Source organism: Desulfonatronovibrio hydrogenovorans DSM 9292 (genome assembly GCF_000686525.1).
GTDB lineage: Bacteria > Desulfobacterota > Desulfovibrionia > Desulfovibrionales > Desulfonatronovibrionaceae > Desulfonatronovibrio > Desulfonatronovibrio hydrogenovorans.
Map to the genome: position 1 here is coordinate 1 of NZ_JMKT01000017.1, position 57,273 is coordinate 57,273.

A 57,273-nucleotide genomic window follows, 5' to 3' on the forward strand; every position below is an offset into this window, starting at 1 on the left:
GACCGGGACCATGCATTTCGGTGATCTGGATGACATGAAGCAGCTGGCTGAAGAAAGGCTGGCTGAAGTCAAAAAGATATACCCCAATGCCGTCCTTGGTGACCCCAATGCGGTCCGGGTCATCTACCTGTTCCATGAACGGCCCAACCAGTTTCATCCCAGGGCTGTCTCAAGCGTGGGACCCAGACTCTACAACCGCAAAGAAGTTTTTGCCAGACTGTTCAGGTCCGGCAGAAACCTGAGCTGACCATGCCCCTCCTCCCGGCCTGAGATTTTTTCAGGTCGTAACTCCGGTCTGCCAGGTGCTGGGTGGCGCCTGCAGACCGGAGTTTAATTTTCCAGGCCGGAAACAAATTCCCCAAGAAACTTCCTGCCATTATTCAAAATCTGGTCTATCTGAACATCGTTTAATCCGGCCTTTTTCTGCAGCATCTGCACCTCCTGGCCTGGATCAAAAAGGGGATAATCACTCCCGAAAAAAAGACGCTCCCTAGGATGCCTGTCCAGGATGATCTTGAGCAGTCCCTTGTCTATAAAGGACAAGGAACTTGAGGTGTCCAGATAAATATCAGTACCAGCCAGATGCTCTATGGAGTCCTCCCAGTGCAGATAGCCGCCAAGATGAGCGGCCACAATATTCAACAGCGGAAAATTGCTTTTAATCCTGGCCAGCTTGCCCGGGCTTGATGGATTCTGATCCGGTGGCAGCCGGTCTCCCACATGGAACATCATGATAAATCGCTGTCCAATGGTCTCAAAAATCGGTCCCAGCCCAGGATCATTCAGATCAAAACCCTGAAAGTCCGGATGCAGCTTGATTCCTTTAATTCCCTTCTGCTCCAGCCTGTCCAGCTCCTTTTCCCATTGAGTATAACCTGGATGGATGGTTCCAAAAGCAGTCAGTCTGGGATAATCCCGGTTCAATGACAGGGCCCAGTTGTTAGCCGGGATGACCTGGTCCGGACTGGTTGCGGCTGTGTGGACCACTGCCCTGTCAATCCCGGCCTGATCCAGAAAACCAAAAAGATCTTCCACCAGTCCGGTGCCCACCGGCCTGATTCCGTAATGATCCTTAAGCTGATCCAAAACCTTGTCCGCTATCTTGGGATGAAAAACATGGGTATGAAAATCTATGGACATTTTATAGTAAAACTCCTTTTTCAAGTCAGGGATCATCTTTATGTCCCTGGCCAGCCCGGCAAAGGCCTCTGCCGTCTGACCCAACCAGGTCATAAATTGAACTGACTAGGGGTTTTCCCTGAAGGAAAAGTCAGGTACACTTTTTCTCCAGCCAGGGCAACCTGTTGCATTGATTGCCCTGATGCGGCCGAACCCCTAACCATCTGACATCTGCCAATGATTGACAAAAGCAGCAGCATCCCTGCCATTCTGGAGAGACTCCAGAACCTGCCCGTAGGCCACTATCTCGACGTCCGGACCTACAAGCGCAATCGCTTTGTCCTGCTGGTCAAAAAAGGAGAGGATGACTTTCTGATCATTGAAAACGGGTATTTCCAGGAGCGGTTTGAAAATATCCCCATGAAAAAGATCAAAAAACTGTTCAAGACCCTCTTGAAGAAGGAATTCCCCCGCAGCACCAAGATCCGGGTCTATAACATGGGGGAGTATGATGAGCAGACTGCAGAGAATATTGAAAGAAAGGTATTATAATATTGGGGCAAAACCAGTTCCTGTCATCCCATCCCGGCCATGCAGGTATATTTGAGAACCGTGTAGTCTTCCAACCCGTAACAGGATCCTTCCCGTCCGAAACCACTTTCCTTGATCCCTCCAAAGGGGGCTTCGCAGGTGGAAATAAGACTGTCATTTACACCGACCAAACCAAATTCCAGGGCTTCGGATATCCGCCAGGCCCTCCCAAGATCCCTGGTGTATACATACCCGGCCAGACCGTATTCAGTGTTGTTGGCCATGGCTATCGCCTGGTCCTCTGTTTCAAATTTAACAACCGGTGCCAGTGGTCCAAACGTCTCTTCCTTGAACAGGAGCATTTTGGGCCGGATGTCTGCAATCACAGTAGGCTGGTAAAAATTGCCCCCCAGACTGTGACGCTGTCCGCCAATGAGGAGCCGGCCTCCTCTTTGCACAGCATCAGCAACCTGGTTCTCCACATGGGACACTGCCGCCTCATCAATTAGTGGTCCTAAATCAGAGCCTTCATTTAAGCCATCACCTGGTTGCAGCTTGCTGACTGCCTTGGAAAATTTGGCAAGAAAGACATCATATATTTCTGCCTGCACCAGGAATCGGTTAGCGCAAATACAGGTTTGTCCAGCGTTACGGAACTTACTTTTGATACTTCCCTCAATTGCAAGTTCCAAGTCAGCATCTTCAAAAATCAGAAAAGGAGCATTTCCTCCAAGTTCCAAGGAGATTTTCTTTACTGTGCCTGAACACTGTTGCAGCAATTTTTTTCCTACCCGGGTTGAACCGGTGAAGCTGACTTTACGGACCTTGGGGTTAGATGTCAGTTCTGCCCCGATTTTTACAGGCGACCCAGTCACTACATTAAACACTCCCTTGGGTATTCTCGCCTGCTGGCTCAGTTCTGCCAATGCCAGTGCAGAAAATGGAGTCTGGCTGGCCGGCTTAATCACTACAGGACAACCAACCGCAAGTGCCGGGCCTGCCTTGCGACAAATCATCCCTGCGGGAAAATTCCAAGGTGTGATGATTCCCACCACCCCGACCGGTTCGCGGCTGACCAGAATACGTTTTTCCCGCCATGGCGAAGGAATTATTTTTCCATATGCCCGCCTGCCTTCCTCGGCAAACCATCTCAAATACTCGGCTCCAGACCTGATCTCTTTCCTGGACTCTCCCAGAGGCTTGCCCTGCTCAAGGGTCATCAGCCTGGCCAGCTCATCTTCATGGTCCAGGACCAGCCCATAAAAATCCATAATTAATGAGCATCGCTCCAAAGCGGTCCTCTGTCTCCAGTTCTGCCAAGCTGCACAGGCCGCCTCAATCGCCCTGGAAGTCTCCTCCCCTCCACAATCAGGCACCTGTCCCAGAACCTCTAAAGAGGATGGATTTTCAACATCCATGGTCCTGCCCGAGTCTGCTATGACCCAGTCCCCATTTATGTAGCAGGTTGACCTGCCCATAATCATATCTGCAAAATCCACCCTTACCTCTCTCAATGTCAAACAGCAGGATCAGAAAAGTAATTAATGTTTACTATAAGAAAAACCATGTTATCTGCCGCTGCTTTGCTTTTCTTTCACCCGACCATCACCTTATTTTACAGGCAGTGCCTCTGCAATAAAACCGTGATCCGATAATACGGACTGGCCTTCAGGACTTAATATGAACATGGCAAAACGCCAGGCTTCCTCAGGTGAACCATCAAGAACGATGAGGCCGTAATCAGCACCCACTGCCAATTCTTGGGGAATATGGATGATCTGAAGCTGAGAAAGTTCTTTTTTTGCCAGGACCGCATTGGTGCAGTATGTTAGAAAAATATCGGCCCTGTCCTCGTCCATGACCCAAGCATACTGGTTCCGTTCCAGTGGAGCTGCAGGACTGTCAGGGCCGCCGGTCAACTGCAGGGCCTTTCCCGAAAGTTTTTTAAAGCTTCCTGGTTCAACCTTGTCTGCCCGCTGAAACAATTCCCAGGCGTAATCTCCTGATGGATCTGCCCTGGGAGTTGAGGTTCCGACCCGAGTCTCAGGATCCAGTAAAACTTCCAACATGCTGGAGGGGGAAACTTTAACAGCTGGTTGAGCAAGAGCGCAGAGATTATTTCTGGCAAAGAGCACCACCGGCCCCTTTTGTCCGTTACTGACAAGAGTCATGGGATGTTCCATGTTGGCCGAGGCAAAAACATTCACATTTTCTCCCTGCTCAATACGCTGACGTAAGAGTCCAGATGGAGCAAACTCAGTGGTCACGACATTTCCGGTTGACTGTTCAAAGGCAGCAGCTACATCTCCCAGGGCGGACCTGAGGCTTCCTGCTGCGTACAACGTGATCTTTCCAGCTGCTGCGCTTGTGGCAACAAGTATAACAATAACCGCCACAAAAAAACTCAATCTTAACCTTTTCATGTCTTTTCTCCATCAATCAATCACATTACTATTATTACCCTACTTCCACTGCACCTTCTTCAAACTCAACCCTGACCTCATCCCCCACCAAGAACCGCTTGTCCGCAACATCCTGAGGGGTCAAAATAGTTCTTATGGGAAAACCCACATCCAAAAGCACCTTTATCTGATTATCCTCAGCAGTCATCTGCTGAATCTTTCCGGTATGCACAGAATTACTTGATACTCTCTGGTCTTGTCTCAAGTCAGATATCCGAATCATTTCCGGCCGGACAAAAACTCTGCACCTTCCCCTTATCCCGGTCTCCACTTTAAGTTTGACATGATCACCCAGGATGCAGACTGGTTGATCATTTTCATGAACAATATTCCCGGTAAGCAGATTTTCCCCTCCAGGGCCACTCAGCCTGCCTTCAAACATAAAAACCTTTTCTTGACTGAGTCTCGCAGCCTCCAGCCTCTTATGGGTTGAAAATATAATGGATATTCCTAGCTCATTACGTATATCCTGTACCACCCTTTCAATAAGAGCCTGGTTCTCCACGTCTACACTAGCTGTGGGTTCGTCAAAAAGCATGACCTCAGGCTGGCAGGCAATGGCTCTGGCAATGGCCACCCGCTGGGTCTCACCCCCGGAAAGCAGATGCGCCGGGCGATGCGCAAATTCTTTCATCCCCACCAGTTCCAGACTCTCCACGGCAAGCCTGGAACGATTATCCTGGGATAACCCCCGCATTTTCGGACCGTACTCTACATTTTTTAAAACAGTGGTGCTGAACATGATGGGGTGCTGATCCACCAGCACCACCCTGCGCCTCAGGGGGTAAAGATATTTTTCCTTCCACTGAACCTGTTGACCGGAAAAAAAAAGCTGGCCTGAAAACGGGGGCTTAAGAAAGGCCAGGATGTGCAGCAATGTGGTTTTGCCACTTCCATTGGGACCAAGCAGGGCATAACTGCCACCTGCATCAAGATGAAGATGCTCAATATCCAGCACAGTCCGGTTTCCAAAGACCTGTTTAAGGTCTTTCAATTCGTACAGACTCACCGGCTGCCTCCATACCTGCCCTGCACCACCTGCAGGACAATATTCATGATCAGACTGACAAACAAAAGAACCACTCCCAAAGCCACAGCCAGGACAAATTCTCCCTTATTGTGTTCCAGAGCCATGGCCGTGGTCATGGTCCTGGTGAAACCCTTAATATTGCCGCCCAGCATCATGGCAATCCCGATTTCAGCGATGACCCTGCCGAATGCGGCAATAATCGCAGCCAGAATCCCGAAACGTGCTTCCCTGGCAATGGCCAGGGAAGTCTGAATCACATTAGCACCCAGAGTCATGGCTGTTCTGCGGTACCTGGCGTCAATCCTGCTTACTGCAGATATTGTAAAGGTGGTCACCCAGGGCAGAATCAGGATGATCTGGCCGATGACTATGGCCGCTGGTGTATAAAGCAGGCCCAGGTGTCCCAACATTCCCCTGCGGGACAAAAAAGCATAAACAAAAAGACCAATGACCACGGTTGGCAAAGCCAGCAGGGTGTTCAACACCGTGATTACGCCTCTTTTTCCCCTGAATTCGTTGACTGCAATGACAAAACCCAGAGGTACGCCCAGTATCGAGGCCACCAGGGTGGAAAAAAAGCTTACATAAAGCGATATGTAAACAATGAAATAAAGTTCAGGGTCCAGGGACCAGAGCATACGCATGGCCTCGCCCAGACTTTGAACCAGAAAATCCATCAGCTAGAATCCTTATACAGCATAAAAGCCTGACTAATTGTGCTGTTTATGGGTCCTGAATCATTCAGACAACTGTGCATGTTGATCATCCATGACCTTAACTGCAAAATAACCTTTTCATATCTTCAAAGCTACTGCCATGCTTTTTTTGCACAACATGCACCGTCTACACCTTCAGCGACAACCCTGACCGAAGCAGGAAATTAAACTACAATCGTTGACAAGCCTGTCATTGCGAGCCCGCTACCTGCCAGGCAGATAGCGGGGTAAGGCAATCACAAGGTTACGACGGGCTGGTTTGAATTTCACTAAACCAGATCTGATCCGCAAATGCCTGTTTACCGGGCATCAGGAAAGAACAAGGGTTGGCCGTGGAGCTGATAGGAGCCGATCACTTCCTGCCCCCGGTCCGAAACCAGCCACTCAGCCAGTGTCCTGGCCAAATCATACTTAACATGGGGGTGCTTTTCTGGATTGACCGGAATAACTCCATAAGGATTCTGGAGCATATCCCCTCCTTCATAAACTATCCCCAGGTCATAAGTTTCCTGTCGGCCAAGCTTGTAGTGCAGGTAAGTCCCCCTGTCAGCCAGAACATATCCATTCTGCTCTTCAGCAAAAAGCAGCGCAGCGCCCATGCCCTGTCCAATGGAAAAATACCAGCCACTGCCGTCCCTTGGCTCCTGGGCGTTGTTGAGTTCCAGTCCGGATTCAGTCCAAAGCTGTTTCTCTCTGGCATGGGTCCCGCTGTCATCCCCTCTGGAAACGAATGGCGCCCTGGCCTGGGCAATGAGGCTCATGGCCTGAGCTGCATTATCTGCATCCCTGATCCCTGCAGGGTCAATCTCAGGCCCAACAATTATAAAGTCATTATACATGACATAATAACGCTTGGTGCCGTAACCATCTTCGACAAACTGTTTTTCCCTTTCCACATCATGGACAAAGACCACGTCTGCATTTCCGTCCATGCCATCTCTGAGAGCTGCACCAGTTCCCTTGGACATGACCCTGACCGTGATGCCTGTGTCCTCTTTAAACTCAGGCAGCAGATAATCAAGCAGCCCGGAAGCCTCGGTGCTGGTGGTGGTGCTCATTGTTATGACTTTATCCTGAGCCTGAATAACCCCTGGACCTGAAAAAATAAACCCTGCCAGACAAAACAATAGAAACAGCTTTTTCATCATCAACCTCCCTCCTGATTACGTTTTCAGCGGACAACAACCCAGCCCGGTGCGCCCCGGATCAAAAAGACAACCAGATCCTGAACGTCTCCACAGGGCTGGACTATGAATTACATGCTAAAATTAACAGATACAGGAGGGTTGTAAATTTATGTTTAAAAAAACATAGAATTGACAAAGGATAAACGACTCGCCACCAGAAATCCTCTTCTTGCCTCAGGAAAAGGTGGTTAAGCAAAATCCCAGGCAGGATAGGACTGGCGTCTTGAGATGATCACTACTGTTGGGGCAGGGATTTAAAAAGACTGATAAATTCCTCAGATTCAAGGGCGGTCAGCTTATCTATGCGCCTGCGCCAGGACCAGTACGCTGACAAGACCTCCTGTCCGCGTCTGGTCAGTCCGTACCTCCGTGGTCTGGACCTGGTCAAAGTTATCAGCTCAAAGCCGAGGATCTCCTGAGTCTTGGTGATCTTACCCCAGGCTGCCCGGTAGGACATCCGCAAGTTCTTGGCAGCCTGTCTGAGGGAGCCTTGTTCCTTAATCCCCTGCAGAAGCAACGCCCGTCCATGGCAGAATACTGTTTCTTCTTTGGCCTGCAGCCATATATTGAGTCCAACACTGATTTCCATATCAAGTACCAGCCTTTTTTTTCTGACCGGAAAACCTCCGGACCACATTGTTGTCAATCTTGACTGTTGGCTGTATACACCAACCCATGGAAGACGTAAAAGACTTTATCACCCAGTATGACAGATTTGCCGGGCATGCAGAAATAGTTCTGGAAGAAATTTCCTCAGGCTCGTCCAGGGCCAGGGTGAATATCCAGGAAAAGCATCTTAACGGCCTGGGTTTTGCCCACGGAGGAGCCATCTTCACCCTAGCCGACCTGGCCTTTGCTGCTGCAGCCAATTCCCGGAAGGAAGTTGCTGTGGGCATCAATGCAACTATTTCCTACATCCGGCCGGCCAAAAAAGACCAAACCCTGACTGCCACGGCCAGGGAAACATTCTCCAACCGGACCCTGTCCGGATATCTGGTTGAGGTCAGAAATGAATCCGGAGAACTGGTGGCCACGTTCCAGGGGACTGCCTACAAAAAGGGAAAGACCAGGGATCACATATGTCCATCCGCATGATTGCCCTTGAGCTCTACAGGTATGAAAAAGAACTCTCCAGCCTGAAAAAAGAACTGGCCGAAGCTTTGCCTGACCGGATGGAAGAAATCCAGCACAAGATCAACCAGGCCATGGTGGAGCGAAACAAGCTCAAGGGAATGCTTGAAGCCAAAAAAAAGCCCTGAATATTACCAGCCGCGCTTTTTTCTTGCCCAAATCCGGTTATGATGTTAGCCCACATGAGCTATGTTTGATATTGCACAGATGATCAGGGAGCTGGCCATTGTAGCCATTCCCCTATTGATGGGCATCACTTTTCATGAGGTGGCCCATGGTTATGTGGCCTACCGCTTTGGCGATCCTACAGCCAAGAACGCCGGCCGGCTGACCCTCAATCCTCTGAAACACCTTGATCCCATGGGCACCCTGGTCCTGGTTCTGACCAGAATGATCGGCTGGGCCAAACCTGTTCCCATCAATCCCTCATATTTTGAAGACCCGAGAAAAGGGATCTTCTGGGTTTCCCTGGCCGGTCCCCTGGCCAATTTCGGCCTGGCCGTATTTTTTTATATCCTCTTCAACCTGGTCCTGGCCCTGCAGCCGGTCTTTTCCACCGGCCCGGCCGCAGCAGTGCTTGAGCCGGCCATGCTCATCTGTTTTTACGGCATCATCGTGAACATCATCCTGGGCATATTCAATCTCTTCCCTATTCCGCCCCTGGATGGCAGCAAGATACTGGCCACATTTCTCCCCGGCCCAGTAGCTGGGAAGTTCATGCAGCTGGAAAAGTACGGCTTCATCATTTTGATCCTGCTGATCTTCCTGGGAGTTTTCGGGCACATCTTTGGCTACGTCTTAAATTTTGTATACAAATTCGTACTATAGCATTTCAGGAGTTTTTCATAAATGGCTCTAGACCAGCAAAAACGAGTAGTTTCGGGCATGCGGCCCACCGGCCCTTTGCACCTGGGGCACTTCTTTGGAGTGCTCAAAAACTGGGTGGAATTTCAGAATAACTATAACTGTTATTATTTCGTTGCTGACTGGCACGCCCTGACCAGCGAATACAGCGACCCCCACCGAATCAAGGGTTTTGTAGGAGAACTGGTCAAGGACTGGTACGCAGCCGGCCTGGACCCTGAAAAGTGTGTCATCTTCCAGCAATCCCAGGTCAAAGCTCATGCTGAGCTCAATCTGCTCCTGGGCATGATTACTCCTCTGGGCTGGCTGGAAAGGAATCCCACCTACAAGGAAGTCAAACAGGAACTGGTCAGCAAGGATCTAAACACCTTCGGCTTTCTGGGCTATCCTGTGCTTCAGGCAGCAGACATCCTCATCTACCGACCGGACTTTGTTCCAGTAGGCCAGGATCAGCTGCCCCACCTGGAGCTGACCAGGGAAATCGCCCGCAGGTTCAATCACCTGTACAGCGACTTTTTCCCCGAGCCCCAGGCCAAGCTGACTGAGACAGCCAAGCTTCCGGGCCTGGATGGGCGCAAAATGAGCAAGAGCTATGGCAACTGCATCTACATGGGAGAGGAAATGGACTCGGTCCGGCCCAAGGTCATGTCCATGCTCACCGATACCAACCGGATGCGCAAATCAGACCCTGGCGACCCTGAGGTGTGCAACCTCTACCCGTACCACCGGCTCATGACTCCCCGAGAAACAAGACAGGAGATCAAGGCCAATTGCACTGGTGCCAAATGGGGCTGCGTGGACTGCAAAAAAATTCTTTTGACCCACCTGGAAGAATTTCTGACTCCTCTGCAGGAGAGGCGAAGAGAGCTGGATGACAAACCGGAACTGATCCAGGAAATCCTGGATACAGGCAATAAAAAGGCTTTACAGGAAGCCGGCAGAACCATGGACCTGGTCCTGGAAAAGCTGAATTTCAACTTCTAAAGTCACTCTAAAACCAGTACGGTATCCCCTGGGGACCGGTTCGGGACCGGGCCCAGCTGATTTCTGGTTCAGTGTCAGGTCTTTTCCAGGTTATGACCACTTCCCCGTGCACAGCAGTATCAAAAAACTGAATGTTCCGGGAGGTAATTATGTCCATGACCTCCTGGTGGGGCAAATTGAACCTGTTCATGAATCCCCTGGAAACAACAGCCAGATCCGGGTCGACCCGCTCATAAAGTTTCTGATCGGCACTGGTCCGGCTGCCGTGGTGCGGAACAATAAGCACCTTTGAAGACAGATCCTGATCTGTGGCAAGCAGATCAGTTATGCCCTGTACCTCCAGATCTCCGGGAATAAGGGCCAGGCCATGACCGTCCCAGATCAGCCTGAGGACCAGAGATGTATCGTTGAGCCTGGGATAATCCGGCTGGTCTTCAGGATGGAGCACCTCCAGAGCCAGGTCCGGAGTCAGCTGCAGAACATCCCCCCTGGCCAGAATATCCCTTGCCACATCCTGCCTGTCCAGAGCTGTCCTGATCCTGGCCGTGTCCACCTGGCCGGGCCAGATCCCGTTATGCAGATATTGATCCGCCCCCAGATATTTAAGAGGATAAACCAGACCACCGTAATGATCCACATGGGCATGGCTTAAGATCATCAAGTCAACTCCCTGAGGCCATCTTCTCCAGGTCAGGGAAGGAACCACCACCTGTCTGCCCAGGTCATATTCCGGGTTCCAGCTTCCTCCACCGTCAATGATTATTCTCTTTCTGTCCGGGGTCTCCAGGATTACTCCCTGCCCCTGGCCTACATCCAGAATCCTGAGCCTTAGTCCAGGGTCCTGGATGGCTTTGACCATGGGGAATGCCATCAGTCCTGCCAGAAAAACCATCCCCAGCAGGTGAGCCCTGTTTTTCAGGCTGATTTGCCGGGCATAGATCATCATTGTCAGCAGGGTCCAGTAGACCAAGGTATGCTGCCAGGCAGGCCGATGAGTTACTATGGGATGAAGGAAGTCCTTGTGGACCATGAATTCCAGAATACTGATAAACATGTTCAGACTGTGGCCTGAAATAAAAAAAAGAATATCTCCCAGCCATCCCAGACCAGGAATAAAGGAGATAAACAGACCGGCAAACCCGGCCGGCAGGATGACCAGCCCCAGGACCGGAAGCCAGGCCAGATTGAGATAAAGATGAGGGCTTAAATAATTGAAGGTCCAGGCCTGAATCGGCAGCAGGGCCAGGTTTGCTGCCAAAGTGACTCCGGCAAGACCCAGAAAGTACCGTGAAGTCCTGCATTCCCATAAGACCCGGACTCTTTGCAGACAGTTTTCCAGGATCGGCAGAAACAGGGCTATTCCGGCCACAGCAGCCAGGGACAATTGCAGCCTGAGATCAAAGATTGACCACGGATCAAGAACAAGGATTATGCCCGCAGCCATGAAAAGTCCGTCCAAAAGCACCCGTCTTTTGTTCATAAACAAAAGAACCCCCCAGCAGGCAAACATGATCCCCGACCGGATCAGAGTGGGGGGTGCCTGGCCCATCCAGATATATGTCAGGCAGAAGGGGGCAGCCAGGAGAACACCCAGCTTTGTGTAGGGGAAAAAAAGATAGATTCTTGGATGAATCAGGCCTGCCAGCCATGCCAGGACAAAGCCCATACCGGCCATTATTCCAAGGTGCAGACCGGAAAGGGCCAGGCTGTGGCCCAGAGAGGCCAGGCGGATAGTATCCATGAGGCCCGGGTCAACCAGAGATCGGTCGCCAAAGAACAGAGCCAGGGCAAGCCCTTGCACCTGCTCCCGCCTCTGATCGGAAAGGCCTGAAAGATCATACCCTGAACTGACCTGTTCCTTCAGAATCTGTCTGGATCTGGACGACCTGCCTGGATCACCGTCCAGCTCACGCCAGAAATGCCCGCCCCTGGTATAGCTTCTCCAGTGCACATCCTGAATTCTCCAGAAAAACTCACTGTTCCAGACCCCGAAATTGGCCAGACCCTGAATTGGCCGGACATTCAGGTGAGCCTGGACCAGCTGTCCGGGAAAGAGGGAAACTGGAGCGTCCTGCCAGGTCCAGACCAGTTTTCCGGCTAAAGCTTCAGTCCTGTCTCCCCTGCCCAGGGCCAGGTCACCAAGAATGATTCTTTGCCGCTGTCCGGGCAAAAAGGCAACATTTTCAACCTGTCCCTGAACCACCACCCTCTCACTGGACTTGATCTGCTCAGGAACAAAATCAGGGACTGCCGGTAGCCTGATCCAGACCAGGGCAAGACCGACCATAAAGGCCAGAACAATCAGAAAATTCAGCCGAACTTGTTTCTTAAAGGGAACAAAGGCGAGCAGCAGGACAAGGGCGGACAGTCCGACCCAGGGATACTTCAGTGACCAGATCCCCAGGACATAAGCCCCGACCAGCTTTTGCCAGGGAAGAAGGCCCTGGGGGAGGGATGGATCTGAAAAATGACGCACTGCATTTCAGGGGGTTGATGTGATCTATGCTCACTGCTTCTTCAAGACCTGCCTGGGTTTGCTTCCTTCCTGAGGGCCAAGGATGCCGTCTTTTTCCATCTGTTCAATGAACAGGGCGGCCTTGTTGTAGCCGATGCGAAAACGCCTCTGGATCAGAGAAATGGAACCTTTTCCCTGGTCCAGGATGAACTCTACAGCCTGAACATACTTGGGATCATCAATAATGGGATCATTTTCATATCCGTCCGGGCCGTTACTGGAATCATTTTTTTTCCATTGAGCAAAGTCCAGGTCAAACTCAGGATTTCCTTTGCTCTTCCAGAAATCCACCACCCTGGCGATCTCGTCTTCGTCCACAAAAGCGCCGTGGGTCCTCTGGAGCTGTCCACCACTGCTCTTGAAGAGCATGTCACCATGACCCAGGAGATATTCCGCTCCAACCGCATCCAGAATGGTCCTGGAATCATGCTTGGAGCTGACCTGGAAGGCTATGCGCGACGGGAAATTAGCCTTGATTATCCCGGTAACGACGTCAACCGAAGGTCTCTGGGTGGCCAGGATGATGTGCATACCCGAGGCCCTGGCCAGCTGGGCCAGACGGACTATGTCCACTTCAACTTCCTTGGCTGCGGTAAGCATCAGATCAGCCATTTCATCAATGATCAAAACCAGGTAAGGCATGGGCTCCAGGTCTTCAAGACCTTCTGGTCGCTCCTGGCCCATGGAAGCCAGCTTTTGGTTGAATCCCTCGATATTGCGCACTCCCATTCTGGCCATGCGGTCATACCGGCTTTCCATTTCAAACACAGCCCAGTCCAGGGCATTTTTGGCCAGGTGCATATCTGTGACCACCGGATGAACCAGGTGGGGGAGATCGTTGTAGACCGCCAGTTCAATCCGTTTGGGATCTATAAGCAGAAGTTTGAGCTCGTCAGGTGTGAATCTGAAGATAAGGCTTAAGATCAGGGAATTGAGACAGACGCTTTTCCCGGCTCCGGTAGCTCCAGCCACCAGCAGATGAGGCATCCGGGCCAGGTCCTCCACCCTGGACTGTCCCTGGATATCCTTGCCCAGGGCCAGGGGGAGTTTGAGCTTGGCCTTGTAAAATACAGGAGACTCCAGAATCTCCCGCAGATAGACCATCTGCCGATGCTCGTTGGGTATTTCCACACCAATGGTGTCTTTGCCGGGCAAAGGAGCCACAATCCTGACTGCAGAAGCCTTGAGGGCCAGGGCCAGGTCATCGCCCAGGTTGGCTATCCGGCTGATCTTTATTCCCGGAGCTGGCTTGAACTCGAACATGGTCACCACTGGTCCGGGCTGGACATGCTGCACTTCGCCCTGAACCGAAAAATCTTCCAGACAGGACTTGAGGGCTGCAGACATCTCTGTCAAGCGCTCCCGGTCAACCAGGGGTCCATCGTTGCTGGCAGCAGACAGCAGGTCCAGGGGAGGAAGGGCGTATCCGGTCAGATCATTATTTTTAATCCTTGGCTCTGAAGCCCGGACCGGACCAGGCTTGACCGGACTTGTCCGGCTCTGGTCTTTTTTTTCTGGTTCCCTGTGGGATGAGCTGCCTTTTTCGGCCCTGGGAGTAAGTTTTTTTTTGAGATCAGCTGCTGATCCAGGCAGATCTGCCTGCCGCACTGCCTCACCAGCCCTGGAAAAAAGAAAGGCCCAGGAAAAGCCCGTAGCCAGCTGCAGCCCGGCCAGGGTCAGAAAGATATTGGTCAGAAATGTTCCCCAGAAATATAGGACTGAAAAAGACCAGGAATAAATCATCCTGCCGACAAAACCGCCGCCCTCCACTCCCAGGATGGCAATGCCTTCCTTGACTGCGGGAAATTCGGCCCAGACCAGCAGACAGAGGTAAAGAATAACCAGTCCGGCCCAGCGCCACCACAGGATCTTCAGGGAAGGACGGAAAAGGACCAGGGAAAGATACACCAGGACCACAGGCCAGACAAAGGCCCCCATGCCCAGGAATTCAACAAAGGTCCCTCCTGTGAATGACCCTATTTTTCCGACTGGGTTAAGGATTTCAGAACCAGTGCCGGGATGGTGGTTAAATGTCGGGTCCTGGGGAGAAAAACCGGCCAGGCTCACTCCCAGGAACACGGCTGCAAACAGCAGCAGCAGGGCCGGGAGTTCTCGTAAGAGTCTGCTTCCATCCATCAGAATAACATCTCGGGTTTACTGAGACTCTCTGCCCAGATATTCCCGGGAACGGGTGTCCACCTTGACCATATCCCCCTGATTCACGAACAAAGGGACATTTATGACCACCCCAGTTTCCAGGGTAGCTGGCTTGGATGCTCCGGACACAGTGTCTCCCTTGATGCCGGGCTCAGTCTCCTTGATCTGAAGTACCACTGCCGCAGGCAGCTCAATGTCCAGGGGCTGTCCGTTGTAGAACAGGGTCTTGACGGTCTGACCATCTTTGAGAAAGCCGCCCTTGTCTTTCATGGCCTCATCCTGGATGGTCACCTGTTCATAGGTGCTCATATCCATGAACACAAAACCGCTTCCATCATGATAAAGATACTGCATGTCCCTGGTTTCCATGTCTGGTTTGCCCACCTTTTCACCAGAACGGAAGGTCTGGTCAATGGCTCCTCCGGTCAGCAGATTTTTCAGCTTGGTCCTGACAAAGGCTCCACCCTTACCAGGTTTGACATGCAGAAAATCCATTATTTCATAGGGAGTATTGTCGATTTCGATCTTAAGACCTTTTCGAAAGTCAGTGGTGGAAAGCATTATTCATCCTCCGCAATGGTATTGTTGGCATCCAGGCAATCCACAACAGCCTGTAATCCATAGATATAACTCATGATCCCGAATCCGGCAACCACCCCGAGGGCGTGGCGGGCAGTCAGGCTTTGCTGCCTGATCCGGTCCCTGCTCCAGATGTTGCTCAGATGGACTTCAACAAAGGGAATCTTGATCCAGCCGAGGCAGTCTGCCAGAGCCAGACTGGTATGGGTCAATGCTCCGGGATTGATCACCATTCCTCTGGTTTTATTCTGCCAGGCACTTTCAAGTCTGTCGATGATCCGCCCTTCGCCGTTGGCCTGAAAAAAATCCAGCTCTACCCTGTCCAGCAGCCCTGGATGGTCTTTCTTGAGGATTGCAGAAAGTTCATCCATGCCCCTGGTCCCGTAAACACCAGTATCCCTTTGACCAAGGTACCCGAGGTTGGGTCCGTTCACCACCAGCACGGAATACTTTTCTAAAGCCATCTCACTTCATCTCCGTTGGGACCGGGACCGGCTCCCTGGTCCTGGGCTTGACCATGACTTCATCGGTCATGGGCGTGGGCAGAACTGGCTCCTCCTGAACAGTGGTTCGTTTCCGGGCGGCCAGGTCCATATTGGCCAGAAATATCAGATCCTCTCTGTTGACCTCGTGTCTGGTTTCCATCATCAGACCCTGGGCCAGGGTGGAATTGTCATATCCGGCATTAGGCTCTAAGCCTGGATCATCCACCACCTGGATTATTTTCCCGGACCCGAAGATGCTGATCAGGTTCCGGCCCTGTTCAGTCACCCTGCGCCCCACGAAAAAATAGGCTGGTAACTCTTCTGGAATCGTCTCAAAAAGGAGCAGAGTGACCCTGTCACCTCTGGCCACAATGGTTCTTTCCTCTTCCAGACCAACAATTTCCCCGGCCGAGCTGAAAAAAGGATAAACCGTTACTGAACACTGGAATTCCTGAACCAGATCCCCGGTCAACGGGGCAATAACCGGATCAATCTCTCCCTGGAACCGGAAAAAGCCGGAATCAGGATCAGAGCGGTCAGCATAACTTCCCCTGACAAGAGGCTGGAGCTGGAGGATCTTTCTGGCGGTATGCCTGAAGCAGTCGTCAGCCGCCACTGTCCGGAAGAACAGATCAGGGTCAAGCTCCTCTCCGGTCAGGGTCACGCTGAAGCCGGACTGCTCAGTAATATGGTAATCAGGGCTTTCCGGATAGAAAAAGTCTTCGACCTCGGCCTTTTTGCAGGAAAGCAGGATCAGGGCCATGCACATCAAAGCCGCTAGTTTTCGCATAATCGCACCTCAAGGTGGCCAATTGTTTACAAACCGGCTCAAGTTATTTAGAAAGTCCCGATCTGGCCGGGAGAAAAACATGCGCGAACTGATTCTGGAAAAAACAGCCTACACCGCTGATCAGCTGTCTGGCAACAACCTGCCTCAGGTAGCTTTGGCCGGGAGATCCAATGTCGGCAAGTCATCCCTCATCAACACCCTTGGACAACGAAGGGGCCTGGCCAAGATCAGCTCCACCCCAGGAAAAACCAGGAGCATCAATTTTTACCTGGTCAAGCCTGAAAACTTTTACCTGGTTGATCTGCCCGGATATGGATATGCCAAGCGCTCAAAATCCGAACGGGAAAACTGGGGACTGCTCATCCAGGGTTATCTTGAAGACAACCCCTACCTCAAGTCCGTGGTCCTGCTCATTGACTCCCGGATCCCGCCTCAGGTCATGGACATGGAACTGGCCCAGTACATCCGCTCTCTCAACCTCGGGCTGATACCGGTCCTGACCAAAACAGACAAATGCAAACAAAAGCAGATCAGCGACACCAGCGCCACCTGGTCCGGAATCCTGGGGTTCAGCCGGGGGCCGGTGATCTTTTCATCCAAAACCGGTAAAGGCAAAGACACCCTGTGGGCCAGGATTCTGGCCGGTACTGGGCTTTGACCTCCCTTCCGGTCCCCAAAAAAAATCTTCAGTTCCGTTCTGACCAGAGTATCTGGCCCAGCCCTAGTACTCCAAAAACAATATTGGCCAGCCACGCCCCCAAGACAGGAGCAATGATCCCTTCTTCAGCGTAACTAACCCCGAACACATAAACCGTGTAATACAAAAACACAATGACCAGACTGAGGGTTACCAGGGCATAGATATTCCGTATCAGCGTGGCCAGGGCCAGGGCCAGGATGGTCATCACCACCAGGGCAAAGGCATAGGCTATCTTGCTGTGCCAGGCCGTGGCCAGCCTTTCAACATTGGAACCGCTCTCCCTGAGGTCAGAGATGATTCCCCCCAGGGTGAATATGGACAGGGATTCATAGGGAAGTCTGGAGGCCATGGCTGAAAAAGAGGACAGGTCTGTTTTCAGGACCAGTTCATGAGTGTCCTTTTCCAGTTTCTGGAACTCATGGGTCCTTATTATTACCGGATTTTCCAGGATCCATTCTCCGGGCCTGGCAGTAAACCTCCCGGCCTGGATAACTTCCCGGATCCGGTCACTGCCATCCAGCTGGTAAACAGTGATTCCCCTGCCTTCACCCCTCTTTGGCCAGGCCTTTTCTGCAAAAACTATGGTCTGTCCCTCTTTGAACCAGAGATCTTCAATGCCCCGGTCAGCAACGTCCCTTTGCCGGATGTCCACATCCCAGATGGTTTTGGTCTCCTGATACCCTTTTATACCCATGGTTTCGGAAAAAAAGAGCAAAGCAATAAAAAACAGCAGGGAATAAACAATGAAAAAACCGGCCGGTCTGACAAAGGAAATAGAGTTGGTTTCCAGGGCAACCATTTCATTGCTCTGAAACATCAGAGCAACCTGGACTATGACTGCCAGCATGAATATGGCCGGCATGATCTGGGCGATGATCAGCGGTATTTTGTAAAGAAAATACATCAGGGCTGTTCCCATGGGAATCCCTGAGTCAACTATGGCGTTCATCCTGGTCAAAAAATCCACAATCAGGTAGATGGCTATCCCGGAAAACAGGATGATCAGCATCAAAAAAAGGTTCTGCTTGAAAAGATATCTGTTAAGTATGGTGAACATTCTTTTTGGTGGTTAACTTGGAGATTATTTCAGTCAGATTGAGTTCCCTGCCCTGACTGAAAAAATAAAAACCGGCCATGGCCAGGCCCGCAAAAATCAGATTCGGAGCCCACAATGCCGCAATGACCGGGATCCGTCCCATCTCCCCAAGACTGTAGCCGGTTGTGAACAGACCATAATAGGCCAGAAAGCACAAGATGGCCAAAAGCAGACCCCAGTTTCTGCCTATTCCCTGCAGGCTCATGCCCAGAGGAACGGCAAAGAAACCCAGGACCAGACAGGCCACAGGCAGGGCAAACCTCTTGTGTTGCTCCAGGACCATGAGCCGGTACTGGCCGCTTTGGGGATCGCTCTCGGCCTTTGCCCGGCTAAGCTCGGACCAGGACATCTCCTCAGGATCCTTGTCCCTCAGTCTGATGTCACCCAGCAGTCCGAACAGGTCCAGCCTGACCCGGTACTCTCCAAAGGAGACCACCGACAGCTCCGGCTGGTCCAGACTGTAAATCCGGCCTTTTTCCAGGATGAAAAAGATCTCACCCTGCCTGGATTCGGAGATTATCCTTCCCCTGGGCGCCACAATGGTCATGGGACTGTCAGCCTGGGTCTCATCATGAATAAAGACGTTTCTCATCTCACCGGTCTCCAGATCAGTCTGCTGGGCAAAAATGGCCAGTCCTGGAATATGGCGGCTGAACACCCCGGGCTGGATCGACAACTCAGTCTGCTGCCGGATCATATCTACAGCAATTGCCCTGAAATTGTCAGCTCCCTTTGAAACCAGATCCATGGAAACATAAAAAGTGAGTACCAGGGCGGCAAAAGAAAAGATCAGAGGGGAAAGGACCAGGTTTTTTATGGAAATCCCGCTGGTCTGCAAGGCTGTCAATTCCCGGTCCGAGGCCATGCGCAGGAAGCACAGGAAGATGCTCAGCATGCAGGCTATGGGAATGACCAGGCCAAGAAAGGACGGGCTGAGAAAAACAAAGGCTTTGAATACGTCCAGGATGGCAATGTTCTGACCCACAAAGATATCCTTGAGGTCGATCATCCTGCCGATGACAATAAGGGACAGCATGGAAGAAAGGGTTACAGCGAAAATCAGCCCTACTTCCTTGATTATCTGCCTGTGGAGAATTTTCATTCAGACTTGGGGATGTTATCAGGATCTTTGAAAAACTTGCGCACAAACTGCTCCTCTTTGGGACTCAAGTTAAATCTCATGCCAGCCTGGGCCAGGAGCCCGTCCAGATCCCTGCCGTCCAGCAGTTCCTCTCCTATCCATTTCACAGCCCGTCGGGCATTTTTATCTTCAGGCATAATGGTGGACATAATTCCTCCTTTACTCGAGCAAGGTCATTTTCAGTTGCAATACCTGCTGAACAGCTTCCTGCCAGCGCTTCTTCCCCTCCCAGGAAAAACCTCCAGCAACGCATGGCCAGATGGAGTTGTTATGGCATAACGGGTCATCCAGGGGAAAAGTCGACTCCTCAACCGCCCGCTCAAACATTGGCGTACCAGGAATGGGAGAGTAATGGTTGAGTTCCGGCCTGATTCCAAGACTCAAAACCTCTCTGACGGTTTTTATTATTTCCCGGTCCTGTTGGCCCGGCAGTCCGGCCATGACATACACCACCAGGTCCTGCCGGGAAAAGCCGGCCTCCAGCAGATTGGCCACTCCCTTCCGCCACTGCCTGAAGTCCAGTTTATGGTCCTGCCGCTGTCTGAAATCAGCTGTCTCAAGACCAAGCCTGACCGTGACCAGCCCGGCTCTCTTCAGGAGTCTGCAGATCTGCGGCGTAAGATAACGTATATGCAGGGCATTGGGCGCATGCAACCTTAAATTGTATTTGCTTTCAATAATAAAATCCAGCACAGGATAAAGCATCTTTTCCGGATTGACCAGAAGGGCATCATCATAAAAGGCGAAGTCCCTGACTCCGCGTTCATAATCCTGCCTGATCCCTTTTATCACCCTGGCCGGGTCAGCCTGTCTGAATCCATTGTAAAGCCTGGAAGATGCGCAGTACGGACAGTTGAAAGGACAGCCCCTGGAGCCCATGATTAATGAAAATTCCGGATCCCTGTAATATGACGTATCCAGAGCCAGACCAGCCTGATCCGGAAGAGCCGGGGCTGCCCGGCCAGCCAGGGACCAGACCCTTGCCCAGTTGTCTGGACGTTCAAGGGGACCGGACACCACCAGATCAGCACCCATTGCCTCTGCATGTTCACGGCACAAAGTGGCATATATCCCCCCCAGGCAGATCTTTGCTTCTGGGAAAATCTGCCTGGCCATTTTTATGGCTGAACCAACCCCTGGATACCAGTAGGTCATAAGAGAAGTAACAAGAATGAGATCCGGGGCCGGATCAAGGCCGGACAAGGCCTGGGCAGACATATCCCTGGCAAGACCGTACCTGCTGTATTGCCTTGGAATATTTTTTAATACCCAGGGTTTGGGCAGGAAAGTTTTGGGATAATGCCCCCGACCGGTTGCTGCAGCACGGGGCCAGTGAGGGCCTGGAACCATCCGGTCCATGAAGTCGGCAAGGGCCGTATCCGCCCCTGATCTGGAAAACATGTCCAGGCAGCAGAGGAGCCCGGCCGGCCTGGACCAGACATTAAAGGCTGCAAAGTCATATATCCAGGGGTTGATGCCCAGTACCCGGAGAGGATCCGACCTACCTGAGGATTTCCAGGTAATGAACGGCTGTCTTGGCCTCATGGGATCTGGGGTCCTGTTCAATTATCTGGGCAAAGGCATTTTTTGCATCCTGGTCCCTGCCAAGACTCAGAAGTGCTTCGGCCAGCCTGAGTCGCAGCCGGGAACTGTCTGGTCTGACTGATACTCCGGCCTGGAGTGTCTCAAGTGCTTCCTGATGTCGGCCGGTTCTCTGCAAAAAATCAGCAGTCTGTTCATAAAGGGGGGTATAGCGCCGGTTCTTTTCCATTCCCAGCCTGGACCAGGCCAGAGCCTGATCCAGCTTGCCCTGCATGGCATAGAGTGATGCAAGATTGTAAGCAGCAAACTCAGGAGTCATATACTCTTCCAGATCCAGGGCCTGTTCAAAGGCTGATCTGGCAGCCCCGAATTCTCCCCTGGCTTGCTGGACCTGCCCCAGGTTATTCCAGGCCTCGCCAAAGTCCGGAGCAATGGCCACCGCCCTTTCATAAGCCTGGGCCGCCTTGTCCAGATCATCCAGGACTGTATGGGTCAGCCCCAGACTGAAATAAAGCCGGGGATCATCAGGAGCCAGATCCTGGACAATTCTTAGCTGCTCCAGGGCCATCCTGGGTTCGGAGTCAATAAGGTACCTTTCAGCCAGTTCCAGACGGATGGAGATCTGCTCCCTGGAAACTCCAGTATCCCTGGCTGTGCCGTAGGCACATCCGGCCAGGACCAGGATAAGACAAAGCAGTAGCAGCGATCTGATCATCTCACATACCCGGTTGTCGGAAAAACTGTCCAGTACCATTTCCTGTTCATAGATACAGCCATGCAGGGACTATAGAGTTATATGACCTTATTCAGAGAATACTCGATAATGGCCTCGGCCCCTCTGGCCTGAAGCAGGGGTACCAGATCCCTGACCTGATCTTCCTCCACCACTATCTCAACCGAAAGCCAGTCAGTGTTGTAGAGGTTGGCCACTGTGGGAGCGGTCATGCTGGGCAAAAGATCCATGATCGCATCCATCCGTTCCTGGGGCACGTTCATCTTGAGACCCACCAGCCTGTCCGCCCTGAGGGCTCCGTGGAGCAGGGTATTGATGGTCTGAATCTTTTTTCTTTTCCAGGGATCATCCCAGGCCTGCTTGTTGGCGATGAACTGGGTGTTGGTCTGAAGAAGATCAGCAATGATTCTCAGCCCGTGGGCCTTGATGGTTGTACCGGTTTCCGTCACCTCCACAATGGCATCAGCCAGTCCTTCCACCACCTTGGCCTCTGTGGCACCCCAGGAAAATTCCACTTCCACCGGGATGCCGGCATTCTGAAAGTAATTATGAGTGAAGTTTCTGAGTTCCGTAGCGATTTTCTTTCCAGCCAGGTCTTCGGGTCGCTTAAAAGGGGAGTCCCCGGCCACGGCCAGGACCCATCTGGCCGGGCGGTTGCTGACTTTGGAGTAAATCAGGTCTGAAACCACCACCACGTCGGACTCGTTCTCCATGATCCAGTCCTTGCCGGTCAGACCAGCGTCCATGGTGCCATTCTCCACGTACCTGGATATTTCCTGGGCCCGGCAGAGGGAACAGACCAGTTCTGAATCGTTGACCTCGGGAAAGTAATTCCGGTGATGGGGCTTGATCTTCCAGCCGGCCCTTGCAAACAGGCGCATGGTGGCTTCCTGGAGTGAGCCCTTGGGTATGCCCAGCTTCAATACATTGTTATTCATTTATTTATAAACCTCCTTGGGATCAAAAACAATTTTTTCGCAAACCTCGAACCTGCCATCCTGGACCCTGGTAAAGAAACAGCTTTTGTAACCCTTATGGCAGGCAGCCCCGCCAACCTGCTCAACCCGGTACAAAATGGTATCATAATCGCAATCCAGCCGCAGCTCCTTTATCTTCTGAACATGGCCTGAAGTTCCGCCCTTGTGCCAGATACAATCTCTGCTCCGGCTGTAGTAGTGAGCTTCTCCTGTCTCCAGGGTCCTGTTCCAGGCTTCCTGATTGACGTAGGCCAGCATAAGCACCTGGCCGGTGGAATGTTCCTGGACAATGGCCGGCAGCAAGCCGTTTCCCTTGGCAAAATCCGGTTTCAAAACTTAACTCCTTTATCTCGTTTTTTTAATCTGGACAACAGGTCCCCTGGGGACTTCCTGCACTTAATGCCTCTGGATCAGGCCCTGCCCCCTGTAATATCGATGTGCTGCTGATTCAACCTTATGTGCCCAGCTTGATACATAATCATGATTCAGACGAACACCTGGCCTTGAGCTGGCCGCAGGCAGCATGGATATCAGCCCCCATACTCTTGCGCAGCATGACGGTAAAATCTTTAGACCTTAAATAATCCTGAAAAGCAGCAATGGATTCCTCGCTGGAACATTTAAAACCAGCTCCCTCTCCTGGATTATACCTCAACAGATTGATCTTGCATTTAAGACCGGACAGAAGCCTGACCAGGTCCCTGGCCTGGGAGGGGCTGTCATTCACTCCCTTGAGCATCACATATTCCATGGTGATTCTTTCTCTGGGAGCCAGGGGATAAGACTTCAGGTCATCCATGAGAGCCCCCAGCTCATATTCTGCTGCACCGGGCATCAAGGATTTTCTCAGGCTTTGGTCAGGCGCATGCAGGGATATGGCTGGCAAGGCCAGGTTTGAACGTCCAAAATCCATCAACCTGCCCCTGACCCCAACTGTGGACAGGGTTATTCTACGCCTGGAAAAATTCAGGGCCTGGGCATGCCGGAATATATTCAGGGCCTTTTGAACTTCCGTCCAGTTCAGAAGGGGTTCACCCATGCCCATTATGACCAGATTGCTCACAGCAAGGGGATCACCCTGGTCCTTGAGGAACCTTACCGCTGAAACCACCTGCCCGGCTATCTCTCCGCAGGTCAGATTCCTTTCAAAGCCCATCTTCCCTGTGCTGCAGAACCTGCATCCCATTGGACATCCCACCTGGGTGGAAAGACATTGGGTGTAGTGAGTTCCGGCTGGAATGAGAACCGTCTCAACAACCTTCTCATCATCCATGGTCATGAGAAATTTCACGGTTCCGTCAGTACTGGTCTCAGCCCTGCTCACCCTGGGATGAAAAATCCTGTACTCCAGGCCCAGTTTTGAACGAAGAGCCTTGGAAACATTGGTCATGAATTCAAAGCTGGTGACCCCTCCGGCCCAAATCCACTTCATAACCTGATCAGCCCGGTAAGCGGGCTCACCCAGGCTCTCCATCAAACCTGCAGCCCCGACCGGATCCAGGTCAAGAATGTTTTTTATTGAATCTTCTCCTTTTCCTGATATTTCATAATGAATTCAATGGCATCAGGAACCGAGGAAACATCTCCGGCCACCTGGGCCTGCAGAAGAGCCTCTCTGATCAGCCCCACAGCCGGTCCAGGCTTGATTCCGGTGAAATCCATGATCTCATGGCCATTGAGCAGGGGCTCCAGCATTTCTTCGGACAATTCGGCCCGGTCCAGCATCTTCATATTATGATTGAACTCTTTGTAGCTCCCGTTCCTGGCCTTGATGTCCGCCCTAGCCATCTCAATGAGCCGCGGATATTCATCCAGGGCCTTGAATCTTCTGATGCCGCGATCTGTGAGCATGAAATGAAACCGCATATGATGCCTGACCAGATGACAGATGAGATCAACCTCATCGGTATTGAACCTGAGTCTCTTAAGGATCTTTCTGGTCACCTTGGCTCCGATCCGGTGATGCTGGTAAAAGGTGATCTTGCCGTCAAAATATTCACCGGCGAACAGCTTGCCCACGTCATGAAACAGGCAGGATATTGTTCCGTACCAGTCATAAGGAAGCTCCTCAGGATAGCGGCGCATGGTTTCCACAGTATGTTCCCAGACTGTTTCCTCTCCTTGGTCAGGGTTCTTGATCTGTTTGACCCGGCTGAGGGAAGCCAGTTCCGGAACAAGTCCGTGCAGGATCATGCTGTCAAAGAGCAGCTCCACAAAGCTGTGCATGTTCTCAGCTTCCACTTTACGCCATTCATCCATGAAATCGGTCACTGAAACATAATCCAGGACCCGGCGGCTGGCCCTGATCAAAGCCAGCCAGGTATTGCCCTCTATGGGCAGATGATAGTTGGCTGAAAAACGTAGTGCCCGAATGGCCCGAAGGTAATCCTTTTTCAGGGTTTCATCGGGAATTCCTTCCAGGCAGATATGGCCGGAATCCAGCTTTTCAAAACCATCGTAAACATCCTGGGCCTTGGGGATATAGGGGCAGGCCCAGGAAAGGGGCAGATCCCCCACAGCCTCCAGCTTTTTCATCAGTCTCGGGGTCAGCCTGGCTATTGTACCGTCGGTATATGAGCTCTCAATGATGTCCGCCGGATAAAAATTAAAAGTCACTTCTCCCTGTTTCAAGATCCCGGTAAAGTCTGCAGACCGGGACGGTTCCATATTGGGAAAAAGCTTGCCAAGGCCCTCGGCATCAAGCTCGGTGCAGATATCCACCTCCAGGTCCTGATCGGACAGGGCTCTTTTCTGCAGAGGTGCATTTATGACATACGCATCATAGCCGTTGCGCATAATGGTTTTGCAAAGGGCTGCTGCGTCTTTTATGGGTTGGGGCATCTTTGTCTCCTTATGGGCCGATGGATAAATCCTTCAAGGTCTAGGCGCTGGAAAATAGAAACCATTTCGAATAGCTTGAAAAGCTGATTTCCTCAAGTCCGGGATATCTGCATTTTCCGGCAATCCTCCACACCCTGATTCAAATCAGTCTGGCCTGAATGGATTTCAGTTCTTAAGGGTTCCCTGGAAATCATTCCATGAATCAAGTCCCAGTTCCATTGCCAGCTTCTCAACTTCGCTGACCAGACTGAACACCCTGTCCGGCCGGGTAAAAGTGGCCGTGCCAACCTGGACTGCTGAAGCTCCGACCAGAATGAACTCCAGCACGTCCCTGGCCGAACTGATTCCCCCGAGACCTATAACCGGCAGGCTGACCTTTTTGCAGACCTCATGGACCATTTTAAGGGCTACAGGCTTTATGGCCGGTCCGGACAGTCCTCCAAACTTATTGGCCAGACAGGGTTTCCTGGTGTAAATATCCACGGCCATTCCACCCAGAGTGTTGATCAGGGATATGGCGTCAGCACCGGCTGATTCCACGGCCCGGGCAATGACCGTTACATCGGACACATTGGGGCTCAATTTTATTATTACCGGTTTTGAACCTGCACTCTTTTTGACCACTTCAGTCACCCGGGCTGCCTGGACCGGATCCTGGCCGAACTGGATTCCACCCTCCCGGACGTTGGGGCAGGAGATATTGACCTCCAGAGCGGCTACTCCCTGTTCCCTGCTCAGAATGTCAGCCAGTCTGGCAAAATCCTCTCTGGTCTGCCCGTACAGATTGACAATCACCGGGGTTGTTTTCCAGGGAAGCAGGCCCAGCTTTTCCTTTAAAAAGGCCTCAACACCGATATTCTGAAGTCCGATGGCATTGAGCATGCCGCAGGGAGTTTCCACTATTCTGGGCATAGGGTTGCCCTGTCTGGGTTCCAGGGACAAACCCTTGACCACTACAGCCCCGAGGTCTTCCAGTCGACCGTAAGGTTTAAACTCCAGGCCGTAACCAAAAGTACCCGATGCAGTCATAATCGGGTTTTTGAGCTTCAACATGCCCAGTTTTACACTTATATCCATATCAGCCTTTCCATTGAAACTTATTCTGCTGCTTGTGCCCAGCCTCTGGCCTGGTCCTGGCCAGTCCCAAACCGGCCCCAAATGGCAGGAGTGAACCTGACGGTCAACGCCAAATTCCCAGAACCGGCTCAAACCTCCCAGACAATTCTGTCCGCCCTGAAAACCGGACCATGAGTGCAGGTCTGAACATAGCCCTGATCCGAGGTCCGGGCAACACAGCCCAGACATGCTCCAACCCCGCAGGCCATCTTGTTTTCAAGGGAAACATAGGTTTCGGCCTTGTATTTCAGGGACAGGGAAGACACAACCCTGAGCAAAGGGGTTGGACCACAGGCCAGGATTCTGCCCAGCCCGGAAAACTCCTGAATTCTCTTTTCAAGCATCTCCTGAAACAGGACCAGGTCAGATTGACCTTCCTGCCGCGCATATTGCTTATCCATTCCCTGGGGCAGCTCATCCAAGGGATAGCACTCTATTCCGACCCGGTGACCAAAAAGGAGACTGACTTTTTCCGGATGAGGATGATTTTTACAAAGCCCGATAAAGGGGGCGATTCCCATGCCTCCGGCCAGGATCAAAAGCCGGTCGTCAGGATCAAACTTGAATCCATTCCCCAGGGGTCCCCAGAGGTCCACCCTGCTTCCAGGCGTAAGCCGGCTGATCAGCCGGGTTCCCCTGCCCACGACCTGAATGAAAAGCCTCAGGCCATTGCGGTTTACCTCGCAGATGGAAAACGGTCTGGGCCAGACCGGATCATTATCCCAGTTTTCAGGCCTGATCATGACAAATTGACCTGGAGTATAATCCCATTCCGGAAGGTCCAGATAAAGGCTGATAAAGCCATCTGAACCAGCTGGAGTGACCATACGGACCATGGTCCGGACGCAGGTCCTGGACTCATGGTTATTCAGCTGCTTCATGCTTCAGCTCCTCAGCCAATTCAAGGCCCTTTTCTCCTCCCACCATCCTGGCCAGTTCCTGCTTGGATTCCTGCTGATTAAGACTGGTGCAGAGGGTGTAGGTTTCCTGGTTGACCACCCTTTTCCGGACCAGGAAGTGTTTCTGGGCCAGACAGGCCAGCTGGGCCCAATGGGTGATCAGCAGTATCTGCCGGTCTTGGGCTAAGCTCCTGATCCTTTCACCCACCTGGTTCAGGATTGTTCCACCGATTCCGGCATCCACCTCGTCAAACAGCAGGGTGGGAAGGTTTTCCTGGGATCTTAGCCCCACCAGGGCCAGCAGGAATCTGGACAGCTCTCCGCCAGAGGCTATCATGTCCAGGGGCTGGGCCGGCTGCCCGGGATTGGGCACCCATAAGAGCCGCAGCTTATTTTCCTGAACATCAGGATATATTTCCTCCGGACTGAACTGGAATTCAATCCTGACATGGCCGGAAAAACCCAGAAATCCGAGTTCCTTCTCCAGGCTGGCCTTAAGGATCTCTGCCTCCCTGAACCTCAAGTCGTCAAGTCCGGCCACAACCTTCAGAAGCTCGGTCTTCAGTCCAGTCTCTTTTTTTTGCAGCTGCTTAAGACTTAGTTCACCCTGGTCCAAAAAGGATATATTCTCTTCAATCTCCTGGTGCAGAGACAGGATTCCCTCCAGGCTCCGATTCAGCTTCCTCCTCAATTGGGCCAGCTCCCAGAGCCTGGATTCCACGGATTCCAGTTCAGCAGTGTCCGACTGGGTTCCGGTGGATCGCAGAGTCCTGTCCACATCTTCCAGAACAGACTGAAAATTCTCCAGCTCATCAGTATGGGAGGTTAAATGGGGATTATTTTCAGACAGAAATGTCAGGACCTTTTTGAGCTCATAAAATGAATCCAGAAGCTTGATTTCAGGGCTGTGCAGAATTTCCAGGGCTCTGTGGACAGATTCAGCCACTTCAGCTCTGGTTTTTATCTCGTCTCTTTTTTGAATCAACTCCTCTTCCTCACCCGGTCTGGGTTTGACCTTGTCGATCTGAGTCCGCTGGAACTCAAGGTAATCCCTTTTTTCAGTCAAGGATGCCAGCTTGGCAGCCAGGTCATTTTGCTCGGATGAAATTTTCTGCAATTCGGCCAGCAACTGGTTCCGCCGGTTCAATAGAGATTTATCAGCCAGAAACGAGTCAAGGATCTGCTGATGAAAGGTCCTTTTCAAAAGCTTCTGCTGACCGTGCTGGCTGGTGTGGATCAGCAGTTTCTCCCTCAGACCCTGGACCCTGTCCTGAGAAGCCAGAGAGTCGTTGAGCAAAAACCTGCTCCTGCCAGTGGAAGACACCAGTTCTCTTTTAAGTATTATTTCCTGGCCATCCACTGCAAACAAGGCCTCCACCATAGCCTTCTCCTTGCCCGGCCTGATCATCGAGGTCTTGATCCTCTCACCCAGGATAAAGTCCAGGGCTTTCAGAATAAAAGACTTGCCTGCTCCGGACTCCCCGGTCAGGACATTAAGACCTGGATGAAATTCCAGCTCCATATCCTCAATCAGGGCCAGATTCTTGATCCTCAATATTTCAAGCATGTTTTTCCATGGGCAAATTGTTGTCATGGGCCGGTCCCTGGTCCATGGCCTTTAGACAACGCACCAGGTATCCCCCGGGATCTCTGGCGGTCAACAAGGACAGGAACAGTTCCGACTCTTTGTCTCTTCCGGCATATTTCCAGGCCAGATACAGCTCTTCCAGACCGGCCTGCAGCCGGAAACTCCTGAGGTGAAAAATACCCAGGTTCAGGCTTGTCCGCCAGTTGGTCCGGTCATGGAGACTTTCATGGGAAAGAATCCTCAGCACCACTGATTCAAGTCCCATCTGCCCCTGGATCAGCCTTTTAATCCCGGACAAAACATCCCTGTTCTCTGGACTCAGTTTTGAAGCTGTCAGCAGACATTCCAGGGCTGATCCTGGAAGATGGATGTCCGGGTCAAACATGAATCCCTGACGAAAGCGCAGACCTTTTCTTGCAAGTTCCTTAGCCCAGAACAGGTAGAGTTGCAAAGGAGAATCAGGGGTGCTGACCGGCTGTCTCCGGCACAGGAAATACCTTCTCCAGAACTGGATGGCCAGATCAAACCTTTTGATGCCCATGGCAGAAGTGGAACAGACCAGATTGACCTGCAGGTCGTAGTCAAACTGATTTTTCTCCAGGATCGGAATAAGCAGGCCTGTCAGGCTGTTGGGCTCAAAGTTATGGAAACGGACAATGGCAGCCAGGACTTCCTCGTCCACCGGCAGGGAAAAAAGCATCTCCCTGATCTGCTCCTTTTTCATGGAAAACCGGCTGCATTCCCAGAGTTCAAAAAGCGCAAGGTAAAGATCCTTCAGGCCCCTGGATTTCTTTTTGCTCTTACCCTGAATTATACTGAACAGGCCTTCCAGCTCAGCTGCTCTGTGTTCTGGAAGATGTCTGCTCCGGGCTGCGTTCCAGCCCCTAAAGGCGATCTTTCTGGCCATCTCGGGATTAGCCAGGTAATAGTCCATTTTTTCCTTTAACTCCAGGACATTCTCAAAGACCACGACCTCCTGGTCCGGAAGATAAATATCTTCCATCTCTTCCATGAGCCTCTGACTGAAAACCAGAGCGCCGCAGGATGTGGCCTCAAAGATCCTGAAGTTGACCTCTCCGGCAATGGACTCATTGGGTACGCATCTGGAGGATGCATAAAGATCCAGCATCTGTTTAAACGGCAGACTCTTGACTACACGGGCCTGGTAATACTCCTGGAGAAAATCCGCCATCCATTTGCGAACTTCCCTGTATCTTGTGATTCGGCCAACAAAGGAAACATCATGCTCCCTTTTGTTCCAGGGCACCCACTCCCGGTCACATCCGAACCAGGGCAGCCATTGCGCTTCAATGCTGTGCTCCCTGAAGCGTTTCTTCCATGACTTCTGGGTGGTAAGGACCAGATCAAAATAACGTCCATATATCTTCTGCCAGAAAAAGTTCAGATGGGTATCAATGGACCAGTAGATTTTCGGGCAGGAAAAAAGATCCAGACCAGCCAGGAGGACCCGGGGGCCAAGGGTTTCCTGCTGGATGACCAGATCCGGTTCAAACTCCCTTGCCTTGGGATGTTCGGGCAGAGACAGGATGCCTGGCTCCGGCTTGAGTTCAAGGACTTCATGACCTTTGGCCTTAAGCTGCCCGGACAGGGAAAGGTTAACTGCAATTATCCGCATGGACTCAGTTCCGCTTCAGTCTGGGATCAAGTATGTCCCTGATACTTTCACCCAGCAGGTTGTAGCCAAGGACCGTGATCAGGATGCTCAAACCCGGGAATATTGACAGCCAGGGAGCGATGCCCATGACATCCTTGCCTTCCATGAGGATATTGCCCCAACTGGGGGTGGGAGGCTGAACACCAAGCCCCAGGAAGCTCAAGGCAGATTCTGTGAGGATGGCTGCGGCAATCCCCAGGGTAGCTGAAACAAGGACCGGGGGCATGGCATTGGGCAGGATGTGCACCAGCAGGATCCGGCCTGTACCTGCCCCGCATAGCCTGGCTGCATGAACAAATTCTCTTTCCCGCAGAGTCAGTGTTTCCGCCCGGACCAGCCTGGCCACGCCCATCCAGGAGGTCAGGCCGATAACAATCATGATATTGGTCAGGCTGGGCTCCAGAAAAGCGATGACCGCAAGAATCAGAAAAAAGGACGGAAAACAGAGCATGACGTCCACGAAACGCATGATAACTTCGTCCACAAGCCTGCCAAAATATCCGGCAATAAGCCCCAGGACTATGCCGATGGCCAGGGATATGCCCACAGCAACAAACCCGACCCAAAGAGAGATCCGGGCTCCGTAAACCAGTCTGGAAAAAACATCCCTGCCCAGGTTGTCCGTGCCCAGCAGATATTCAGCTGACGGCGGATGCAGGATGGCGTCCACATTGATCCCTGTAGGATCATAAGGAGCTATAAGCGGGGCAAATACCGCAGCCAGGCTCATGAAGCCCACAATGGACAGACCCAGAGTAAGCAGAATGTACCTTGATGAAAATAGGGCCAGTAAAAAGCGGTAAATCATCTTAAGCCCTTCCTGCACCAAGTCTGATTCTGGGATCAGCCAGGGCATATCCCAGGTCTGCCAGCAGATTTCCGGCCAGGGTCAGGACCGAAACCAGGACCAGGTTGCCCATGATCAAAGGGTAGTCCCTGGCCAGGACCGACTGGTAAAACAGCTGACCCAGACCTGGCAGGGAAAATATTGATTCCACTATCACGCTTCCTCCGATGAGGGTGGGCACGGACAGGCCAAGGATGGTGATCACTGGCATCAGGGCGTTGCGCATGGCATGTTTGAAAACAACTATCCTGGTGGGAAGCCCCTTGGCCCGGGCAGTAAGGATATAGTCCTGACGCAGTACTTCCAGCATGGAGGTCCGCATGAACCGTGACATTCCAGCCAGGCCGGTGATGGTGAACACAAAGACAGGCAGGGTCAGATGTCTGACCAGGTCAACCACCTTCCCCCAGAAGCTCAGGTATTCAAAGTCCAGGGAGGTCACTCCGGAAATGGGAAAGACCGGCCAGTAAATGCCCAGGGCCATCATCAGAAGCAGGGCCAGCCAGAAACTGGGCATGGCAAAACCAATGAACACCAAAATGGTCATGGAGCGGTCAAACCACCCCCCCTGGTAAAGGGCGGAAAAGACTCCGATAGGGATGCTTATTCCCAGGATGAGCACCAGGGAAATGATGTTCAGGCTGAGGGTCAGGGGAAGGCGTTCCTTGATTTTGTCCCAGACCGGGCGGTGATCACCACTCAGGGACTGGCCGAAATCAAGCTTGACAATTCTTTTGACCCAGTTTGCATACTGGATGTGAACCGGATCGTCCAGGCCGTAAATCTTTTCCAGACGTTCCCTGGCCTCGGCTCCGGCAGTTGGACTCAGGGTGGTCTGCATGTCCGTGGGAGAGCCCGGGGCAAGATGAATGATCCAGAAGCTCAGGACAGTTATCCCGAAAAATACCGTGCTCAGCCAGAGTATTTTGGCAAGTAGCCGTTTAACTAAAATCACCTGTCTAGGTCCGGTTACTGTTCTATTTTAAGCTCCCTGGACATGAGCTCCTCAACAGCTCTCCGGGGATTTTTCCGTTCAAAAAGCACTGCGTTCACCTGCTGGGTTATGGGCATGTCTACACCCAGTTCCGTGCTCAGACGATGGACTGATTCCGTGGTCTTGACTCCTTCGGCAACGGTCTTTTTTTCGGCCAGGATTTCATCCAGGGTTTTGCCCCTTCCCAGTTCAAGCCCCACCTGCCGGTTACGACTGAGATCTCCGGTGCAGGTCAGGACCAGATCGCCCATTCCGGACAGACCCATGAATGTCTTTTCCCTTCCCCCCAGGGCCACTCCCAGCCGACTCATTTCCACAAGTCCCCTGGTGATCAGGGCTGCCCTGGCATCATGTCCGAATTCCAGACCGTCTGAAATCCCGGCAGCAATGGCCATGATATTTTTCAGGGCCCCGCCAAGTTCCACCCCGCGAAAATCGGGATTGGCATAAACCCGGAAAAAATCCGTAGACATGATGTCCTGCAGTGTCCTGCCAAGGTCCAGATCACTGCAGCCAAGGCTGACTGCAGTGGGGAGTCTCCGGCTGACTTCATGTGCAAAGGATGGACCTGAAATAACAGCATACCTGGGTTCAAGGCCCTCAAGAGCTTCCTGGATCACGCTGGACTGAGGCTTCAGGGTGGTCAGTTCCACCCCCTTGCTGGCACAGATCATGACAGGACTATCAGGAAAGATGTCTTTAAATGACTCCAGGATGCTGCGCATGAACTGACAGGGTATGACTACCAGAAAATAATCTGCGCCCTGGATGATTTCTTCGGCGTCACTGCTAACCTTCAGGTCTGGGCAGATTTTTATCCCGGGCAGATACCAGGTGTTTTCCTTTTTTGCCTTAATCTCCCGGCATAATTCATCTTCCCTGACCCACAACCCCACCTTCAAACCCTTTCTGCACAGCATATCCGCCAGGGTGGTTCCCCAGCTTCCTCCTCCAAGCACTGCAACCTTTATCATGTTCATTTTTCTCCGTTGTGATGAGTAAATTATACCAGGTACCCTGAGTTTGTCAGGCACAGAATCAATTTTGGGAGATCATGTCCTGTGAGCCAGGGACAAGTACAGGTCCCTGTAACCTTATCTCGCTGGGTGAAGAATCCGATTCATTCCCAACTGTTCTGCACATACCTGAATATTTCTGTAATTTTGCGGTAGCGGACTGGGGAAAACGGCCCCTGGGAAGCCGTGACCTGACACGGTCCATGGCTTTCATAGGTACTTTCAATATACTGCATGATCCCGATGAACGGAGTCATGCCTGAATTGGTAGGCTTGACTTCAACGGTAATGGTGGATGGATCGACCTTCAGATAACGTCCCACAAACAGGGCGTCCCTGGCTTCAATAAATATATTTTCCGGGGTGTGCACGAAACTGCGGTTGATGGTCCTGATCCTGATGTGGGCAAAGTCAAGAAAATGGGAGTGGAGAGAATGATCTTTGGCAAGAACAGCCGACACCTCCTGGGTCCTCCCCTGACAGGGAAAGCTCACCAGCAGGGCCAGAATAAATAAAGTAAAGATTGGGTTCTTTTTCATGTTATTCATTCAGACGAGTTACTATTAATAATGAGCCCTCCTGATCAAAAAAGCCCGGCAGTCAAAATTGACTGCCGGGCAGCACTGGTTATTCGAGGTGCATTTCAACCCTGCGGTTGAGAGACCTGCCTTCTCTGGTATTGTTGTCAAATCTGGGCTGGGTCAAACCGTATCCCCTGGTCTCCAGGCGATCAGGATTTATACCCTGTTCCACCAGAAAATCAGCCACAGACTGAGCCCTTCTCTGGGAAAGACCCAGGTTGTACTGGGCCGGACCGATATTGCAGGTGTGTCCTTCCACAACAACTCCCTTGTCGGTTCCCTTGATGATCAGGGCGGCTTCCTTGAGAATATCTTCATATTCAGGCTTGATCCGGGCACTGTCAAAATCAAAGGTGACGTTGCTGAACACGATCACCTCTTCAACGGGTTCCGGAGCAGGGGCCGGGGCCGGGGCTGGAGCAGGGGCCGGGGCTGGCTCAACAGCTACTTCCCGGACATTGTAGAACACCTGCTGCATGAAATCAGCCCTGACAAAATCCTTGGCCAAATCTCCGGCATCAACCGCAACCGAGCAGGGATTCATGCCGGCCAGTTCTTCAACCATGGCCTTCTCGGCCGGGCTCTGGGCCAGACTGACAAAATGAAAGCATATCCTGTTGCCGTATCTGGCATACATATCCTGCATCACTTCTTTGGGGTGAGGTCCGATATTGGATTCTCCATCGGTCACAGCCACCACAGCTATGCGGTCCTGGAGGCGGGATACAGGAGCGTCCAGGGATTGAAGTCCGGCACCCATGGGAGTCCGACGACCAAAGATTTCAAAGTCCGTGGGGATTTCATTAAAGGCGGTGTTCAATGCCTGGCGGTCAAAACCGGACACAGGTCTGAACTCCTTGTAAGGACCATAGGTATAAACCCCGAAATTGGCCTCAAGTTCAGGCATCTCTTCGTTCATAAGTACCAGAAGTTCCCTGGCCACAAGACTTTTGTCCATCCCCAGTTCTTCGTATTCAAAGCCCATGGATCCGGAATTGTCCACATAAAACACAAAATTCTCAGCCTTGGGCTCAATAATGACCTGGGTTTGAGCTGATACAGAGCTGGCCAGAGCCACCATCAGCATAAAGCCCAAGCACAGCAAGCCGATTTTTATCAATTTCATATGCCCTCTCCTTAGTGATACAGGTTAATAACGTGAATCCGGCCACCAGGACAAAATCCAGCAACCACCATCAGGCTCAGGCAGGCTTGAGCTTGGGAATTGAGACTTTGAACGTAACTTCTTCATTCCCGGTTTGCAGATCAAGCTTCCACCCGAGCAATCCAGCAGCATAAGCCGAAACAGGAAGCCCCATGCCGAGATGCTCTGGTTTGGACGAACTCCCCTCAAGCCAGGGATCAAGATCCGGCATCCTGGTCCTGGATGAAACCGACAGGTCAATGCCCTCTCCCTGGAGAGCTGCCCGGATCACTATCCTGGACTCTCTGCTCCCGTCCATCTCCTGATAGGCTTCCACTGCATTTCTTATCCCCTGTTCAAGGCAAAGAGTCAAGTGAAAAGCAGGGACCAGAATATTAATATCATCAGCACCTGTATCCTGTTCACAGGTAATTTTGTGTTTAAAATAAAGATCATTTTCCCAGAACTCGATCAGCCAGCCGATATATTCAGCCACATTGATCTGGACCGGGCTTTTCTGAGAATAAAAAGCACATTGTCCGTTTTTATGCAGGGCGGCCACCATTTTCGCAGTCCCCCCTGCCGACCTGGACAATTTGTCCTGGAATTTGCCCAAAGGCTCTTTCGGGCTTGAACCGGACTTGGCCACCAGCATGGAGAGCTGCATGTCCACAACATGGATGAAATTGTTCAGATTGTGGATGAGTCCGTTGATCTTTCCCCCCTGGCCGGCCATAAGGTACATTTCAGCCAGGGCCATGTACTGTTCATTTGTCAGCTTCACTTCTCTTGCCCCGAATCTGTTCCCGTTGTTCCTGAAAGACAAACTGAACGATCTTTTCCCGGTCTATGTCTCTGATACTGGTAAAACTGACCACCCAGACCGGAATATTCTTGACCTTGACCCTGCGATGGATATTACCCACAACTCCCACCACCTTCAGGGGAAACTGGGACAGAATCAGGGCCATCTCCAGGGTGTCACCAACTTCAAAGGATTCATCAGATATGAATTGAAGTCCGGCACCGCTTATTTCGATCACTTCAGCTGAAATAGGAAAATCATCCTGAATATTTCCCTGACTCAGCAGGCTCAGAATCATGTTCAGCTTTTCATCCATTCTCTGGAAAAAAGCAATGAGCTCCCTGGGGACATGCGAGCCATAAAGATTTTTAGTGGACTGTTCCTCCATGTCGCAGGCAAAGCAACCCGTAAAAATGGGTTTGGCATTGGCAAATGGAGTTCTGCGGGCATAGGCCTTTATCCTGGTTTCCACCCTTGAGTAGTTTCTCTCCTGGCTGCTCATGGCTCATCTCCTTGGGTTGCTGCTGATCAGAAGTCTCCGTTGGCTTCGGCGTGCATGGCCTCCACCGGACAGACCCTGGTGCACATTCCGCAGGCAGTGCACTTGTGGCTGTCAAACAGGACCTGCCTGGTTTCCTGATCCAGATAAAGGGCTCCGGCAAGGCACAACGCAGTGCACAAGCCGCAGTGGGTGCAGGAATCTTCATCCCTGGTGATGGACTGGGCCACGTCCCGGATGCTGATGCCGTGCTCCTGAAGATAGGATATGCCCTTTTTGTAGTCTTCCTCCTTGCCTGACAGTTCCAGGATCATATGACCTTCCTCCCTGGGACTGATTCTGGCCTTGAGGATATTAAAGGTCAGGTCGTATTGCTTGGCCAGATTGTACATCATGGGCCTGCGGACCACGTCCGGCGAAAAATGTAGAGAAATAATCCTGGAATAAGGTTTCGATGCAGTCATCTGATATCCGTTACTGGTCAACTGTTAAACTGTTATTTTTTGTGCTGAACCCCAAAAGACTTCCCCCAAAAAGGAACCTGTTCCCGGGGTCACACTATCTGGCAGAACAGGCCTGCTAAGGCAGGCCAGGACCCTAGCGGTCGGACATGAAGGCCTTGGCCCTTCTGGCCTCAGCCGTATCTGGATATTTCTGCAGCAGCTCGTTCAGCACCAGGCGTCCGGCTTCTTCCCGACCCAGATGAAAAAAAGACATGCCCTGCTTAAGCATGCTGGCGCTCATTTTATTACTGTCGGAAAAATTTGTGATGACCTCCTGGTAGGCCAGCACGGCCTGGGCATACCTTTCCAACTGGTAAAAACTTTCCCCCTGCCAGAAATGGGCATTGGATGTCAGAGGGTGATCCGGAAAATTATCAGCAAACTCCTCCCACAAAGATTGGGCCAGTTCATAATTTCGATCATAAAAAGAATCCAGGGCCCGCTGATAAAGAGCCCTGGCCGAGTCTCCAGGCTGGATCGGCTCAAACTCATCCACTGTTTCCGGCCTGGTCTCCTGCTCAGGCATCTCCAGGCCCAGCTGGCTGGAAATCATCTGCACGGACCTGTCCAGCTCCCTGGTCTTGGCCCTCATGTCTTCAATGGCCTGCCGGTTGTCCTCCCTGGTTTCTGCTCTGTCCAGGGTATCTCTTTCCAACGAATCCAGCCTGCCGGTAAGGGTGGCCACCTGGACTTTAAGGGACTGAACCTCGGCCCACAGGTTGGCCTGGGTTGCCTGGACCGAGCCTCCGGCCTCGGTCAGCCCCTGTTCAATGGCCTCAAGCTGGGCCTTTTGCTCTTCAAGGGTCTGCCTGAAAACCTGTCTGTCATTTTGCTGCTGTCTTTCCAGGGACCTGACCTGAAACCGCAGGGTATCCACATCAGACTGGGTAGTAACGCAGGAAGCCAGCAGAAAACAGAAAGCAAAAATTATCAGAAGCTTAGGGTTCAGCATGGTTTACAACCCTCCTTCTTCCGAAGAAAAGATATGCCAGTCCACCCAGCACCGGAATAAACACGGCCACGGCAATCCAGGCCATCTTTTCCTGTGCTGTCTGGAAATCATGTTTAAAAATGTGCAGGATGGCCCATAAGTTGGGCAGGATCGGCAAAAAAACCAGAACAATGAGCAGGGGATTTTCAAAAAAAACATCATACATGGTCTTATACCTGACTTGATATTTGGAGATTATTTATAATGACCTGTCTTTCTATAAACAAGAATCAGGCCGGCGACAAGAACTCCCAGGGCCAGAACCTGATTCACGCTGACAATGCCAAGCTCCCGGGAAAGGTCGTTGCGCAGCAAGTCAACAGTCATCCCGGCCAGTGGATACAGGACCAGGAACAGCCCGGCAATCCGGCCCTGATCCCTTGTTCGGGCTTTTACGCCAAGAAGAAGGATAAAGCAAACAAGGGCAACCAGCGCATGGTAGATCTGGGTGGGATGCAGGGCCTTGAAAAGCGGTCCCAGGGAGTCAGGATGGGTGAACACTGCACACCAGGGCAGATCGCATGGCTTACCGTATCCGCATCCGGCAGCAAAACAACCCAGCCAGCCCACAAAAAGCCCCAGGGCAATTCCGGGTGCAGCAGCATCCAGCCAGGGAAGAATGGGCTGTTTTCTGCGGGCCAGAAAAATAATCATTAATAGCCCGGCTGAAACTGCACCACCCATAAAAATCAGGCCACCCTTCCAGAACTTGAAGATTCCCAAGGGATCATCCGTAAAAACCCCAGGATTGAAGGCCACGTACAGAAGCCTTGCTCCGGCCAGTCCTCCCAGGAGTACATAAAAGCCGATATCCAAAACAAGCCTCTGGTCCAGACCCTTCTGGACCGCTTCCCGCATGGTCCAGGCCATGCCGAGCAAAAAAGCGGCTGCAATAAAGAAACCGAAAGAGTAAAGCTTAAAAAGGCCTGCTTCAATCAGAACCGGATGCATATCTCTTTTTCTTGTAAAATGAGACCAGCAGCAGAATTGCCCCAACTGAAATGGCCATGTCAGCCACGTTAAAGGCCGGCCAGTGATGGCTGCCCATGTAAAAATCCAGAAAGTCGATGACCATTCCCAGTCTGATCCGGTCAATAAGGTTTCCCAGAGCCCCGCCCAGTATAAGACCCAGAGCAGTGAACAGGTACACATCTCTTCTGTGCACAGTTCTCAGGAGATGGAAAATCAGAACCACGGCCAGCCCTGTAACTCCAATGAAAAAATAGGTCTGCATATTTCCTTCCAGGTCGGCCAGAAAGCCGAAGGCCGCACCCTTGTTCAGGACATGAACCAGGTTGAAGAATCCCGGGATCACGGTCCTGGTTTCCCAAAGGGGTATGGCACTCTGCACCCATATCTTGGTGGCCTGGTCCAGGACAAGAATGACCCCGGCCAGAATAAAGACAATTTTGTGTTTCAACGACATGTTATTCCTCATTAATCCTGACGGGTTCCTTGAATTTCTCTAATAATCCCGGCACATCTGGGACAGGCCTTTTCCTGGTCCAGATCCTGGCTGTAGATCCAGCATCTGGCACATTTCTCCCCGGGCGCCCTTTCCACCTTGATCTTTAACCCCTCCAGTTCCAGGCTGCTGAAGATTCCTGCCGGAGCCTCTGCCTCAGGTCGGACCAGGGCCCTGGACACAATGAAAATATAACCCAGGTCATCTTCCAACTCTTTCAGGGACTGGTACTTGGTCTCATCAACATACAGGGTCACCAGGCTGTCCAGAGAATGGCCCAACTCCTTGGACTTTCTGTAGGGTTCAATGGCCTTTGTCACTTCCTGACGCACCTCGTACACCATGTTCCACAGACTTTTTTCATCCTCATCCATAAGAGGGTAGCCTGAGAAATCAGGACGTAGGCCGAACACGGTTTTACTGCTAGTCCGCAATTGCTCAGGCAGATGCTGATATATTTCCTCAGCAGTAAAACTCAGAACAGGAGCCATATTGGCAAGCATGGCCTGGAGCATCAGGTAAAGAGAGGTCTGGGCCGACCTGCGCTCCAGGCTTCCCGGAGCATAGACATAGAGCCGGTCCTTGATGATATCAAGGTAAAAGGAAGACAGCTCCACCACGCACAGATTATGCAAGGTATGAAATATCTTGTGAAACTCAAACCTGTTGTAGGCTTTTTGCATGGCCTGGTGTTTTTCCAGGACCAGGGACAGGGCGTAACGGTCCAGATCAAGCATGTCCCTGGGTTCCACCATATCCTGGCCCGGGTCAAAATCAAACAGATTTCCCAGAAAGTAGCGGGAAGTGTTCCTGATCCTGCGGTAGGCATCCACCAGCCGGTTCAGGATCTCATCCGAAATGCGCACATCCTCCTGATAATCAACAGCAGCCACCCAGATCCGCAGAATCTCGGCCCCGAACTTGTCAATTATCTCCTGGGGGGCGATGACATTGCCCAGAGATTTGGACATTTTTCTACCGTCACCATCAACCACATAGCCATGAGTCAGGACCGACCGGTAGGGAGCCTGCCCCCTGGTACCCATGGAGGCCAGCAAAGAGCTGTGAAACCATCCTCTGTGCTGATCAGTGCCTTCAAGATACATATCCGCCGGAAAAGCGCATTCCGGCCTCTTTTCCAGAACTGCTGCAAAACTGGTCCCTGAATCAAACCAGACATCCAGAATATCATCCTCTTTTTTCCACTCCCTGGAGCCACAGTCCGGACAGGTCAGGTCCTCAGGCACCACATCGGTTATGTCCGCTTCAAACCAGTAGTCGCAGCCCCGTTCATGTTTCTCAAACCGGTCTGTTATGGAAAATATCCAGTCCGGATCCATATAGGTATGATCACATTTGGCGCAAAGCAGAGCAATAATTGGAACGCCCCAGTTGCGCTGGCGGGAGATGCACCAGTCTGGGCGGTTCTCAATCATGGAATAGATGCGTTGCCTTCCCCAGGAAGGTATCCATTCAACATCATTTGTGATGGCCTCAAGGGCCTTTTGCCTGAGGTCGTTTTTATCCATGGAAATGAACCACTGGGTCGTGGCCCTGAAGATAACGGGCTGCTTGCAGCGCCAGCAATGCGGATAGGAATGGGATATCTTTTTTTCAGCCAGGAGCAGACCACTGCTTTTCAGCTTTTCAATGACCAGCGGATTGGCCTGATAAACATTCTGTCCAGCCAGAAAACCCACCTCTTCCAGAAAACGCCCCTGGTCATCCAGAGGTGAAAGTACTTCCAGACCGTACTTCTGTCCGGTTTCATAGTCTTCCCGGCCATGTCCCGGTGCAGTATGCACCAGACCGGTCCCGGCTTCCAGCGTAACATAATCAGCCAGCACAACCGGAGCCTGCCTGTCCATGAAGGGATGCACTGCTTTTATTCCTTCCAGATCCTTGCCTGTTGCCCGACCAAGGACCTCATAATTATTCCACCCAAAGATCTCGGACAGGTCCTTGACCTGTTCACTGGCCAGAATGAAGAATTTGGCCCCTGATTTGACCAGGCTGTATTCAAATTCAGGATGAACCGCTACAGCCGTGTTGCCCGGGATGGTCCAGGGCGTCGTGGTCCAGATTACAGCAAAGGTTGCCGCAGGGTCAGCCTGAGAAAACACTTCCCTGATCCTGAGGTCGGTTACTGGAAATGCAACGTAGATTGAAGGCGAAGTATGGTCAGCATATTCAACCTCAGCCTCAGCCAGGGCTGTTTCACAGTCAATGCACCAGTAAATGGGCTTTTTACCCCGGACTACAGAGCCCTTCTTGATGAAATTGCCAAGCTCCCTGGCTGTGGCTGCCTCATAAGCAGGATGCATGGTCTGATAGGGGTCATCCCACTGACCCATAACTCCCAGCCTGATGAACTCTTTACGCTGGATATCCAGGAACTTGGCTGCATATTCCCGGCAGATCCTGCGGATCACTATGGGCGGGACAACCTTGTTTTTAGCCCTGAGTTCCTGGGCAACCTTGTGCTCAATGGGCAGACCGTGACAGTCCCAGCCCGGCACGTATTCAGCCCTGAAGCCCTGCATATTCCTGGATTTGACAATAAAGTCCTTGAGCACCTTGTTCATGGCCGTACCCATGTGAATATGGCCGTTGGCATAGGGAGGTCCGTCATGGAGCACATAAGGCTGACCTTCCTGGTTGGCATGGACCATCTGCTGGTAGGCATTGATCTTTTTCCAGAATTCCAGCATCCGGGGCTCATTCTGGGTCAGATTGGCCCGCATGGGAAAGGAAGTCTTGGGAAGGTTCAGAGTTTTCTTGTAGTCCGTCATATCAGAGCGTCCGCCTTTATTATGTTATTATCCTGATTCATATCCAGCAAAGACAAGTTTTGAAAGTGAATCATAGCTTGCTGGAAGTCAAGTTTTTATCAGAGTGGCCTTGCCTTATGACCATCCAGTCCACACCCTTCTGGACAGCTGAGACCTCTTTGCACCTCCTTGCATAATATTTATCAATTAAGTGTCACCAATTCATAAATAATATCTTGAAATTGAATTTTGATTATCATAAAATAATCGCAAAACGTTTCAGAAATTTCATTGCTTCGTCCGCAAATATTAACCTCCTGCCAACCTTTTTAAAGGAGCTTCTGTCATGATCAGCCGGCTTTTCCCAAAAAACACCCTGCCTGCTTTGGCCTGTTTTTTTCTGGCCATGGCTATTCTCATGTTGCTGTCTGTTCAGGCTCAGGCCGGACAATCCCTGTCCATTACCGATGTCATGGGAAGAACGCATGAGCTCAAGGAGCCAGCCCAGCGGGTCATCTGTTCCGGCTCTGGCTGCCTGCGTCTTTTGACCTACCTTCAAGCCCAGGACAGGATAGTGGCGGTGGACAGTGCTGAAAAGGGAGGTTTACCCTTTTCCACTGATGCCAGACCCTATGCCATTGCCAATCCAGGTTTTGGCGACTATCCCCTGTTCGGGGAATTCAGGGGTCAGGACAGCCCGGAACTCATTGCCGGCCTTGATCCCCAGCCTCAGGTCATTTTCAAGACTTACGCCACCAGGGACGGAGGGGTGGATACTCTCCAGGCCAAAACCGGTATTCCGGTCATTGCCCTGAATTACGGAAACCTGACCTTTGCCCGCAATGACCTTGATCAAACCCTGACCATCATGGGCAGAGTCTTGGGTCTGGAAGAACGATCCAGGGAAGTAATCTCCTATTTTAATTCCCTGCAGGAAGATCTGGAGCAGAGGGTCTTGGGCCTTAATCCGGACCAGAACCCCACTGTCTACGTAGGTGGAGTATCTCAGCGCGGCGGTCATGGATTTCAGTCAACCGAGACTGCTTACGCTCCTTTTGAATTTCTCAGAGCCCGTAACGTGGCCGGCCATCTCGGCTCCCCTGACAAGGGATCCTCCCATGCCAGCGTGGCCAAGGAAAAATTGATCATCTGGGATCCGGACATAATCTTTCTGGACATATCCACCACCCGCCTGGATGGAATGGCCAACGGACTGGAACAGCTTCGCAATGATTCAGCCTATCAGGCCCTGAGGGCTGTTCAGCAGGGCAGGATTTACGGAGTGTTTCCATATAACTTCTATACCCAGAACTTTGAAAGCATCTTTGCCAATGCCTATTTCATAGGAAAAACCATTTATCCGGACCAGTTCTCAGACATAGATCCCCTGCAAAAAGCCGAAGAAATATCCATCTTTCTGAACAACGGCCCGGCCTTTGAAATCATCAACCACCAGTTCAACAACCTGGGCTTCAGCCGGATTAATCTGGAGTAGCTCCTTATAACTCTGTCTGCTGCAACCTGGAGGATTACCATGTTTGACAAAGCTTTTTTTGCAAAACTGACTCTGATTTTTTTAGCCTTTGGATTTGGCCTGATCCCGGTGAACCCTGCCCTGGCTGACCAGCCCCTGGTCGTGGTCTCCCCCTGGAAGGCCAACTCCCTGGATCCTTCTAATTCAGGCTTTGTTTTCACCCGAATGGGCTGTCTGGAAACACTGGTCACTTCAGACCGCCAGGGTGGCATCACCCCCATGCTGGCCACAGAGTGGAGCACTTCACCTGACGGGCTGACCTGGTCCTTTTATTTGCGGGAAAATGTCAAATTTCACGACGGCACACCCCTGAATGCCCTGGCCGCATCCAGGGCCCTCAATCACGCCCTGGACAAGGGGGCTTTCCAGGGTGTGGATATTGAAAAGATCCAACCAGCCGGGGACCTGGTCCTGACTGTAAAAACCAGATCTCCCTTTTCAGCCCTGCCATCTTTTTTAGCCAACTTTTCGGCTGCCATCGGTGCGCCAGCCATGTATGATCAGGATTTTGACCGGGTCATTGGCACAGGCATGTATGAATTCGTATCTCACAGGGGCCTGACTGACTTTGAATTCAGGGCCTTTGCTGACTATTGGGGCGATCCAGCGCAGATAGCCCGGGCTCAGTACCGGGCTATTCCCAATGGTGAAACCAGGGCTCTGATGGCTGAATCCGGTGAAGCACACCTCTCCTTAACCCTTTCTCCTGAGTCTTCCGCCAGACTGGATGGGCTAAGGGGAATCACTATGTACAGCACAGCCCTGCCCAGGGTCAGACTGATCAAACTGAATTGCTCCCTGCCTCTGTTCAATGATCCAGGAGTCCGCAGGGCCATGTCCATGGCCATAGACAGGCCGGCTATAGCCGCTTCCCTGCTGGATAATCCCGACATTGCCTCAACCCAGCTTTTACCTAGAGTTTCGGCCTGGCATAACCAGGATCTTGGCGTTCCAGAGCATTTTGCCTTTAATCCAGAAATGGCCTCTCAGCTGCTCGAGCAGGCCGGATGGACCAGAGGCTCTGACGGAATTCGGACTAAAGACGGACAGCGGTTTTCCTTTGAAATAATCACCTATGCATCCCGCCCCACTCTGCCTCTGGTGGCCCAGGCCATCCAGGCCCAGTTCAAGGAAGTGGGCATTGAAATGCGGATCGTGACAACTGAAGCTGGAATCATTCCTCAGCGACATAATGACAATACCCTGGAAGCCGCCTTTCTGGCCAGGAACTACGGCCAGATTCCGGATGCCATAGCCACCATCCTGGCTGATTTTGGACCGGCAGACAGAAGAGGGGGCTGGGGGGCCATGGGATGGGAATCTGATGAATTTTATTCACTTTTGAACGACTACATGAACGAGTTCGACTCCCAAAAGGGCCGGGACATCGGCTGGAAGATTTCAGAAATTCTGAACACTGACCTGCCTGTAATCCCTGTAGCCTGGTACGATGACCATGTGGCCGTGTCCGGCAAAATCAAGGGATTCAACCAGGATCCTTTTGAACTCAGGCCCTACCCTGAAGGAGTCCATTTCCAACAGTGATCCTTGTTGTCCTGAACCGGATATCACAGCTGGTGGTCATCGCCCTGACGGTGGCCACCCTTACTTTTCTGGTCACCTGGTTTGGCCCTGGAGACATCGCCACCCAGGTAGCCATTGCCAGATACGATCTGGACCGGGTCACCCCTGAACTCATCCAGTCCGTAAGAGTCCAGGAAGGGCTGGACCGTTCAGGCTTTTATCAGTTTTCAAAATGGATTGGCAGGACAATAACCCTTGATCTGGGCAGCTCTCTGGTTACTGGTCAGGGGGTGGGATCAATCCTGGCCTACCATTTCTCCCACACTGTCAAACTGGCCTTGGTTGCCATGGTTTTTTCCCTGGCCATGGCTCTTCCTCTGGGCATCGCTGGAGGCATAAGACCGGAATCCCGCTTCAATCGGATCCTGCAGGCCATTTCCTCTCTTCTGGTCTCAATACCTCCTTATATCCTGGCTGTACTGCTCATACTGGTATTCGGGGTATATTTGTCCATCCTGCCTGTGGCCGGTTTTTCCAGACCAGAACACGTTATTCTTCCCGCCCTGACCCTTGGTCTGGGACTTTTTGCCATGAGCAACAGGATTATAGCCGCTTCTGTGAACACCGTCAGGAGTGCTGGATATTATGCCTTTGCCAGGACAAAGGGTTTGCCACGGTACCAGGTCCTGGTCAGACACGGTCTGAGAAACGCTTCAGCTCCGGTCCTTACCTTTTTGGGGCTGCAATTTGCCTTTCTTCTGGATGGAGTGGTCATTATTGAGAACATTTTTGCCTGGCCCGGGATTGGGCACCTGCTCCTGGAGTCCATCATGGCCAGAGACATCCCGGTCATTCAGGGTGCTGCCATGCTCATCGGAGCCATTTACGTAACCATCAATACCCTGGTGGATCTGACCCTGCTCTGGCTGAACCCGGTGGCCACAGATCAGCCCTGAAAAAACAGCATGACTATTACCCGTCCAAATTTCAGGAACAGCCTGCACCTGCTCCCGGCCCTGACCCTCTTGTCCGTACCTGTTGTCCTGGGCCTGTTATCCCTTGCCCCAAACATTGATCCCTACACTCAGAACCTTATGAACAGGCTGGCTGGACCAGGAATGTCGCATCCCCTGGGAACCGACCAGTTCGGACGCTGTCTTCTGGCCAGGATAGCTCACGGTACTTATCTCTCCCTAGGGGCAGCTGTGCTCATATCCTTAGGCTCAGCTCTTATGGGTGCAGTTCTGGGCATGGTAGCCGGATACAAAAAAGGCTTTATTGATGCAGCCATCAGCCGGCTTGTAGACACCACCCTGGCCTTTCCAGGCATTCTTCTGGCCCTGATGATCACCGGGCTGACCAGTGGGGGTATCATGGTTCTGGCCATGGCCCTGATCATCACCACCTGGCCGGACTACTGCAGGGTAGCCCGGTCTGTTACCAGGACCTGCTCTTCAGCACCGTACATCCAGGCAGGAATCATCTTGGGCTTTCCAACATGGTTTATACTGTACCGCTACATCCTGCCCCAGGTTGCCAGACCAGTCCTTCCTCTGGTATCTCTGGGCATCGGTAAATCCCTGCTGGCCTTGTCTTCCCTGGGTTTTCTGGGCATTGGCGTGAGGCCACCCATACCTGAGTGGGGGGCCATGATTTCCGACGGCCTGCCATATCTTAGGACAGCGCCTCATCTCTCCCTGATACCCTCGGCTCTTGTCTTTATAACGGTTTTCAGCTGCCTCATACTATCTGGCAAGATGAAGCTTAAAAACTATTGACCCAGGGATGACAGCCCGGACCATCTGGATATGATGAACTATACTTTAAATATTATTCTTGCGTTTTTGAATGTACCAGCTTTGTGGTTTTTTACTGTGAAATAACACCTGAAACCTTGAGAATCCATGCTGATTATTGAGAACCTGAACATCTGCGCAAAAAACAGTCCGGACAACCTGCTGGTTAATGAAGTCAGCCTGTTCCTGCCGGAAAAGAACGTTTACAACCTGGTAGGAGAGACCGGCAGCGGCAAGTCTCTGCTGGCCCTGGCCGTAGCTGGACTGCTTTCTGAAGATCTCCAGGCCCAGGGCCGGATAACCATCAATGGACTGTCCTCCAGACCTGCCAGGAATGAACAGGCCCAGGCCAGTACCTTCCTGGTTCCTCAGGAACCGGGCATTGCCCTGAATCCGACCCTGAAAGTCAAATCACAGGTTGCTGAAATATTCAGATGGCCCCGGGCAAAGCCCAGAAAACAGTCCATGGCCAGGGCAGCCAGCATCCTGGTTCGTCTGGGACTCTCCGGGACTGCTGTGAACAGTTATCCCCATGAGCTTTCAGGAGGGATGAAACAGAGATGTGCCATAGCCATGGCCCTGGCCTCCCCAGCCCCGTTGATCATTGTGGACGAGCCCACCAAAGGCCTGGATGCACATCTGAAAGACCAGGTGGTGGATCTGCTGAAAAAGCTGGTAAAAAACGGCAAGACCCTTTTGTGTATCACCCACGACTTTACAGTGGCCGGACTTCTTGGGGGCCAAACAGGGGTGATGCTCCAGGGCAAAATCATTGAGCAGGGGGTCACAGAGCAGGTCCTGCATAAACCTGAAGCCAAGTATACCAGGGACCTGATCAGGGCTCTTCCGGAAAACGGCCTGTGTGCTCCCTTATAGTCAAATGAACAGGACATCTATTCCGTCTCCAGCCATTGTTGAACTGAAGGCAGTGCACAAATCCTTTACCAGGGGTCTGTTCCAAAAACAGGTGCACAGAGTTTTAGGTCCAGTAGAGCTTGCAGTGCACCCAGGCCGGGTTGTAGGTCTTTTCGGGCCCTCAGGCTCGGGCAAGTCAACCCTTGGCAACATTATCCTCAACCTGACCCGGCCCGACTCCGGTCAGGTCTTCTGGAACGGGCATGACCTGAACGACTTGTCTCTAACTCAAAAGAATGGTCTGCGCCCCAGATTTCAAAAAATTTTCCAGGACCCAGCCCTGACCTTTGCCCCTTTTCAAAGTCTGGACAGGTCTTTCCAGGATGTAATCCGTTTTTTGTACCCGGACAGCCAAGAACAGGCCCGGAGCAAACTGGCCTCTCTGATGCAGAGTATGAATCTGGGCATGGAGCTACTTACGCGCACTCCGGACAAAGTCTCAGGGGGGGAGATTCAGAGGCTGGCCTTGATCAGGTGCCTGCTGGCAGATCCTTTATTTCTGGTGGCGGATGAACCAACTTCAAGACTGGACCCTCTGGTCCAGGCCCAGGTGGCCCGGACCATTCAGGCCCAGGGCCCTGACAAAGGAATGGGAGTGCTGTTCATCAGCCATGACTTTGCACTGCTCAAAGCCCTGTGCCATGAAGTGTTTAAACTGGAGAATGGAATTCTCAGCCGCATGTGGCTGAGAGAATAAAGAACCGGCCATAGCCTGGAAAACATTTTCCATTAGCCGTGTATGGATTTTCATCAAACTCATGCTCATGGCTGACGATGGAGCTGAACCCGCAATCAACAAGAAGCTCGCTGGCCTGACTGGCATAAAGACCCGCCCCAAAGGGCAGATCAGGGTCGACTTTTTTATACATCTGCTTGAATTTTTCCGGATGAGAAGCACCTTTTCCGGTAATTTTCTGGATACCTTCCAGCATGAAGCTACTCACCCTCTGGAGAAGAGTGACCGGTCTCCACATTCCATCGGATATCACCAGCCTTCCGCCGGGTCTGAGCAGAATGGACCAGTTCCTGAGGGTAGTCCAGGGATCCTTGAGGGTCCAGATCAGATTCCTGGTAACTATGGCGTCCATGGTTCCCGGGGCAAAAGGGGGGTCATCTGCCCCGGCCTGCATAAACTTCACCTCCAGGCCCATCCTGGCGGCCTTTTTTGATGCAATGTCCAGCATCCTGGAAGAGATATCAATTCCAGTGACCTTGAATCCCTGACCAGCCAGACCCAGGGCCAGGAATCCCGTTCCTGTGCCCGCATCCAGCACCTTAGATCCGGCCGGCAGGGACAAGACCCTGGAATATATGTCAACCCAGGGTTCATGTCTGCAGGAAGTGGAGTCAAAGCTTACCGCCCTCCAGTTCCAGTAACTGGATATATGTCTGCAAACTGACAAATCCTTCATAAAATCCTGCCTCTTTAATGTTATTGATTGTAAAAAGGTAACATCTAAGGCCGGATCAGGTCAAGAAAAATCAATCCAGCTCCAGGTCTGACAGTTTTTTAAAAAAACTGAATACGTGATATCTCGAGCCAGCCAATCAAAAATTGGCCAGCATCCTTCTGAGACATTCAGCCAGGGCAGTCATGTCTTCCCTGCTCATGTCTGCTGTCAGCTCCTGGGTCAGGCGGCTGTGCAGCTTGTGGTGCTCGTCAGCATGAGCCCGGCCCTTGTCCGTGAGCAGGACCCTTATGGAACGCCGATCGGTTTCATGGGGACGGCGCTCCACCAGACCGGCCTTTTCCAGCCGATCCACCAGTACAGTCAGCGATCCGGTGGTTACTCCCATTTTCTCGGCCAGCTCCTTCATTTTAAGGGCTCCCTGGGAGTTGAGAATCTCAACAGTATGCATCTGGGACAGGGTCAGGGGCTCACCCCTGACCACTTCGTGCTCCCAGGAAGAAAATTTTTCATAAAACTCAACCAGTAATTTGGTCAGCTCTTCAACCTGTTCCATGACTGCTCCTTTTGAAACGTGCAAAAGCCAGGCTGGCCGATGACAGGACTACGATAACCGAGCCAATGTTGTGAAAAACTGCAGCCTGGATAGGACTAAGAAAACCGGCTGCGCTTCCCCAGACAGCCAGGAAATTGAAGCCCACCCCCAGAAAGACATTGATCTTGATCAGCCTGACCATCCTCCTGCCCATGGATACAATAACGGGCAGAGTGGACAGGTCATCCCTGACCAGGGCAATGTCAGCAGTTTCCAGGGCCACGTCGGTCCCTTTTTCGCCCATGGCAATGCCAATGTCAGCCTTGGCCAGAGCAGGGGCATCATTGATTCCGTCCCCCACAAAAGTCACTTTATGCCCTTTATTCTGAAAATCTTCAATAATGCCCAGCTTCCGGTCCGGTTTGAGCTCCCACCAGAAGCTCTTGATGCCTGAGTCTCTGGCAATGGTGGCCACTGCCTTTTCATGATCCCCGGACAGGATACCTGTCCGGCCCATGCCCAGCCTTTCAAGGTCGCTGATCACCCCTCTGATGCCGGGCCGCAGTTCATCCCGGACACTGATCAGGCCTACAGCATCCTTGTCCAGGTAGACCACCAGGGGTGTGGCTCCGGAGTCCCGGATCAGACTGATCTTTTCCTGAAAAAGAGGAGGCAGGGCAGCTGTACCGCCATTCATGTACGGGCTGCCAACCTCCACCAGTCTGTTGTCCAAAAGAACAGCCCTGATGCCCAGGCCGATTTCCGAAAGGACTTCCCTGGCCTTCTGGACCCTTACCCCGGCATAGTGGGCTGCCTTGACCACTGCCCTGGCCAAAGGATGGGTGCAGTCCTTTTCCACGCAGGCCGCCAACCCCAGGATATCATCCCTGGAATACTTTTTTCCCAGAGCCACCTGACTGACTCTTGGCTCTCCCCTGGTCAGAGTCCCGGTCTTGTCAAACAGGATCACATCAGAAGCAGCCAGCTCTTCCAGATATACTCCGGCCTTGACCAGGACCCCGGAGCTGGCCAGCCGACCTACAGCAGCCACAGTGGCAGTAGGAGCAGCCATGATCAGGGCACAGGGACAGCCTGCAATAAGAACAGCCACAGCCCTGCTTATTTCACCGGAAAAAAACCAGGTTAAACCGGCAATGGTCAGGATCAGAGGGGTAAACCAGCCTGCGTACCGGTCAATGAACCGGGTGGCCCTGGGCTTATGGGCTTCAGCCCTTTCCACCAGCCTGATTATCCTGCCCAGCATGGTGTCCCGGCCTACTTTCAGGGCTTCAATCACAACCACCCCATTATGATTGAGGGTTCCGGCCATGACCTGATCACCCTCCTGCTTCATACCGGGCACAGATTCACCGGTAATGGCTGACTCGTCCACCATGGTCTTACCCTGAATGATCCTGGCGTCCACCGGAATCCTTTCACCGGGTTTGACCAGCAGCTGATCCCCTGGCCTGAGCTTGTCCACAGCCACTCTGACTTCTTTTTCACCCTGGACAAGAGTGGCCTCCTGAGGAGTGACTGCAGCCAGCCGATGTATGGATCTGCGGGCACAATCACTGGTCACTTCCTCCACCAGCGCCCCCAAAGTCATGATAAAGGCCACCACCGCTGCAGTCAGGTACTCCCCTTGGACCAGACAGGCCACAATGGCCAGGCTGACCAGCTCATCCACATTGACCTGTCTTTTTAAAAGCCCCTTAACAGCCCCGATGATGATGGGAAATCCGTTGACACCAACAGAGGCCAGCACAAGAAGGATGGACACCAGTTCCGGAGTCCAGCCCTGTCCCTGCCATAGATAACCGGCCAGAGCAGCCAGGCCTCCAGACAGGGTCACATAAAACTTTCTGGTGGTGAGCAGCTCCTGGTAAACCCCAAGATTGGAAAAACGGCCGATCATAATTGTTTCCTCCGACTGATAATAATTTGATCAAATTAATTTATAATCAAACATCTTGATAATCAAGGCATATTTAAAAAGGCATTTTGACATCCCCTGGTCAAAGTAAGTAAACCATCATTAATACGGTCTGACCCCTGTGTTACCCTTATTAAAGATTTAACGGAGAAACTCTGATGAAAAACACTGCCCTGTTGCTCATTGACATGCAAAATGAAGCATCATTCAACATCAAAGAAATGGATCAGGCCCTGGACAATGCCGCTCTTGTTTTGTCCTCCTGCCGGAAAGCGGGCATACCTGTGCTCTATTCCCGCCATACCCACAGACCGGACGGCCTGGATGCATCACTGGATGAGCCAATCCCGGAAAAGGGTAATATCGCCTATTGCCAGGGCACTTCAGCTGTGGAAATTGATGACCGGGTCCGCCCCCGGCCTGGTGAGCCTGTCATTGATAAACACCGCTGGAGCAGCTTTTTTGCCACTGAACTGGATCTGCTTCTGCGTGCCATGGACATAAGGAATCTGGTGGTGGGGGGATTCGTCACTGACGGATGCGTTCTAAACACTGTGTATGACGCCTTTTTCAGGGACTACCGGATAACCCTGGTCAAAGACATGATGGCCGCCTCCAGTCTGACAGCCCACGCCTGCAGCATCATCAATATGGCCAACTGGGTCTACGGAATCACCATTCTCAAAGCCGATGAAACTGTAAAAATGGTCAGCGGCCGGGATTACCGGGCATGGCACTGGAAGGAACCGGACCAGTTCCATCCAGAACCAGAAGAAATCATGGAAGTTTACGCCAGCCTGGAATGAACAGCGCTGGACCTCTCCATTCCTTAGCAGGCTGTTTAAAATCTCCCAATTGCCGCGTCGCTCCAAAAAGTTCAAACTCTTACGCATGGATAACTACGCTGCGACCTTGAACTTTTTTTGCTTCTTGCCCTTTGGAATTTTTGAACAGCCTGCCTGATAAGGACTTTTTCACACTGTTAAGGACTTATCCTGGACACCCAGGGCTCACTGCCCGGCAATGGCCCTTTCCCTTTCAAACAGAGTCGGATGGGAATAATAAAACCCGCTGTACAGGGGGTGCGGGGTCAGATTGGACAGATTCTCCCGGCTCAGCTTCCTCAGGGCTCTGACCATGGGATCAGGCCCAACGTGCCGGGCCGCAAATCTGTCTGACTCGTATTCGTGTTTCCTGGACAGCTGGGCCAGGGCAGGAGAGAGCCAGAAGGAAACTGCCCCGAACAAAAGACCGAACAGCAACAGGCCGGGGCCGGGCCCACTCAGTTCATGATCAAACCCAAAGGCCTGAATGAACCAGGGCACACTTACAAGCCAGGCCAGGATCCAGAGCCCTGCCAGACTCATCAGGGCCGATACAGCCAGCATCCTGGGGACATGACCCTTTTTATAGTGGCCTATCTCATGGGCCAGCACAGCCTCCAGTTCATCTTCCTTCATCTGATCGATCAGGGTGTCAAAAAGGACGATCCGCCTGAACCTGCCAAAACCGGTAAAAAAAGCATTGGAATGGCCGGACCTCTTGCTTCCGTCCATGACCTGGATGGTCCGGGCCTTGAACCCGGTCCTGTCGGCCAGGTTCATCAGTCTCTGCCTCAATTCTCCCTGGGGCAGAGGGGTGAGTTTGTTGAACCAGGGCAGGATGATCATGGGATAGAGAACCATCATGATCAACTGAAAGATGAACAGGGCCAGAAAGGCCCACAGCCACCATAAATCGCCCAGGTTCATGACCAGAAAGATGATCAGACAAAGCACCGGCATCCCCAGAACCAGACTGATGACAAGCCCCTTGAACTTGTCTGTGACCCACAGCCTGACAGTGCTCCTGTTGAATCCAAAGCGTTCTTCCAGGTTAAACCGGTTATAGTACTCAAGGGGAACTCCAGGCAGGGAGATAAGGATCAGGGCAGCGATCATGAAGGCTGCTTCCCTGAGGATTGATATTTCCGATCCCGGTCCGCTGAACAGGGAATACAGCCAAGGCAGAACCCCGGAAAAAAGGATCAGAATCAGGACCAGGACTTCATACACTCCATTAAAAAGTCCCAGCCTCTCCTTGGCCAGAGAATAATCCACTGACTTTTGATAGGTCTTTTGATCCATGACCTCCAGAATTTCCAATGGTGGAGCCTTTTGTCTGCGCCTTGCTTCCTGCATGTTCAGCCAGGACAGAAAACTCTCCCAGCAAAGCTTGCCAAATATCAGCATCAAAACCGTGATTACTACTGTCTTCTCCATGATCAGTCCTTTTTATTTCTGCCTTTTCCAGATTTTCCAAAAGCCCTGGACCTTTTTTTCTTATCCCTCCCAGGGACCGACCTGCCGGGTATACTCTTTTTAATCGCCTCTTTCTGGCGCTGCTTTCCTGTCAGCCCTTTTTCCGTCCAGACTTTTTGACCGGTCAGGGGGTCAGCCCCGGTGTAATACATGACCGTGGACCTGGTGGCAGGGGTGGGCGTAAATATCTGGACCTGCTCCGGAACAAACCTGAGGTTCGTTTGGGCAAACCGGCTGAAGACCTGCATCTCCTTCAGAGTGCAGCCGGGATGAGCCGCCATCACATAGCAGGAAAGAAAAATATTTTTCCTGAATCTTCGGGCCAGTTTTCTGTAAAGACCGGCAAAGGCCTCGGCCTTGTCAGCTGGAGGCTTGTTCATGAGCTTCAAAATGCCGTCAGAGCAGTGTTCCGGAGCAATCTTCATCTGGCCGGCCACATGATGTCTGATCACCTGCTCCAGATAGGCCGGACCATGTCTGGTATCGGCCAGGACCAGATCATGGCGGATCCCGGAAGCAATATTTACCCTTTTCACCCCGGGCAGGGCCTTAAGCCTGGCCAGGAGACGTTTCTGTTTGTGATGCCCTTGACCAAGCCTGGAGCAGACCCCCTTAAAACCGATGCACTGTCTGTCTGAGCAGGGATCACCACGCAGCAAACGGTCACATCCTGATCCGTACATGTTGGCTGTGGGACCGCCCACATCCCTGATGATTCCGCTGAAACCAGGTTCTCCTGCCATGGCTTGAGCTTCCCGCACTATGCTGTCCAGACTGCGGCTGATCACGCTCCGTCCCTGGTGGACTGCAATGGCGCAAAACGAACACTCCCCAAAACATCCCCGGTGGGTAGTGATGGATTCCCTTATGGTTTCCACTGCCCTGACTTCACCTTTAGCTCTGCATAACGGATGGACATCATTAACAAAGGGCAGCTCATGAATCCGGTCCAGCTCCTTTCTGGTCAGCAGTTGGGGCTGGGGGTGATGGACAAGGTACCTGGGTCCGTATTTCTGGACCATTCCCTGCCCAGCAGGTCCAAGACTGTTTCTGTAAAATATCCGGAACATCCGCCCAAAGGCTTCAGGATCATGCTGGACTGCTTCATAGCCCGGCAGAACAAGGTAGTCATCCGGGGCCAGGTCCGACATAACACATGTTCCAGGAATACTTTCCAACCCCTGGTCACTGGAAAGCCTGGAAGCAATTTCCAGAACCGGCTTTTCACCCATGCCGTAAACCAGGATGTCAGCCTTGGAGTCCAGAAGGATACTCCTGCGCACCCGGTTGGTCCGCTGATCATAGTGGGCTACTCTGCGCAGGCTGGCTTCAATTCCTCCCAACACAATGGGCACCGTATCCTTGAAATACCTGCGGATCAGATTTGCGTAGACAATGCAGGCCCGATCCGGCCTTTGGTCATTTTTGCCGCCTGGAGTAAAGTCGCACTGCCTGCGGGGCTTGCCCAGGGCCGTGAAATTGGCCACTTCCGAATCAACACAGCCTGCACTGACCCCCCAGAAAAGCCTGGGCTGACCCAGGGCGGTTATGTCCTGGGGACCTGAGGTGTCTGGCTGGGCAATAATTCCCACGCTGTATCCTGCTCCTTCCAGGACCCGGCCAATGACGGCCACTCCGGAAAAAGCTGAATCAATATATGCATCCCCGCTGACCAGGATTACGTCTGGACGGCTTATTCCCCGGACCAGAAACTCATCCCGGGTCATTGACAAATATTTTTTTCCAGACATAATTTCAGCTTTCATGGTCTTTAGCAGTGTGAAAAAGTCCTTATCAAACAGGCTGTTTGATTTATTACCTCTTTTCTGTGACCTTGCAGTAACTTTCAAAACATGTCAGTCACCTTGGCCAGCCACGGGGTGCATCCAAAATATTTTGTTAAAAAATCAGCTTAGCTGCCAGTCAGGGGATTATCCTCTTTATTCTTCAGCTGCATGGGATCACTGCTGGCTCAACCACTAAACCTGACCAGATAAAATTATCATGACCACACTGACCTGGATTGGCATTGCAGTCTGCATATCACAATCAGCAATGCTCTCTGGACTGAACCTGGCCTGTTTCACCATCAGCAAGCTTCAGCTGGAGATGGAGGCCTCCAAAAACAATGGGCACGCCCTCAAGGTCCTGTCCCTCAGACAGGATTCAAATTTTCTCCTGGTCACCATCCTCTGGTCCAACGTAGGTGTCAACGTTTTACTGGCTCTCCTGTCCGGTTCGGTCCTGACCGGGGTCCTGGCCTTTTTCTTTTCCACTGTGGTCATCACCATCTTCGGAGAGATAATGCCTCAGGCCTACTTTTCCCGAAACGCCCTTAAAATGGGAGCCCTGCTCTCACCTGTGCTCAGGGTATATCAGGTGATCCTTTATCCTGTTGCCAAACCCACAGCCCTGATCCTGGATCGCTGGCTGGGCCCTGAAGCCATCACCTATTTCAAGGAACACGATTTGCGTCAGCTCATTGAAATGCACATGAAATCCTCTGAAAGCGAAATCGACCGGGTCGAAGGCAAGGGCAGCCTCAACTTTCTGGCTTTGGACGACCTGCCGGTGGCTGCCGAAGGTGAGGCCATAGATCCTCAAAGTATAATCAGGATTGAATTTAACGGCAATAAACCGGTATTCCCGGAAATCACTTCTGATCTTGAAAACGACTTCCTGACCAGGGTCCAGGCTTCTGGGAAAAAATGGATCATTCTGACCGACCAGGACGGTGAACCGCGACTGACCCTGAATTCTGACAAGTTTCTCCGTGACGCACTTTTTAATCCGGACAAATCCAGCCCTTCAAGACATTGTCACCGACCCATAATCGTGAAAAACGGCCTC

General features: G+C 52.0%; 57 protein-coding genes and 1 pseudogene (1 of these 58 only partly in view). 15 read left to right on the top strand and 43 right to left on the bottom strand.

Annotated features, from left to right (window positions below; translation table 11 throughout):
• Positions 1–247, top strand: a pseudogene (locus P771_RS18955) (4Fe-4S dicluster domain-containing protein); the annotation flags it as partial.
• Positions 248–330: 83 nt separating this feature from the next.
• Here the strand turns inward: P771_RS18955 and P771_RS0113850 are convergent.
• A complete protein-coding gene (locus tag P771_RS0113850) occupies positions 331–1,140 on the bottom strand; it encodes an amidohydrolase family protein (RefSeq protein ID WP_028575606.1) in 810 nt (269 codons plus the stop codon).
• A gap of 216 nt (positions 1,141–1,356) precedes the next feature.
• On the opposite strand from P771_RS0113850, the gene P771_RS0113860 reads away from it, so the two are divergent.
• Complete coding sequence (locus P771_RS0113860) at positions 1,357–1,671, top strand: hypothetical protein (RefSeq protein ID WP_028575607.1); 315 nt, start codon at positions 1,357–1,359, stop codon at positions 1,669–1,671.
• Between the two features lie 23 nt (positions 1,672–1,694).
• On the opposite strand, the gene P771_RS0113865 is transcribed toward P771_RS0113860, so the two are convergent.
• The 6 genes from P771_RS0113865 to P771_RS17755 all read right to left on the bottom strand — a co-directional run bounded on the left by P771_RS0113865 (position 1,695) and on the right by P771_RS17755 (position 7,634).
• Positions 1,695–3,149: an NAD-dependent succinate-semialdehyde dehydrogenase gene (locus P771_RS0113865; RefSeq protein ID WP_028575608.1), complete on the bottom strand. Its 1,455-nt coding sequence runs from the start codon at positions 3,147–3,149 to the stop codon at positions 1,695–1,697.
• 111 nt (positions 3,150–3,260) lie between these two features.
• A complete protein-coding gene (locus P771_RS0113870) occupies positions 3,261–4,073 on the bottom strand; it encodes a molybdate ABC transporter substrate-binding protein (RefSeq protein ID WP_028575609.1) in 813 nt (270 codons plus the stop codon).
• A gap of 34 nt (positions 4,074–4,107) precedes the next feature.
• The gene (locus tag P771_RS18500; RefSeq protein ID WP_051617359.1) at positions 4,108–5,121 is read right to left on the bottom strand and encodes an ABC transporter ATP-binding protein; all 1,014 of its coding nucleotides are present in this window, start codon (positions 5,119–5,121) and stop codon (positions 4,108–4,110) included.
• The gene (locus P771_RS0113880; protein WP_028575610.1) at positions 5,118–5,819 is read right to left on the bottom strand and encodes an ABC transporter permease; all 702 of its coding nucleotides are present in this window, start codon (positions 5,817–5,819) and stop codon (positions 5,118–5,120) included. The genes P771_RS18500 and P771_RS0113880 overlap by 4 nt, the downstream gene beginning before the upstream one ends.
• A gap of 338 nt (positions 5,820–6,157) precedes the next feature.
• Complete coding sequence (locus P771_RS0113885) at positions 6,158–7,006, bottom strand: ABC transporter substrate-binding protein (protein WP_244147338.1); 849 nt, start codon at positions 7,004–7,006, stop codon at positions 6,158–6,160.
• Between the two features lie 274 nt (positions 7,007–7,280).
• A complete protein-coding gene (locus tag P771_RS17755) occupies positions 7,281–7,634 on the bottom strand; it encodes a winged helix-turn-helix domain-containing protein (protein WP_161635988.1) in 354 nt (117 codons plus the stop codon).
• An 86-nt stretch (positions 7,635–7,720) separates the two neighbouring features.
• Here P771_RS17755 and P771_RS0113895 point away from each other — a divergent pair, with 86 nt between their 5' ends.
• The 4 genes from P771_RS0113895 to trpS all read left to right on the top strand — a co-directional run bounded on the left by P771_RS0113895 (position 7,721) and on the right by trpS (position 10,024).
• Positions 7,721–8,140 (top strand): PaaI family thioesterase, encoded by a 420-nt coding sequence (locus P771_RS0113895; RefSeq protein ID WP_035244722.1) that lies wholly within the window; start codon positions 7,721–7,723, stop codon positions 8,138–8,140.
• On the top strand, positions 8,125–8,304 hold the full coding sequence (locus tag P771_RS0113900; RefSeq protein ID WP_028575613.1) for a hypothetical protein: 180 nt from the start codon (positions 8,125–8,127) through the stop codon (positions 8,302–8,304). Before P771_RS0113895 ends, P771_RS0113900 begins: the two co-directional genes overlap by 16 nt.
• Before the next feature lie 61 nt (positions 8,305–8,365).
• On the top strand, positions 8,366–9,004 hold the full coding sequence (locus P771_RS0113905) for a site-2 protease family protein (RefSeq protein ID WP_028575614.1): 639 nt from the start codon (positions 8,366–8,368) through the stop codon (positions 9,002–9,004).
• A gap of 21 nt (positions 9,005–9,025) precedes the next feature.
• On the top strand, positions 9,026–10,024 hold the full coding sequence (gene trpS / locus P771_RS0113910; RefSeq protein ID WP_028575615.1) for a tryptophan--tRNA ligase: 999 nt from the start codon (positions 9,026–9,028) through the stop codon (positions 10,022–10,024).
• A 7-nt stretch (positions 10,025–10,031) separates the two neighbouring features.
• Here the strand turns inward: trpS and P771_RS0113915 are convergent, their stop codons facing one another.
• The 5 genes from P771_RS0113915 to P771_RS0113935 are packed head-to-tail and all read right to left on the bottom strand — an operon-like array spanning position 10,032 to position 16,550.
• Positions 10,032–12,500, bottom strand: a complete 2,469-nt coding sequence (locus P771_RS0113915) for a DNA internalization-related competence protein ComEC/Rec2 (RefSeq protein WP_028575616.1) — start codon at positions 12,498–12,500, stop codon at positions 10,032–10,034.
• 30 nt (positions 12,501–12,530) lie between these two features.
• Positions 12,531–14,675: a DNA translocase FtsK gene (locus P771_RS0113920; protein WP_028575617.1), complete on the bottom strand. Its 2,145-nt coding sequence runs from the start codon at positions 14,673–14,675 to the stop codon at positions 12,531–12,533.
• Between the two features lie 18 nt (positions 14,676–14,693).
• Positions 14,694–15,257, bottom strand: a complete 564-nt coding sequence (gene efp / locus P771_RS0113925) for an elongation factor P (protein ID WP_028575618.1) — start codon at positions 15,255–15,257, stop codon at positions 14,694–14,696.
• Complete coding sequence (locus tag P771_RS0113930; protein WP_028575619.1) at positions 15,257–15,739, bottom strand: type II 3-dehydroquinate dehydratase; 483 nt, start codon at positions 15,737–15,739, stop codon at positions 15,257–15,259. Before P771_RS0113930 ends, efp begins: the two co-directional genes overlap by 1 nt.
• A 1-nt stretch (position 15,740) precedes the next feature.
• Positions 15,741–16,550, bottom strand: coding sequence for a hypothetical protein (locus tag P771_RS0113935; RefSeq protein WP_150112209.1), 810 nt, complete (start codon positions 16,548–16,550; stop codon positions 15,741–15,743).
• Positions 16,551–16,629: 79 nt separating this feature from the next.
• On the opposite strand from P771_RS0113935, the gene yihA reads away from it, so the two are divergent.
• A complete protein-coding gene (yihA, locus tag P771_RS0113940) occupies positions 16,630–17,208 on the top strand; it encodes a ribosome biogenesis GTP-binding protein YihA/YsxC (RefSeq protein ID WP_028575621.1) in 579 nt (192 codons plus the stop codon).
• Positions 17,209–17,236: 28 nt separating this feature from the next.
• Here yihA and P771_RS0113945 read toward each other — a convergent pair whose 3' ends face one another.
• The 26 genes from P771_RS0113945 to ileS all read right to left on the bottom strand — a co-directional run bounded on the left by P771_RS0113945 (position 17,237) and on the right by ileS (position 42,495).
• Complete coding sequence (locus P771_RS0113945; protein WP_028575622.1) at positions 17,237–18,307, bottom strand: LptF/LptG family permease; 1,071 nt, start codon at positions 18,305–18,307, stop codon at positions 17,237–17,239.
• Entirely contained in the window at positions 18,291–19,448 is a 1,158-nt protein-coding gene (gene lptF / locus P771_RS0113950) for an LPS export ABC transporter permease LptF (protein WP_051617361.1), read from the bottom strand. Before lptF ends, P771_RS0113945 begins: the two co-directional genes overlap by 17 nt.
• Entirely contained in the window at positions 19,445–19,636 is a 192-nt protein-coding gene (locus P771_RS0113955) for a hypothetical protein (RefSeq protein WP_028575624.1), read from the bottom strand. Before P771_RS0113955 ends, lptF begins: the two co-directional genes overlap by 4 nt.
• Positions 19,637–19,646: 10 nt before the next feature.
• Positions 19,647–21,032: a B12-binding domain-containing radical SAM protein gene (locus P771_RS0113960; protein WP_035244696.1), complete on the bottom strand. Its 1,386-nt coding sequence runs from the start codon at positions 21,030–21,032 to the stop codon at positions 19,647–19,649.
• Positions 20,989–21,783: a tetratricopeptide repeat protein gene (locus P771_RS0113965; protein WP_028575626.1), complete on the bottom strand. Its 795-nt coding sequence runs from the start codon at positions 21,781–21,783 to the stop codon at positions 20,989–20,991. Before P771_RS0113965 ends, P771_RS0113960 begins: the two co-directional genes overlap by 44 nt.
• 38 nt (positions 21,784–21,821) lie before the next feature.
• Entirely contained in the window at positions 21,822–22,700 is an 879-nt protein-coding gene (gene hisG, locus P771_RS0113970; RefSeq protein WP_028575627.1) for an ATP phosphoribosyltransferase, read from the bottom strand.
• Positions 22,701–23,072: a phosphoribosyl-AMP cyclohydrolase gene (gene hisI, locus P771_RS0113975; RefSeq protein ID WP_028575628.1), complete on the bottom strand. Its 372-nt coding sequence runs from the start codon at positions 23,070–23,072 to the stop codon at positions 22,701–22,703. It lies immediately after the preceding gene.
• A 145-nt stretch (positions 23,073–23,217) separates the two neighbouring features.
• A complete protein-coding gene (rlmN, locus tag P771_RS0113980) occupies positions 23,218–24,294 on the bottom strand; it encodes a dual-specificity RNA methyltransferase RlmN (protein WP_337833579.1) in 1,077 nt (358 codons plus the stop codon).
• The gene (locus P771_RS0113985) at positions 24,255–25,580 is read right to left on the bottom strand and encodes an HD domain-containing protein (RefSeq protein WP_028575630.1); all 1,326 of its coding nucleotides are present in this window, start codon (positions 25,578–25,580) and stop codon (positions 24,255–24,257) included. The genes rlmN and P771_RS0113985 overlap by 40 nt, the downstream gene beginning before the upstream one ends.
• Before the next feature lie 165 nt (positions 25,581–25,745).
• Complete coding sequence (locus P771_RS0113990) at positions 25,746–26,657, bottom strand: dihydroorotate dehydrogenase (RefSeq protein ID WP_028575631.1); 912 nt, start codon at positions 26,655–26,657, stop codon at positions 25,746–25,748.
• Positions 26,658–26,785: 128 nt separating this feature from the next.
• Positions 26,786–27,577 carry an iron-sulfur cluster-binding protein gene (locus tag P771_RS17760; RefSeq protein ID WP_051617362.1) on the bottom strand — a complete coding sequence of 264 codons (792 nt, stop codon included), beginning with the start codon at positions 27,575–27,577 and terminating at the stop codon, positions 26,786–26,788.
• Positions 27,561–29,162, bottom strand: a complete 1,602-nt coding sequence (locus P771_RS0114000; RefSeq protein ID WP_028575632.1) for a DNA repair protein RecN — start codon at positions 29,160–29,162, stop codon at positions 27,561–27,563. The genes P771_RS17760 and P771_RS0114000 overlap by 17 nt, the downstream gene beginning before the upstream one ends.
• Complete coding sequence (locus tag P771_RS0114005) at positions 29,155–30,819, bottom strand: glycosyltransferase family protein (protein ID WP_028575633.1); 1,665 nt, start codon at positions 30,817–30,819, stop codon at positions 29,155–29,157. The genes P771_RS0114000 and P771_RS0114005 overlap by 8 nt, the downstream gene beginning before the upstream one ends.
• Positions 30,820–30,823: 4 nt before the next feature.
• The gene (locus P771_RS0114010; RefSeq protein WP_028575634.1) at positions 30,824–31,666 is read right to left on the bottom strand and encodes an ABC transporter permease; all 843 of its coding nucleotides are present in this window, start codon (positions 31,664–31,666) and stop codon (positions 30,824–30,826) included.
• Position 31,667: 1 nt separating this feature from the next.
• A complete protein-coding gene (locus tag P771_RS0114015; protein ID WP_028575635.1) occupies positions 31,668–32,660 on the bottom strand; it encodes an ABC transporter permease in 993 nt (330 codons plus the stop codon).
• Between the two features lie 14 nt (positions 32,661–32,674).
• Complete coding sequence (locus tag P771_RS0114020) at positions 32,675–33,670, bottom strand: NAD(P)H-dependent glycerol-3-phosphate dehydrogenase (protein WP_028575636.1); 996 nt, start codon at positions 33,668–33,670, stop codon at positions 32,675–32,677.
• A gap of 149 nt (positions 33,671–33,819) precedes the next feature.
• Positions 33,820–34,254 carry a hypothetical protein gene (locus P771_RS18505; RefSeq protein WP_150112212.1) on the bottom strand — a complete coding sequence of 145 codons (435 nt, stop codon included), beginning with the start codon at positions 34,252–34,254 and terminating at the stop codon, positions 33,820–33,822.
• 88 nt (positions 34,255–34,342) lie between these two features.
• A complete protein-coding gene (locus tag P771_RS19065) occupies positions 34,343–35,422 on the bottom strand; it encodes an OmpA family protein (protein WP_051617364.1) in 1,080 nt (359 codons plus the stop codon).
• 76 nt (positions 35,423–35,498) lie between these two features.
• Positions 35,499–36,224, bottom strand: coding sequence for a hypothetical protein (locus P771_RS0114035; protein WP_028575637.1), 726 nt, complete (start codon positions 36,222–36,224; stop codon positions 35,499–35,501).
• The gene (locus P771_RS0114040) at positions 36,208–36,747 is read right to left on the bottom strand and encodes a PilZ domain-containing protein (RefSeq protein ID WP_028575638.1); all 540 of its coding nucleotides are present in this window, start codon (positions 36,745–36,747) and stop codon (positions 36,208–36,210) included. The genes P771_RS0114035 and P771_RS0114040 overlap by 17 nt, the downstream gene beginning before the upstream one ends.
• A 26-nt stretch (positions 36,748–36,773) precedes the next feature.
• Complete coding sequence (locus tag P771_RS0114045) at positions 36,774–37,208, bottom strand: NIL domain-containing protein (RefSeq protein ID WP_028575639.1); 435 nt, start codon at positions 37,206–37,208, stop codon at positions 36,774–36,776.
• Between the two features lie 133 nt (positions 37,209–37,341).
• A complete protein-coding gene (ybgF, locus tag P771_RS17775) occupies positions 37,342–38,199 on the bottom strand; it encodes a tol-pal system protein YbgF (RefSeq protein WP_051617365.1) in 858 nt (285 codons plus the stop codon).
• Positions 38,186–38,404, bottom strand: coding sequence for a PLDc N-terminal domain-containing protein (locus P771_RS0114060; RefSeq protein WP_028575640.1), 219 nt, complete (start codon positions 38,402–38,404; stop codon positions 38,186–38,188). Before P771_RS0114060 ends, ybgF begins: the two co-directional genes overlap by 14 nt.
• 29 nt (positions 38,405–38,433) lie before the next feature.
• Complete coding sequence (locus P771_RS0114065; protein ID WP_028575641.1) at positions 38,434–39,189, bottom strand: prolipoprotein diacylglyceryl transferase; 756 nt, start codon at positions 39,187–39,189, stop codon at positions 38,434–38,436.
• Complete coding sequence (gene lspA / locus P771_RS0114070) at positions 39,170–39,664, bottom strand: signal peptidase II (protein WP_028575642.1); 495 nt, start codon at positions 39,662–39,664, stop codon at positions 39,170–39,172. Before lspA ends, P771_RS0114065 begins: the two co-directional genes overlap by 20 nt.
• Before the next feature lie 11 nt (positions 39,665–39,675).
• On the bottom strand, positions 39,676–42,495 hold the full coding sequence (gene ileS / locus P771_RS0114075) for an isoleucine--tRNA ligase (RefSeq protein ID WP_028575643.1): 2,820 nt from the start codon (positions 42,493–42,495) through the stop codon (positions 39,676–39,678).
• Between the two features lie 325 nt (positions 42,496–42,820).
• Between ileS and P771_RS0114080 the strand changes: the two genes are divergently transcribed.
• From P771_RS0114080 to P771_RS0114105, 6 genes are all read left to right on the top strand, one after another.
• A complete protein-coding gene (locus P771_RS0114080) occupies positions 42,821–43,969 on the top strand; it encodes an iron ABC transporter substrate-binding protein (protein WP_084301946.1) in 1,149 nt (382 codons plus the stop codon).
• 39 nt (positions 43,970–44,008) lie between these two features.
• The gene (locus tag P771_RS0114085) at positions 44,009–45,553 is read left to right on the top strand and encodes an ABC transporter substrate-binding protein (RefSeq protein WP_035244698.1); all 1,545 of its coding nucleotides are present in this window, start codon (positions 44,009–44,011) and stop codon (positions 45,551–45,553) included.
• Positions 45,550–46,488: an ABC transporter permease gene (locus P771_RS0114090; RefSeq protein WP_028575646.1), complete on the top strand. Its 939-nt coding sequence runs from the start codon at positions 45,550–45,552 to the stop codon at positions 46,486–46,488. Before P771_RS0114085 ends, P771_RS0114090 begins: the two co-directional genes overlap by 4 nt.
• A gap of 9 nt (positions 46,489–46,497) precedes the next feature.
• Positions 46,498–47,310 (top strand): ABC transporter permease, encoded by an 813-nt coding sequence (locus P771_RS17780; protein WP_051617367.1) that lies wholly within the window; start codon positions 46,498–46,500, stop codon positions 47,308–47,310.
• Between the two features lie 126 nt (positions 47,311–47,436).
• Positions 47,437–48,204, top strand: coding sequence for an ATP-binding cassette domain-containing protein (locus P771_RS0114100; protein WP_028575647.1), 768 nt, complete (start codon positions 47,437–47,439; stop codon positions 48,202–48,204).
• Positions 48,191–48,940 (top strand): ATP-binding cassette domain-containing protein, encoded by a 750-nt coding sequence (locus tag P771_RS0114105; protein WP_150112213.1) that lies wholly within the window; start codon positions 48,191–48,193, stop codon positions 48,938–48,940. Before P771_RS0114100 ends, P771_RS0114105 begins: the two co-directional genes overlap by 14 nt.
• On the opposite strand, the gene P771_RS18510 is transcribed toward P771_RS0114105, so the two are convergent.
• The 3 genes from P771_RS18510 to P771_RS0114120 form a co-directional block, all read right to left on the bottom strand.
• Entirely contained in the window at positions 48,915–49,655 is a 741-nt protein-coding gene (locus P771_RS18510; RefSeq protein ID WP_051617369.1) for a class I SAM-dependent methyltransferase, read from the bottom strand. The genes P771_RS0114105 and P771_RS18510 overlap by 26 nt on opposite strands.
• A 136-nt stretch (positions 49,656–49,791) precedes the next feature.
• Positions 49,792–50,208, bottom strand: a complete 417-nt coding sequence (locus P771_RS0114115) for a MarR family winged helix-turn-helix transcriptional regulator (protein ID WP_028575649.1) — start codon at positions 50,206–50,208, stop codon at positions 49,792–49,794.
• Positions 50,195–52,105: a heavy metal translocating P-type ATPase gene (locus P771_RS0114120; RefSeq protein ID WP_028575650.1), complete on the bottom strand. Its 1,911-nt coding sequence runs from the start codon at positions 52,103–52,105 to the stop codon at positions 50,195–50,197. Before P771_RS0114120 ends, P771_RS0114115 begins: the two co-directional genes overlap by 14 nt.
• Before the next feature lie 176 nt (positions 52,106–52,281).
• Between P771_RS0114120 and P771_RS0114125 the strand changes: the two genes are divergently transcribed.
• On the top strand, positions 52,282–52,929 hold the full coding sequence (locus P771_RS0114125) for a cysteine hydrolase family protein (protein WP_028575651.1): 648 nt from the start codon (positions 52,282–52,284) through the stop codon (positions 52,927–52,929).
• Between the two features lie 204 nt (positions 52,930–53,133).
• Here the strand turns inward: P771_RS0114125 and P771_RS0114130 are convergent, their stop codons facing one another.
• Both P771_RS0114130 and P771_RS0114135 read right to left on the bottom strand, forming a co-directional pair.
• Positions 53,134–54,384 (bottom strand): M48 family metallopeptidase, encoded by a 1,251-nt coding sequence (locus tag P771_RS0114130; RefSeq protein WP_208595978.1) that lies wholly within the window; start codon positions 54,382–54,384, stop codon positions 53,134–53,136.
• 2 nt (positions 54,385–54,386) lie between these two features.
• The gene (locus P771_RS0114135) at positions 54,387–56,174 is read right to left on the bottom strand and encodes a YgiQ family radical SAM protein (protein WP_035244743.1); all 1,788 of its coding nucleotides are present in this window, start codon (positions 56,172–56,174) and stop codon (positions 54,387–54,389) included.
• 253 nt (positions 56,175–56,427) lie between these two features.
• Between P771_RS0114135 and P771_RS0114140 the strand changes: the two genes are divergently transcribed.
• Positions 56,428–57,273, top strand: the 5' portion of a protein-coding gene (locus tag P771_RS0114140; RefSeq protein ID WP_084301949.1) for a DUF21 domain-containing protein. 183 nt of this gene lie beyond the right edge of the window; 846 of the gene's 1,029 nt are visible here — the first part of the coding sequence; its start codon is at positions 56,428–56,430; its stop codon lies beyond the right edge, outside the window.

Excerpts from the sequence above, each read along its gene's own strand:
- P771_RS0113850 (WP_028575606.1), bottom strand. The coding sequence starts at position 1,140 with ATGTCCATAGATTTTCATACCCATGTTTTTCATCCCAAGATAGCGGAC.
- P771_RS0113860 (WP_028575607.1), top strand. The coding sequence starts at position 1,357 with ATGATTGACAAAAGCAGCAGCATCCCTGCCATTCTGGAGAGACTCCAG.
- P771_RS0113870 (WP_028575609.1), bottom strand. The coding sequence starts at position 4,073 with ATGAAAAGGTTAAGATTGAGTTTTTTTGTGGCGGTTATTGTTATACTT.
- P771_RS0113880 (WP_028575610.1), bottom strand. The coding sequence starts at position 5,819 with ATGGATTTTCTGGTTCAAAGTCTGGGCGAGGCCATGCGTATGCTCTGG.
- P771_RS0113885 (WP_244147338.1), bottom strand. The coding sequence starts at position 7,006 with ATGATGAAAAAGCTGTTTCTATTGTTTTGTCTGGCAGGGTTTATTTTT.
- P771_RS17755 (WP_161635988.1), bottom strand. The coding sequence starts at position 7,634 with ATGGAAATCAGTGTTGGACTCAATATATGGCTGCAGGCCAAAGAAGAA.
- P771_RS0113895 (WP_035244722.1), top strand. The coding sequence starts at position 7,721 with ATGGAAGACGTAAAAGACTTTATCACCCAGTATGACAGATTTGCCGGG.
- P771_RS0113900 (WP_028575613.1), top strand. The coding sequence starts at position 8,125 with ATGTCCATCCGCATGATTGCCCTTGAGCTCTACAGGTATGAAAAAGAA.
- P771_RS0113905 (WP_028575614.1), top strand. The coding sequence starts at position 8,366 with ATGTTTGATATTGCACAGATGATCAGGGAGCTGGCCATTGTAGCCATT.
- trpS (WP_028575615.1), top strand. The coding sequence starts at position 9,026 with ATGGCTCTAGACCAGCAAAAACGAGTAGTTTCGGGCATGCGGCCCACC.
- P771_RS0113920 (WP_028575617.1), bottom strand. The coding sequence starts at position 14,675 with ATGGATGGAAGCAGACTCTTACGAGAACTCCCGGCCCTGCTGCTGCTG.
- efp (WP_028575618.1), bottom strand. The coding sequence starts at position 15,257 with ATGCTTTCCACCACTGACTTTCGAAAAGGTCTTAAGATCGAAATCGAC.
- P771_RS0113930 (WP_028575619.1), bottom strand. The coding sequence starts at position 15,739 with ATGGCTTTAGAAAAGTATTCCGTGCTGGTGGTGAACGGACCCAACCTC.
- P771_RS0113935 (WP_150112209.1), bottom strand. The coding sequence starts at position 16,550 with ATGCGAAAACTAGCGGCTTTGATGTGCATGGCCCTGATCCTGCTTTCC.
- yihA (WP_028575621.1), top strand. The coding sequence starts at position 16,630 with ATGCGCGAACTGATTCTGGAAAAAACAGCCTACACCGCTGATCAGCTG.
- P771_RS0113945 (WP_028575622.1), bottom strand. The coding sequence starts at position 18,307 with ATGTTCACCATACTTAACAGATATCTTTTCAAGCAGAACCTTTTTTTG.
- lptF (WP_051617361.1), bottom strand. The coding sequence starts at position 19,448 with ATGAAAATTCTCCACAGGCAGATAATCAAGGAAGTAGGGCTGATTTTC.
- P771_RS0113955 (WP_028575624.1), bottom strand. The coding sequence starts at position 19,636 with ATGTCCACCATTATGCCTGAAGATAAAAATGCCCGACGGGCTGTGAAA.
- P771_RS0113960 (WP_035244696.1), bottom strand. The coding sequence starts at position 21,032 with ATGAGGCCAAGACAGCCGTTCATTACCTGGAAATCCTCAGGTAGGTCG.
- P771_RS0113965 (WP_028575626.1), bottom strand. The coding sequence starts at position 21,783 with ATGGTACTGGACAGTTTTTCCGACAACCGGGTATGTGAGATGATCAGA.
- hisG (WP_028575627.1), bottom strand. The coding sequence starts at position 22,700 with ATGAATAACAATGTATTGAAGCTGGGCATACCCAAGGGCTCACTCCAG.
- P771_RS0113985 (WP_028575630.1), bottom strand. The coding sequence starts at position 25,580 with ATGCCCCAACCCATAAAAGACGCAGCAGCCCTTTGCAAAACCATTATG.
- P771_RS0113990 (WP_028575631.1), bottom strand. The coding sequence starts at position 26,657 with ATGGATATAAGTGTAAAACTGGGCATGTTGAAGCTCAAAAACCCGATT.
- P771_RS17760 (WP_051617362.1), bottom strand. The coding sequence starts at position 27,577 with ATGAAGCAGCTGAATAACCATGAGTCCAGGACCTGCGTCCGGACCATG.
- P771_RS0114000 (WP_028575632.1), bottom strand. The coding sequence starts at position 29,162 with ATGCTTGAAATATTGAGGATCAAGAATCTGGCCCTGATTGAGGATATG.
- P771_RS0114005 (WP_028575633.1), bottom strand. The coding sequence starts at position 30,819 with ATGCGGATAATTGCAGTTAACCTTTCCCTGTCCGGGCAGCTTAAGGCC.
- P771_RS0114010 (WP_028575634.1), bottom strand. The coding sequence starts at position 31,666 with ATGATTTACCGCTTTTTACTGGCCCTATTTTCATCAAGGTACATTCTG.
- P771_RS18505 (WP_150112212.1), bottom strand. The coding sequence starts at position 34,254 with ATGAAAAAGAACCCAATCTTTACTTTATTTATTCTGGCCCTGCTGGTG.
- P771_RS19065 (WP_051617364.1), bottom strand. The coding sequence starts at position 35,422 with ATGAAATTGATAAAAATCGGCTTGCTGTGCTTGGGCTTTATGCTGATG.
- P771_RS0114040 (WP_028575638.1), bottom strand. The coding sequence starts at position 36,747 with ATGAGCAGCCAGGAGAGAAACTACTCAAGGGTGGAAACCAGGATAAAG.
- P771_RS0114045 (WP_028575639.1), bottom strand. The coding sequence starts at position 37,208 with ATGACTGCATCGAAACCTTATTCCAGGATTATTTCTCTACATTTTTCG.
- ybgF (WP_051617365.1), bottom strand. The coding sequence starts at position 38,199 with ATGCTGAACCCTAAGCTTCTGATAATTTTTGCTTTCTGTTTTCTGCTG.
- P771_RS0114060 (WP_028575640.1), bottom strand. The coding sequence starts at position 38,404 with ATGTATGATGTTTTTTTTGAAAATCCCCTGCTCATTGTTCTGGTTTTT.
- P771_RS0114065 (WP_028575641.1), bottom strand. The coding sequence starts at position 39,189 with ATGCATCCGGTTCTGATTGAAGCAGGCCTTTTTAAGCTTTACTCTTTC.
- lspA (WP_028575642.1), bottom strand. The coding sequence starts at position 39,664 with ATGTCGTTGAAACACAAAATTGTCTTTATTCTGGCCGGGGTCATTCTT.
- ileS (WP_028575643.1), bottom strand. The coding sequence starts at position 42,495 with ATGACGGACTACAAGAAAACTCTGAACCTTCCCAAGACTTCCTTTCCC.
- P771_RS0114080 (WP_084301946.1), top strand. The coding sequence starts at position 42,821 with ATGATCAGCCGGCTTTTCCCAAAAAACACCCTGCCTGCTTTGGCCTGT.
- P771_RS0114085 (WP_035244698.1), top strand. The coding sequence starts at position 44,009 with ATGTTTGACAAAGCTTTTTTTGCAAAACTGACTCTGATTTTTTTAGCC.
- P771_RS17780 (WP_051617367.1), top strand. The coding sequence starts at position 46,498 with ATGACTATTACCCGTCCAAATTTCAGGAACAGCCTGCACCTGCTCCCG.
- P771_RS0114100 (WP_028575647.1), top strand. The coding sequence starts at position 47,437 with ATGCTGATTATTGAGAACCTGAACATCTGCGCAAAAAACAGTCCGGAC.
- P771_RS18510 (WP_051617369.1), bottom strand. The coding sequence starts at position 49,655 with ATGAAGGATTTGTCAGTTTGCAGACATATATCCAGTTACTGGAACTGG.
- P771_RS0114115 (WP_028575649.1), bottom strand. The coding sequence starts at position 50,208 with ATGGAACAGGTTGAAGAGCTGACCAAATTACTGGTTGAGTTTTATGAA.
- P771_RS0114120 (WP_028575650.1), bottom strand. The coding sequence starts at position 52,105 with ATGATCGGCCGTTTTTCCAATCTTGGGGTTTACCAGGAGCTGCTCACC.
- P771_RS0114125 (WP_028575651.1), top strand. The coding sequence starts at position 52,282 with ATGAAAAACACTGCCCTGTTGCTCATTGACATGCAAAATGAAGCATCA.
- P771_RS0114130 (WP_208595978.1), bottom strand. The coding sequence starts at position 54,384 with ATGGAGAAGACAGTAGTAATCACGGTTTTGATGCTGATATTTGGCAAG.
- P771_RS0114135 (WP_035244743.1), bottom strand. The coding sequence starts at position 56,174 with ATGTCTGGAAAAAAATATTTGTCAATGACCCGGGATGAGTTTCTGGTC.